Annotated in this window: 58 protein-coding genes and 2 pseudogenes (1 of these 60 running past the window's edge); 38 read left to right on the forward strand and 22 right to left on the reverse strand. The window is 62.8% G+C overall.

All coding sequences use genetic code 11. From position 1 onward, the window contains the following. Positions 1-494: 494 nt before the first annotated feature. Together E4Q23_RS08925 and E4Q23_RS08930 are read left to right on the forward strand one after the other, a co-directional pair. Positions 495-1,712, forward strand: coding sequence for a toxic anion resistance protein (locus E4Q23_RS08925; protein WP_169066317.1), 1,218 nt, complete (start codon positions 495-497; stop codon positions 1,710-1,712). Positions 1,713-1,924: 212 nt separating this feature from the next. After that, positions 1,925-2,398, forward strand: a complete 474-nt coding sequence (locus tag E4Q23_RS08930; RefSeq protein WP_169066318.1) for a YiaA/YiaB family inner membrane protein — start codon at positions 1,925-1,927, stop codon at positions 2,396-2,398. A gap of 93 nt (positions 2,399-2,491) precedes the next feature. Here E4Q23_RS08930 and E4Q23_RS08935 read toward each other — a convergent pair whose 3' ends face one another. After that, positions 2,492-3,232 carry a hypothetical protein gene (locus E4Q23_RS08935; RefSeq protein ID WP_169066319.1) on the reverse strand — a complete coding sequence of 247 codons (741 nt, stop codon included), beginning with the start codon at positions 3,230-3,232 and terminating at the stop codon, positions 2,492-2,494. A 431-nt stretch (positions 3,233-3,663) separates the two neighbouring features. On the opposite strand from E4Q23_RS08935, the gene E4Q23_RS08940 reads away from it, so the two are divergent. The 11 genes from E4Q23_RS08940 (at position 3,664) to trmB (ending at position 14,144) form a co-directional block, all read left to right on the forward strand. After that, positions 3,664-3,981, forward strand: coding sequence for a hypothetical protein (locus tag E4Q23_RS08940; RefSeq protein ID WP_169066320.1), 318 nt, complete (start codon positions 3,664-3,666; stop codon positions 3,979-3,981). A gap of 209 nt (positions 3,982-4,190) precedes the next feature. Further along, complete coding sequence (locus E4Q23_RS08945) at positions 4,191-5,894, forward strand: DUF1538 domain-containing protein (RefSeq protein ID WP_169066321.1); 1,704 nt, start codon at positions 4,191-4,193, stop codon at positions 5,892-5,894. Beyond that, the gene (locus E4Q23_RS08950; protein ID WP_169066322.1) at positions 5,891-6,280 is read left to right on the forward strand and encodes a P-II family nitrogen regulator; all 390 of its coding nucleotides are present in this window, start codon (positions 5,891-5,893) and stop codon (positions 6,278-6,280) included. Before E4Q23_RS08945 ends, E4Q23_RS08950 begins: the two co-directional genes overlap by 4 nt. Continuing rightward, a complete protein-coding gene (locus E4Q23_RS08955) occupies positions 6,277-6,612 on the forward strand; it encodes a hypothetical protein (protein WP_169066323.1) in 336 nt (111 codons plus the stop codon). The genes E4Q23_RS08950 and E4Q23_RS08955 overlap by 4 nt, the downstream gene beginning before the upstream one ends. Positions 6,613-6,927: 315 nt before the next feature. Continuing rightward, positions 6,928-7,422, forward strand: a complete 495-nt coding sequence (locus E4Q23_RS08960) for a YajQ family cyclic di-GMP-binding protein (protein WP_169066324.1) — start codon at positions 6,928-6,930, stop codon at positions 7,420-7,422. 333 nt (positions 7,423-7,755) lie between these two features. After that, on the forward strand, positions 7,756-10,764 hold the full coding sequence (locus E4Q23_RS24820; protein WP_336511644.1) for a DEAD/DEAH box helicase: 3,009 nt from the start codon (positions 7,756-7,758) through the stop codon (positions 10,762-10,764). A 7-nt stretch (positions 10,765-10,771) separates the two neighbouring features. Then, positions 10,772-11,164 (forward strand): GtrA family protein, encoded by a 393-nt coding sequence (locus E4Q23_RS08970; protein ID WP_169066326.1) that lies wholly within the window; start codon positions 10,772-10,774, stop codon positions 11,162-11,164. Between the two features lie 85 nt (positions 11,165-11,249). Then, on the forward strand, positions 11,250-12,302 hold the full coding sequence (locus tag E4Q23_RS08975; protein ID WP_169066327.1) for a glycosyltransferase family 2 protein: 1,053 nt from the start codon (positions 11,250-11,252) through the stop codon (positions 12,300-12,302). Between the two features lie 60 nt (positions 12,303-12,362). Continuing rightward, positions 12,363-12,563, forward strand: a complete 201-nt coding sequence (gene thiS, locus E4Q23_RS08980; RefSeq protein WP_169066328.1) for a sulfur carrier protein ThiS — start codon at positions 12,363-12,365, stop codon at positions 12,561-12,563. 25 nt (positions 12,564-12,588) lie between these two features. Continuing rightward, positions 12,589-13,383: a thiazole synthase gene (locus E4Q23_RS08985; RefSeq protein ID WP_169066329.1), complete on the forward strand. Its 795-nt coding sequence runs from the start codon at positions 12,589-12,591 to the stop codon at positions 13,381-13,383. A gap of 2 nt (positions 13,384-13,385) precedes the next feature. Further along, entirely contained in the window at positions 13,386-14,144 is a 759-nt protein-coding gene (gene trmB, locus E4Q23_RS08990; RefSeq protein ID WP_169066330.1) for a tRNA (guanosine(46)-N7)-methyltransferase TrmB, read from the forward strand. Here trmB and E4Q23_RS08995 read toward each other — a convergent pair. Next, a complete protein-coding gene (locus E4Q23_RS08995) occupies positions 14,103-14,633 on the reverse strand; it encodes an energy transducer TonB (protein WP_169066331.1) in 531 nt (176 codons plus the stop codon). The genes trmB and E4Q23_RS08995 overlap by 42 nt on opposite strands. A gap of 77 nt (positions 14,634-14,710) precedes the next feature. On the opposite strand from E4Q23_RS08995, the gene E4Q23_RS09000 reads away from it, so the two are divergent. Beyond that, positions 14,711-15,892: an ankyrin repeat domain-containing protein gene (locus tag E4Q23_RS09000; RefSeq protein WP_169066332.1), complete on the forward strand. Its 1,182-nt coding sequence runs from the start codon at positions 14,711-14,713 to the stop codon at positions 15,890-15,892. Between the two features lie 19 nt (positions 15,893-15,911). Here E4Q23_RS09000 and hemW read toward each other — a convergent pair whose 3' ends face one another. Genes hemW through E4Q23_RS09025 form a run of 5 tightly spaced genes read right to left on the reverse strand, consistent with a single transcriptional unit; the run spans position 15,912 to position 20,359 of the window. Then, complete coding sequence (hemW, locus tag E4Q23_RS09005; RefSeq protein WP_169066333.1) at positions 15,912-17,174, reverse strand: radical SAM family heme chaperone HemW; 1,263 nt, start codon at positions 17,172-17,174, stop codon at positions 15,912-15,914. Next, positions 17,174-17,761, reverse strand: a complete 588-nt coding sequence (rdgB, locus tag E4Q23_RS09010; protein ID WP_169066334.1) for an RdgB/HAM1 family non-canonical purine NTP pyrophosphatase — start codon at positions 17,759-17,761, stop codon at positions 17,174-17,176. The genes hemW and rdgB overlap by 1 nt, the downstream gene beginning before the upstream one ends. Before the next feature lie 5 nt (positions 17,762-17,766). After that, complete coding sequence (rph, locus tag E4Q23_RS09015; RefSeq protein WP_169066335.1) at positions 17,767-18,483, reverse strand: ribonuclease PH; 717 nt, start codon at positions 18,481-18,483, stop codon at positions 17,767-17,769. Positions 18,484-18,491: 8 nt separating this feature from the next. Continuing rightward, positions 18,492-19,412 (reverse strand): PP2C family protein-serine/threonine phosphatase, encoded by a 921-nt coding sequence (locus tag E4Q23_RS09020; RefSeq protein WP_169066336.1) that lies wholly within the window; start codon positions 19,410-19,412, stop codon positions 18,492-18,494. Next, on the reverse strand, positions 19,409-20,359 hold the full coding sequence (locus E4Q23_RS09025) for a serine/threonine protein kinase (protein ID WP_169066337.1): 951 nt from the start codon (positions 20,357-20,359) through the stop codon (positions 19,409-19,411). Before E4Q23_RS09025 ends, E4Q23_RS09020 begins: the two co-directional genes overlap by 4 nt. Before the next feature lie 103 nt (positions 20,360-20,462). Here E4Q23_RS09025 and E4Q23_RS09030 point away from each other — a divergent pair, with 103 nt between their 5' ends. From E4Q23_RS09030 to E4Q23_RS09070, 8 genes are all read left to right on the forward strand, one after another. After that, on the forward strand, positions 20,463-21,329 hold the full coding sequence (locus tag E4Q23_RS09030; protein ID WP_169066338.1) for a YicC/YloC family endoribonuclease: 867 nt from the start codon (positions 20,463-20,465) through the stop codon (positions 21,327-21,329). A 174-nt stretch (positions 21,330-21,503) separates the two neighbouring features. Beyond that, positions 21,504-22,772: a tyrosine-type recombinase/integrase gene (locus tag E4Q23_RS09035; protein ID WP_169066339.1), complete on the forward strand. Its 1,269-nt coding sequence runs from the start codon at positions 21,504-21,506 to the stop codon at positions 22,770-22,772. Positions 22,773-23,921: 1,149 nt separating this feature from the next. Further along, entirely contained in the window at positions 23,922-24,311 is a 390-nt protein-coding gene (locus E4Q23_RS09045; protein ID WP_336511645.1) for a DNA primase, read from the forward strand. A 137-nt stretch (positions 24,312-24,448) separates the two neighbouring features. Then, the gene (locus tag E4Q23_RS09050; RefSeq protein WP_336511646.1) at positions 24,449-25,582 is read left to right on the forward strand and encodes an AAA family ATPase; all 1,134 of its coding nucleotides are present in this window, start codon (positions 24,449-24,451) and stop codon (positions 25,580-25,582) included. Then, positions 25,579-25,917 (forward strand): hypothetical protein, encoded by a 339-nt coding sequence (locus E4Q23_RS09055; protein ID WP_169066342.1) that lies wholly within the window; start codon positions 25,579-25,581, stop codon positions 25,915-25,917. The genes E4Q23_RS09050 and E4Q23_RS09055 overlap by 4 nt, the downstream gene beginning before the upstream one ends. A 282-nt stretch (positions 25,918-26,199) precedes the next feature. Next, positions 26,200-26,601 carry a DUF5681 domain-containing protein gene (locus E4Q23_RS09060; RefSeq protein ID WP_248595336.1) on the forward strand — a complete coding sequence of 134 codons (402 nt, stop codon included), beginning with the start codon at positions 26,200-26,202 and terminating at the stop codon, positions 26,599-26,601. After that, complete coding sequence (locus E4Q23_RS09065; protein WP_169066344.1) at positions 26,598-26,861, forward strand: hypothetical protein; 264 nt, start codon at positions 26,598-26,600, stop codon at positions 26,859-26,861. Before E4Q23_RS09060 ends, E4Q23_RS09065 begins: the two co-directional genes overlap by 4 nt. After that, the gene (locus tag E4Q23_RS09070) at positions 26,858-27,049 is read left to right on the forward strand and encodes a hypothetical protein (RefSeq protein ID WP_169066345.1); all 192 of its coding nucleotides are present in this window, start codon (positions 26,858-26,860) and stop codon (positions 27,047-27,049) included. Before E4Q23_RS09065 ends, E4Q23_RS09070 begins: the two co-directional genes overlap by 4 nt. 260 nt (positions 27,050-27,309) lie before the next feature. Here the strand turns inward: E4Q23_RS09070 and E4Q23_RS09075 are convergent, their stop codons facing one another. Next, on the reverse strand, positions 27,310-27,813 hold the full coding sequence (locus E4Q23_RS09075; protein ID WP_169066346.1) for a hypothetical protein: 504 nt from the start codon (positions 27,811-27,813) through the stop codon (positions 27,310-27,312). Positions 27,814-28,387: 574 nt separating this feature from the next. Here E4Q23_RS09075 and E4Q23_RS09080 point away from each other — a divergent pair. Both E4Q23_RS09080 and E4Q23_RS09085 read left to right on the forward strand, forming a co-directional pair. Continuing rightward, positions 28,388-28,735: a hypothetical protein gene (locus E4Q23_RS09080; RefSeq protein WP_336511647.1), complete on the forward strand. Its 348-nt coding sequence runs from the start codon at positions 28,388-28,390 to the stop codon at positions 28,733-28,735. Positions 28,736-28,747: 12 nt separating this feature from the next. Beyond that, a complete protein-coding gene (locus E4Q23_RS09085; protein WP_169066347.1) occupies positions 28,748-28,972 on the forward strand; it encodes a YMGG-like glycine zipper-containing protein in 225 nt (74 codons plus the stop codon). Positions 28,973-29,080: 108 nt separating this feature from the next. Here the strand turns inward: E4Q23_RS09085 and E4Q23_RS09090 are convergent, their stop codons facing one another. After that, complete coding sequence (locus E4Q23_RS09090) at positions 29,081-29,440, reverse strand: HdeA/HdeB family chaperone (RefSeq protein ID WP_169066348.1); 360 nt, start codon at positions 29,438-29,440, stop codon at positions 29,081-29,083. A 286-nt stretch (positions 29,441-29,726) separates the two neighbouring features. Between E4Q23_RS09090 and gmk the strand changes: the two genes are divergently transcribed. The 10 genes and pseudogenes from gmk to frdD all read left to right on the forward strand — a co-directional run bounded on the left by gmk (position 29,727) and on the right by frdD (position 39,382). Beyond that, the gene (gmk, locus tag E4Q23_RS09095; RefSeq protein WP_169066349.1) at positions 29,727-30,335 is read left to right on the forward strand and encodes a guanylate kinase; all 609 of its coding nucleotides are present in this window, start codon (positions 29,727-29,729) and stop codon (positions 30,333-30,335) included. 19 nt (positions 30,336-30,354) lie between these two features. Beyond that, positions 30,355-30,561, forward strand: coding sequence for a DNA-directed RNA polymerase subunit omega (rpoZ, locus tag E4Q23_RS09100; RefSeq protein ID WP_169066350.1), 207 nt, complete (start codon positions 30,355-30,357; stop codon positions 30,559-30,561). 81 nt (positions 30,562-30,642) lie between these two features. Then, the gene (locus E4Q23_RS09105) at positions 30,643-32,814 is read left to right on the forward strand and encodes a RelA/SpoT family protein (RefSeq protein WP_291997485.1); all 2,172 of its coding nucleotides are present in this window, start codon (positions 30,643-30,645) and stop codon (positions 32,812-32,814) included. A gap of 170 nt (positions 32,815-32,984) precedes the next feature. Further along, positions 32,985-34,220 carry a D-amino acid dehydrogenase gene (locus E4Q23_RS09110; protein ID WP_169066351.1) on the forward strand — a complete coding sequence of 412 codons (1,236 nt, stop codon included), beginning with the start codon at positions 32,985-32,987 and terminating at the stop codon, positions 34,218-34,220. Between the two features lie 18 nt (positions 34,221-34,238). After that, positions 34,239-35,082: pseudogene (locus E4Q23_RS09115) on the forward strand (TatD family hydrolase). Positions 35,083-35,231: 149 nt separating this feature from the next. Continuing rightward, positions 35,232-35,858 carry a rhodoquinone biosynthesis methyltransferase RquA gene (gene rquA, locus E4Q23_RS09120; RefSeq protein WP_248595337.1) on the forward strand — a complete coding sequence of 209 codons (627 nt, stop codon included), beginning with the start codon at positions 35,232-35,234 and terminating at the stop codon, positions 35,856-35,858. Positions 35,859-36,087: 229 nt separating this feature from the next. Then, positions 36,088-37,874 (forward strand): annotated as a pseudogene (frdA, locus tag E4Q23_RS09125) (fumarate reductase (quinol) flavoprotein subunit). Beyond that, entirely contained in the window at positions 37,867-38,622 is a 756-nt protein-coding gene (locus E4Q23_RS09130; protein ID WP_169066352.1) for a succinate dehydrogenase/fumarate reductase iron-sulfur subunit, read from the forward strand. The pseudogene frdA and the gene E4Q23_RS09130 overlap by 8 nt, the downstream one beginning before the upstream one ends. Beyond that, positions 38,619-39,017, forward strand: a complete 399-nt coding sequence (locus E4Q23_RS09135) for a fumarate reductase subunit C (RefSeq protein ID WP_169066353.1) — start codon at positions 38,619-38,621, stop codon at positions 39,015-39,017. Before E4Q23_RS09130 ends, E4Q23_RS09135 begins: the two co-directional genes overlap by 4 nt. Then, the gene (gene frdD / locus E4Q23_RS09140; protein ID WP_211203698.1) at positions 39,014-39,382 is read left to right on the forward strand and encodes a fumarate reductase subunit FrdD; all 369 of its coding nucleotides are present in this window, start codon (positions 39,014-39,016) and stop codon (positions 39,380-39,382) included. The genes E4Q23_RS09135 and frdD overlap by 4 nt, the downstream gene beginning before the upstream one ends. 120 nt (positions 39,383-39,502) lie before the next feature. Here the strand turns inward: frdD and E4Q23_RS09145 are convergent, their stop codons facing one another. The 9 genes from E4Q23_RS09145 to E4Q23_RS09185 all read right to left on the reverse strand — a co-directional run bounded on the left by E4Q23_RS09145 (position 39,503) and on the right by E4Q23_RS09185 (position 46,302). Beyond that, a complete protein-coding gene (locus E4Q23_RS09145; protein WP_169066354.1) occupies positions 39,503-40,306 on the reverse strand; it encodes a flagellar brake protein in 804 nt (267 codons plus the stop codon). A 232-nt stretch (positions 40,307-40,538) separates the two neighbouring features. Next, positions 40,539-40,865: an EscU/YscU/HrcU family type III secretion system export apparatus switch protein gene (locus tag E4Q23_RS09150; RefSeq protein ID WP_169066355.1), complete on the reverse strand. Its 327-nt coding sequence runs from the start codon at positions 40,863-40,865 to the stop codon at positions 40,539-40,541. Continuing rightward, on the reverse strand, positions 40,846-41,559 hold the full coding sequence (locus tag E4Q23_RS09155) for a flagellar hook-length control protein FliK (protein WP_169066356.1): 714 nt from the start codon (positions 41,557-41,559) through the stop codon (positions 40,846-40,848). The genes E4Q23_RS09150 and E4Q23_RS09155 overlap by 20 nt, the downstream gene beginning before the upstream one ends. A 98-nt stretch (positions 41,560-41,657) precedes the next feature. Beyond that, positions 41,658-42,062 (reverse strand): hypothetical protein, encoded by a 405-nt coding sequence (locus tag E4Q23_RS09160; protein ID WP_169066357.1) that lies wholly within the window; start codon positions 42,060-42,062, stop codon positions 41,658-41,660. Beyond that, positions 42,059-42,352, reverse strand: a complete 294-nt coding sequence (locus E4Q23_RS09165) for a flagellar protein FliT (protein WP_169066358.1) — start codon at positions 42,350-42,352, stop codon at positions 42,059-42,061. Before E4Q23_RS09165 ends, E4Q23_RS09160 begins: the two co-directional genes overlap by 4 nt. Continuing rightward, entirely contained in the window at positions 42,349-42,768 is a 420-nt protein-coding gene (gene fliS, locus E4Q23_RS09170; RefSeq protein ID WP_169066359.1) for a flagellar export chaperone FliS, read from the reverse strand. The genes E4Q23_RS09165 and fliS overlap by 4 nt, the downstream gene beginning before the upstream one ends. A gap of 10 nt (positions 42,769-42,778) precedes the next feature. Continuing rightward, positions 42,779-44,197: a flagellar filament capping protein FliD gene (gene fliD / locus E4Q23_RS09175; RefSeq protein ID WP_169066360.1), complete on the reverse strand. Its 1,419-nt coding sequence runs from the start codon at positions 44,195-44,197 to the stop codon at positions 42,779-42,781. Positions 44,198-44,257: 60 nt separating this feature from the next. Beyond that, on the reverse strand, positions 44,258-44,674 hold the full coding sequence (locus E4Q23_RS09180) for a flagellar protein FlaG (RefSeq protein ID WP_169066361.1): 417 nt from the start codon (positions 44,672-44,674) through the stop codon (positions 44,258-44,260). An 86-nt stretch (positions 44,675-44,760) separates the two neighbouring features. Further along, positions 44,761-46,302, reverse strand: coding sequence for a flagellin (locus E4Q23_RS09185; protein WP_169066362.1), 1,542 nt, complete (start codon positions 46,300-46,302; stop codon positions 44,761-44,763). Between the two features lie 660 nt (positions 46,303-46,962). On the opposite strand from E4Q23_RS09185, the gene surE reads away from it, so the two are divergent. The 4 genes from surE to rpoS are packed head-to-tail and all read left to right on the forward strand — an operon-like array spanning position 46,963 to position 50,203. Then, a complete protein-coding gene (gene surE / locus E4Q23_RS09190; RefSeq protein ID WP_169066363.1) occupies positions 46,963-47,706 on the forward strand; it encodes a 5'/3'-nucleotidase SurE in 744 nt (247 codons plus the stop codon). After that, positions 47,703-48,362, forward strand: a complete 660-nt coding sequence (locus E4Q23_RS09195) for a protein-L-isoaspartate(D-aspartate) O-methyltransferase (protein ID WP_169066364.1) — start codon at positions 47,703-47,705, stop codon at positions 48,360-48,362. Before surE ends, E4Q23_RS09195 begins: the two co-directional genes overlap by 4 nt. Positions 48,363-48,421: 59 nt before the next feature. Further along, positions 48,422-49,219 (forward strand): peptidoglycan DD-metalloendopeptidase family protein, encoded by a 798-nt coding sequence (locus tag E4Q23_RS09200; protein WP_248595338.1) that lies wholly within the window; start codon positions 48,422-48,424, stop codon positions 49,217-49,219. Positions 49,220-49,225: 6 nt separating this feature from the next. Beyond that, positions 49,226-50,203 carry an RNA polymerase sigma factor RpoS gene (gene rpoS, locus E4Q23_RS09205; RefSeq protein WP_169066366.1) on the forward strand — a complete coding sequence of 326 codons (978 nt, stop codon included), beginning with the start codon at positions 49,226-49,228 and terminating at the stop codon, positions 50,201-50,203. On the opposite strand, the gene mltB is transcribed toward rpoS, so the two are convergent. The 4 genes in view from mltB to E4Q23_RS09225 are tightly spaced (each overlapping or abutting the next) and all read right to left on the reverse strand, a layout consistent with a single transcriptional unit that may run on beyond the window. Continuing rightward, the gene (gene mltB / locus E4Q23_RS09210) at positions 50,200-51,240 is read right to left on the reverse strand and encodes a lytic murein transglycosylase B (protein WP_248595339.1); all 1,041 of its coding nucleotides are present in this window, start codon (positions 51,238-51,240) and stop codon (positions 50,200-50,202) included. The genes rpoS and mltB overlap by 4 nt on opposite strands. Beyond that, positions 51,237-53,249: a DUF3488 and transglutaminase-like domain-containing protein gene (locus E4Q23_RS09215; protein WP_336511648.1), complete on the reverse strand. Its 2,013-nt coding sequence runs from the start codon at positions 53,247-53,249 to the stop codon at positions 51,237-51,239. Before E4Q23_RS09215 ends, mltB begins: the two co-directional genes overlap by 4 nt. After that, positions 53,218-54,204 carry a DUF58 domain-containing protein gene (locus tag E4Q23_RS09220; protein WP_169066368.1) on the reverse strand — a complete coding sequence of 329 codons (987 nt, stop codon included), beginning with the start codon at positions 54,202-54,204 and terminating at the stop codon, positions 53,218-53,220. The genes E4Q23_RS09215 and E4Q23_RS09220 overlap by 32 nt, the downstream gene beginning before the upstream one ends. Beyond that, on the reverse strand, positions 54,204-54,857 hold the 3' portion of the coding sequence (locus tag E4Q23_RS09225) for an AAA family ATPase (protein ID WP_169066369.1). 273 nt of this gene lie beyond the right edge of the window; the window shows 654 of its 927 coding nt (coding positions 274-927); its start codon lies off the right edge, out of view; the stop codon is at positions 54,204-54,206. Before E4Q23_RS09225 ends, E4Q23_RS09220 begins: the two co-directional genes overlap by 1 nt.

Genomic DNA, 54,857 nt, shown 5'->3' on the forward strand with positions numbered 1-54,857 from the left:
TTGCGCGACTTTCACATTAACGGTCATGACAACGTGGAGACCACCCCAAATCATGAAAGTCATGACCGTTTCCCTCTTCCCCCTGCCCCTTCTCCCGCAAGGGAGAAGGGAGTTTCGTGAGTCGCTGGCGCGACTTTCACATTAAACGAGAATCGACGACAGCAGGAGGCTTATCAGACCGTCGAAGCCGTGTGGCGTTATCGGAATTGCGACGGGATGGGCATCTTCCCTGAGTCGCCATCCGCACTTCCCCCTAACCGACGCTTCGCCTGCAGGGCGACCACGGATATTGCCAGGGCATGTTTCGGCGTGACGGCAGTGGGGGAACGAATTCGCCGTGGCTGTGGGTTTCGAGTTGCGCTTGGGGGTGGCTTCGAAGGAAAACTGATATCATGCCAAGCGGATTGCATCGGCCAGGTCCCCCTGTCAGGGACCTGCTTCCGGTTTTGGCGGTGCCCGATGGTTCACGATTTTCCCTTTGTGGAGACCGGCAGATGGTTGCTTCGACGAGTGGGTCCGAAACCTCTAAAACGGACGAGCCGGGATTCGTTCTGACGCCGCCGGAACCGATCAAGCTGGTCGATGAACAACGCGCCTCGCAGGCAACGTCCTTGCCGGCGGAACTCGCGGACGCGGTCGATGCTCAGGTCGAGCGTTTCATCAGTGCCTTGCTCAGCGAAGATGTGCACAGCGACGCGTTCCGGGCAAAGGTCGACTCGGCGTTCCGCCTGGGCAGAGAAGAAATCGCCGCGACCGCACATTTGATGAGCGGACGCTTCATGGCGCGCAACATGGTCGGTATGGAGGATTCGACCGCATTCAAGGCGATCAGCGAAATGCGCCGGCATCTTGACGAGCTTGACCCCGGCAAGGAAGGCGATTTGCTTTCGCAGAACAAGCTGCTCGGAATGATTCCCTACGGCGACAAGCTGAAAGCCTATTTCCGCAGATTCCAGAGTGCCAGTCAGCAGCTGCAGACCGCCATGCGCCAGATCTACGCGGCCCGGGACGACCTGCAGCGCGACGGTATCGACATCGATGCTACGCGGGTCAGCTTATGGGAAGCCATGCAGCATCTGAAGGCTTCGATACGTTTTGCCGAACAGCTTGACGGCCGCTTGGCAGAGAAAGTTGCCGCGGCCAGAAGCAGCGATCCGGAGCGCGCCAAGGCGCTGGAGCAGGAAGTTCTCTACTCTGCGCGGCAGAATCTGCAGGACATGCTCACCCAGATGGCCGTTTGTGTGAACGGCTATCTGGCCATGGATGTGCTCAAGAAGACTTGCCGCGAGTTGATCAACGGTTGCGAGCGGGTTGCCACCACGGGCCTGTCGGCACTGGCCGTGGCGCAGACGGTGGCGCGCGCTACGGGCAATCAGGTCAAGGTCATGGACATGCTTTCCGGCGTGAACAGCACCATCGAGAACATGATTGTCGAAACCGGCAAACAATTGAATAACCATGTCGAACGTAGCGCGGCGTTCGGTGGCAGCCCGCTGCTGGGGATCGAGAAACTCAAGGAAATGTTCGCCCTGACGTTCAAGGCGATGGATACGATGGACAACTTCCGCAGTCGAGCGCTCGAGGTGATGGGTCAGAACAATGCTGTCATGCGCGACCAGTTGGCCAAAGCGCAGACTTACCTGGACAAGTCACGCCAGGAGCAAATCCGCGCGCTGGGTAGCCCTGGCCTGGAAGGGCCGGTCAGGCTGTAGAAGATTTCGTCGCCCTTGCACTCGTCGGTGGTCTTGATAAGGCGATTTCTGTCAAATAACATACCACCTTGCTTGTCTTTTCGCCCGCCTTCTGTGTTGCGACAACAGTTACATAGTTCGACTATGCGCCCGTTGTCGCGCCTTGAAGCCGACCGAAAATCCGGCGCAATCTGATACGTTCTTTTCCGGCAACCGCCTAAGGGGAAACACAAATGACGCAGCACTACCTGATTCGGCGTGACACCTCGGCCTGGAATTTGCAGGTCTGGCTATCCTTCTCGATTGCCGCTTTGGCCTGTGCGATCGGCGTATGGAGCATGCCCAGCGAAGAGCTCGATCGCGCTTTTCTGGCCATCGGCCTGTTCTTTTGTCTCTTTTCAGCATTTACGCTGGCCAAGATGATCCGCGACAATCGCGACGAGCGTGTCGATACCACCCCCTGGATCATGACCGTGTGGATCGGCTTCCTCGTCGCCGTCGTGCTCACTGCCTGGGGCCTCTTTCGGATGAAAATTGGCACCTGGGAAAAGAGCTACATGGTTGTCAGCTGGCTGTTTCTGGTCAGCGCCGCCTTCACCCTTGCCAAGTTGGTTCGTGACAAGCAGGAAGCCGATATTCTCGAATCGTCGAGCACGGAGAAGGCCTTGTTGTTTGCCGACGATCAAGCGCCTGCGGTGGAACGATAGACGCCGTCTCATCGCCAGACGGGTGCCGGCCTGGCGACGCTTCCTGAAACAGTGGGATGCGACTAGCGCTTGCTGTTGATGAAGGTCTCGTGGTTAGCCAGTTTGCGAACTTCGTCTGCCGCGGCAAGCTCGAGCACCTTTCGCAAGCGGCCATGCAGGACATCCAGCTGATTCTGTAGCGATTCCTCGGGCGTTTTTTTCGCCCGGCCTGACGCTCAGGCCCTTGCTGGCATCGCGCACGGACAGATAGTGCCGGCACATATCGGGGAGGTAGCGGGCGATGACCTCTCTGACAAAAAACTGCTCTTCGACGGGTACGACCAGGGCTTTTTGCTCGTTCGCCAGCACATCGACCGCTCTCGCCAGCGTTTCTTTCAGGCCCGCAAGGGATCGCGCTGCATCATGCGGAAGTCTGGGGGCTACCTGGGCGAGAAAGGTATCCAGCTTGGCGGCGTCTTTGCTGATGTCCGCCGCTTTTCCGGAACGTCCGCGGCGTGCCGCTCTGGCACGCATCACCAGCCCTAGGCCGCCAGCAAAGGAGACGATCGCCAGTCCGGCAAGCGGCAGGCTTGCCTGCACGGTGGCAAGGAGACCTCCCAGCACGCCGATGGCCATGGCGATCAGTCCGGGAATCGACAGGAGTGCCGGCCGCAGGCCTCTACCGGCGTCGGCTTCGCGGTCAATCGCGGTCGCCAGAGGACGCCCGACAGTCCGTCGCTGTTGCGTGCGCAGCAGACGCTCGGTGACTGCCGCCCCATACGCCGCCGGCTTGGCAGTTCTTGCGCTACCCCGCTTCGGCAAGCTGCCGCTGACCCATTTCTTCTGATCTGCCATAAAGTCTTCTTGCGATTAGGCAACTGGCGAATCTGCCTCCCCGCATGCCTGGGATCGGGTGAGTGAAGCCGTCAAGGCGTGGGTGAGCGTGGCTTGTTGCGCCACCCATTGTATTTCGTCTGGCCGTGAACTCAAGCTGCTGGCAGCGGCGGCGTTTGGCCAGCCCTGAAGCATGGGCTGCGAAACCGGCCGCGGTCGGGCGTCGGCGGTGAGCGGTGGCTGGCTCGCCTCTATGGGGGTGAGCCAGGCGAGGCGCTCGGCATGAACTTGGCGATTGTGTATAGTGTTTCGATTGTCGCCATCATGGCCAGTCTTATTCTTGGAGTCTGCTTTGAATTTCCTGTGCCTGCTTAATGTGAAAGTCGCGCAAGCGACTCACAAACCTCCCTTCTCCCTCGCGGGAGAAGGGTCGGGGAAGAGGAAAAACGGTCATGACTTTCATGATCTGGGGTGTTTCGATTGTCATGACCGTTAGCAAGTCGAGGCCCAGCCGCGCGCTGCTGCTGGTCCTCCTGCTCTCGAGTTGCTCGGATAGCCGGCTCTTGAGCTATGGTGACGATACCAACTTTCTGCTCTTCGATCACCCGAACTCGGAAAAGGCCATCGCGGACGTTCGGGCCCGCGCCGAAAGTCTGTGCGCTCAGCGCAAGCAGCTGGCTGTCAAGACGGAGAGCGTCTGTTCGCTTAGCAGTTGTACGACGAGCTATCAGTGCTCGAGCAAGGCGGACGTTGTCAAGGACGCGCTTTGAGCGACAGTCGCGGCCGGGCGCCTTGCCTGAGGGCAGGGATGAGCGTGCTATTGCACTGCAAATGGCGGGGAACAGTCATGACCGGCAGCAGCAGGGCCGTCTCGACTTGTCATGACCGTTGGGACTTTCGCCCCAGGACCTTGGTGAGGAACGCCTGGCCGGGAACGTGATCCCTTCTTCTATGGTAGATTGGCGTGGGAGGAAGAACATTGGCAGAACGCAAGTTACGCTACGGCGTCTATCTTGGCGCCGTGCAGCGTCACAAGCGACAGATCAGCTTCGCTGCGCTTCTCGACGCCGAGCGCTTACGGCCCAAACGTCCCCCGCTGCGGGCCATCGATCTGCACCGTTTGCTGACGCCCTACGTTTCGGTGCGCTTCAGCGAGCAACTGCGTGCAGTCGTGCCGCTGGCTCTGATGCTGATCGGTTTTCAGGCCCTCGCGCTGCGCACTTCCTTGCTCGACGCCGACTCCGTAGCGCTCGGCATCCTGGCGGTGATCATCGGTCTGATGTTCTTCATGGAAGGGGTCAAGATCGGCTTGATGCCCCTCGCCGAGAACGTCGGCTTCCAGATGCCGGGCAAGACGAACCCGGCTGTTCTGCTCTCTTTCAGCCTGCTGCTGGGTGTTGCGGCGACTTTTGCCGAACCGGCCATCGGGGCGCTACAGGCTGCGGCCAGTTCCATTTCTCCCGAGCGTTCACCGTGGCTGCGCCAGCTGCTCGGTCCCTACTCCCACTGGCTGGTTCTGGCCATTGCCGGCGGGGTCGGCCTGGCGGTGAGCATCGGGATGCTGCGCACGATGTTCGGTTGGAAGCTCAAGACGATGATCTTGCTGATCATGCCGCTGACTCTCGGGCTGACCGCCTGGTGCGCCCAGCAGCCCGAACTGGCGTCGATCATCGGTCTTGCCTGGGACTGCGGCGCGGTGACTACCGGCCCGGTTACCGTGCCCCTGGTGCTGGCGGTCGGGGTCGGTGTGGCGGCCTCGACGGGGCGTAGCGATAACCCGTTGTCGGGTTTCGGGATCGTCACTCTGGCGTCGATTTTCCCGATTCTTGCCGTGCTCACTACGGCGATCTATCTGACCAGTCAGGGTCCGGGGGCGATGCTGCCCATTCAGCCACCGGCACTTGGTGGCTGGTACAAGGAGACCCCTTTCGCCGAGATTATCGGCGCGCTGCGCGCCATCGTGCCGCTGGTTCTGCTGCTGGTGCTTGTCCAGACGCGCTTGCTGGGCCAGAAGATTCGTCAGCGCGACATCTTTATCTATGGCATTTCGATGGCCGTGGCGGGCATGTTGCTGTTCAATCTTGGTTTGACCGAGGGGCTGGTGGCGCTCGGCGAACAGGCCGGCAACAATGTTCCCTGGGCGTTCTCTGAAAATCGGGAAACCGGCGCGCCGCCGCTTTATCCTTTCGCGTTGGGCATTGGCTTGACCCTCGCTTTTGCTTTCGCCATCGGCTTCGGCGCAACCGTGGCCGAGCCGGCGCTAAACGCCATGGGCATGACGGTCGAGAACCTCACCGACGGGGCATTCCGCAAACGCATGCTGATTCATGCCGTTGCTGCCGGGGTTGGCGTGGGAGCCGCGCTGGGCGTTGCCCGCATCCTCTTCCACCTGCCGGTGTGGATGCTGCTGCTCGGCGGTTATTCGATTGCCCTGGCATTGACCGTCGTTTCGCGCGAAGAGATCGTCAACCTCGCCTGGGACAGCGCCGGCGTCACCACCGGTCCGGTGACCGTGCCCTTGCTGCTGGCACTCGGCATCGGCCTCGGCGAAGTGGTCGGGGCCGCCGAAGGCTTTGGCATTCTCGCCATGTGTTCGGTCGGCCCGATCATTTCGGTTCTGGGGACTGGCCTGTGGATCGACATGAAGACTCGCGGACGCAAGAGAAGGAGCAAGAAAGCATGAGCAAGAAAACAAATGAGCTGATTGTCCTCACGGATGTGATGTTGATCACCGTCGTCGTCCAGCGGGGTGTTGCCGACCAGGTGGTCCAGGTCGCCGTTGAAGCCGGGGCGCAGGGGGCGACCGTTTTTCATGCGCACGGTAGCGGCGTTCGCCAGAAGCATCTCGGCATCCTCGGGCTGACGGTGAATACCGAAAAGGAGATCATCTATATCGTGGTGCCGTCGGAGCAGGCGGACACCATGTTCGAACGTATCTTCGTCTCGGCAAAGATGGACACACCGGGCATGGGCATCCTGTGGATGACCCGACTCGACAAGATGTCCACCTATGTGCCACACGATGTGGCGGCCCGCTTTGGCGTACACACGGAGCGCGCGGCAGGATGAGTGTCCTGGCGCACATCGGCTACGGAGTCGAGAAGAAGCTGATCACGGCGATTGTCGTCAGCGGCCAAGGCATGAAGCTGACCAAGCTGGTGGAGAACGAGCCGGGCGTGTTGTCGGTCAGTCATCACCATGCGCGTGGCACGGGTCGCCGGCAGCCCGGTTCGCTTCTCTGGACCGAGCGCGATGTGGTGATGGTGCTGGTCGAGGCGCCGCAGTCCGACGACATTTTCGCGCAGATCTTCCTGGCTGGCGAGCTCGGCGAGCCGAATCAGGGCATCATCTTCATGGAGGCCGTGTGCCGCGGCCATCCGATGATGCCGTTTGACGTTTGAGCGGGGTCGCAGATCCGCGCGCTTGTTCTTGAGGGTCGCGAAAACCCAGCTCCCCAGGTCGTCAAGGCCGCCTAGCCGGCAAATGATCGGGCATTCCTGAGCGCGCTGGCCTGCTTTCGCAAGCGCTGGCCTCTTTTTGCTACTATCGGTCTGGCTTGAGCCTCGGCCCTGCCTTGCTCGCCGGCAAGGTCAGGACGAAAATGCCATCAGCCTCTTCGCCGACGCTTGGCCGCTCACGGTGCGACGTGTGGCGTGCTGACCGAATCACCCGGGTGACGGGCTCGATTGTCAAAACCTCTCTCGACAGGACTTTACATGCCTTCATTTGATTTTTCTTCGGAAGCCGATATGGCGGCTTTGCACAACGCGATAGACGTCACCAAGCGGGCTATCGACAATCGTTACGACTTCAAGGCGACCAGTGCCAAAGTCGAGCTGAACGAGAAAGACAAGCTGATCACGCTGCACGGCGATTCCGATTTTCAGCTCGACCAGATCAAGGATCTGCTCTTTCCAGCCATGGAAAAGAAAGAAAAGGAGAGCACCAAGCGACTGGACGCCCAGGCGGTACAACAGATCTCGGGCAACAAGGTCAAGCAGGAGCTGAAGATCAAGATCGGCATCGAGTCCGATTTGGCGAAGAAGATCGTCAAGCTGATCAAGGATTCAAAACTCAAGGTGCAGGCATCGATTCAGGGCGATGCGGTACGCGTCAGCGCTGCCAAACGCGACGAACTGCAGGCCTGTATCGCGATGGTGACCAAGGCGATCACCGATTTTCCGATCAAATACGGCAATTTCCGCGACTGATTGGCAATTCGCAAGATCGCCAGGTCGCTTGCACGTGTACTTCGGCTGCTGTGCCCGGGCTGTTCGCGGGGCGCCGCGGCAAGCGCGGGCGCTCTCTGGCCCGCAGCGGCGAATCCCTTCTGCAGCGCATTCTTGCCGCAACTCGAGCCTCGGTTGTGCTACCCTAGCTGGTTCTCGTTCGCACCAGAAACGCGCTGTTTGGCGTTTTGAAACCGCGGACAGCCGATGACTCTTGTGTTGCGAGTCCAGATTTGAAAGCTCTTCCGATCCGTTTGCAGCGTCGATGCATTTTTCGACCGCGCAGCAGTGCTTCCTGCCGGCATGGCCTTGCACGTGTATAAGCCCGGCGACGCGCCGGTGCCGGCAGAGCAAGCCCAGCGCAGCGTTTTTTCCTGGACCGAGGAGTTGCGCCAGGTGACGATGGCGGTCAGCAAGAAGGACCGCAGTCCAGCAGCCAATCGCCAGCGCCTCTTCTATCTCTTGCAGTGGACCACCGACGCACGTGGTTTCGGGGTTACGGTCAACAAAGGTCGCGATCCGGAAAGCGCCGAGGAACTGTGGAGCCTGGATCGTGCGCTGAGCAAGCCGCCGCGTTTCGTCAGTGACGAAGATCGTGTGATTCTGCGCCTCCTGTGGGCCGAGCGCTCTTTCGATACCGGCCTGCGCGCTTTTGGCCTTGGACCCGCGCACGGCAGTGAGGTGCTGCAACTGATGGCCGAGACTGGCCGTTTGTGCCGCAAGGATGACTTTTCCAGCCTTACCCTGGCGGTGGTGCGTCCGGCCGTGGTCAGTTGGCTGGTCAATGAGCAGGGGCGCCGGGTGCCGCTGCTCACTCCCGAGCCGGAGGAATGCCTGGTCATTCCCTTGCCGACACCGTGGTACATCGACCTCGAGCGGAGACTGATCGGGCCGTTGCAGGTGGATGGCAATCCGGCCGTCGTGGCGCGCCTGTTCTCCTTGCCACCCCTGTCGGCCATGGCCGCCGCGCTGGTTGGCGAGGCCTTGAGCGAACCGGCGCGTGAATTGCCCACTGCCGCCGAGACGGCCAGTGTCAATCTGCGCAGCATCGTTGCCGAACCGCTTCCGGTGCTCCGCCTGCAGACTCTGAACACCCACGGCAACCGCAGTTGGCGAGACTACGCTGCGACGTTCAGCGGTGGCACTTTCGACGTCGCCTTGCCGGTTTTCCGTTACGCCGATGTCGAGGTGAAACCTGACGATACGCGCGATTTCTCGATTCTGGCGAGCGGCGAGATGGTTCGCATCGAGCGTCAGCGCGCGCGCGAAGAGCGGTGGATGGACGAGTCGACCGCCTGCGGTCTCGAGAAGATTCCGGGCTACGTGCTGCAGACCTTCGGCAGGCCGCCGGACAATGCCTATGGACTGGCCGTTGAGAGCCTGTGGTCATCTTTCATGCACGACGAGCTGCCGCGTCTGCGCCGTGCCGGCTGGCAGATCGAGTTCGCCGACGATTTTCGCCATCGCCAACTCGAAGTCGAGGCCTGGGATGCAGACCTCATCGAGTCGGAAAATGGCTGGTTCGACCTGGACATGGGCATCTTCGTTGAGGGCGAACGCCTGCCGCTGGCGCCGCTGCTCGCCGCACTCTTTCGCCGTGACGGGCGTTGGCTGGAGGCCACGCAGCTGGCGGAAATTGCCGATGCCGAGATGATTGAGCTGGTGACGCCGACCGGGCAGCGCGTGCGGGCACCGGCCTGGCGCTTGAAACCGCTGGCGGCGACGCTGATCGATCTTTTCGACGGTTTTTCCGGCGGCACATCCCTGCGCCTGTCGCGTTTCGATGCCCCGCGTCTGGCGGAGCTCAACGATAGCAGTCGCTGGGAGTTCCGGGGGCAGCGCGATGTCCTGGCGCTGGCCGATCAGCTGAGCGCAGCGCAGGGCATTGCGCATATCGATCCGCCCGCTGGCCTGGGTCTCGAATTGCGCCACTACCAGACCGAAGGGGTCGCCTGGCTGCAATTTCTGCGCGTCCAGAACCTTTCCGGAATTCTTGCCGACGACATGGGTCTCGGCAAAACCGCGCAGACACTGGCGCACCTGTTGCTCGAAAAGGAGGCTGGGCGGCTCGATCGCCCGGCCTTGATCGTCCTGCCGACCTCCTTGATCTTCAACTGGAAAAACGAAGCGGCGCGTTTTGCGCCCGGCCTGTCGATCCTCTCGCTGCATGGTCCCGAACGCAAGAGCCACTTTGCCCAGATCGCTCAACACGACGTCGTGCTGACCACCTACCCGCTGCTCTGGCGTGACGCCGGGCAACTGACCAAACACCGCTACCATCTGCTGATTCTCGACGAGGCGCAAACTGTCAAGAACGCGCGCAGTCAGGGAGCCGAGGTGGTGCGCAAGATTATCACTCGGCATCGCCTGTGCCTGACCGGTACGCCCCTGGAAAACCACCTCGGCGAGCTCTGGAGTCAGTTCGATTTCCTGCTGCCGGGTTTTCTCGGCAGCAACCAGAACTTCACCAAGTATTGGCGCACGCCGATCGAAAAGCAGGGCGACGAGGAGCGGCGTGACCTGCTCTCGCGCCGCCTGCGGCCCTTCATCCTGCGCCGCAAGAAAGAGGAGGTGGCGCGCGAGCTGCCGCCGAAAACGATCATCGTGCGCAGGGTCGAACTCGCTGGCAGCCAGCGCGACCTGTACGAAACAGTACGCGTGGCGATGGACGAGAAAGTGCGTGTGGAAATCGCCAGCAAGGGTTTCAACCGCAGCCAGATCGTCATTCTCGACGCGCTGCTGAAGTTGCGCCAGGTCTGTTGCGATCCACGCCTGGTCAAGGCCAAGGCCGCGCAGAAAGTCAAGGAGCGCGCCAAGCTCGATCTGTTGATGACCATGCTCCCCGAGCAGGTCGAAGAGGGCCGGCGGATTCTGCTCTTCTCGCAGTTCACCAGCATGCTGGCGCTGATCGAACAAGAACTCCAGCTGGCCGGCATTGACTACGTTCTGCTCACCGGCGATACCAAGGATCGCGAAGCGCAGATCAGCCGTTTTCAGGCCGGCGACGTGCCGGTTTTCCTGATCAGCCTGAAGACCGGGGGGGTCGGACTCAATTTGACCGCTGCCGATACCGTTATCCACTACGATCCCTGGTGGAACCCGGCGGTGGAGAATCAGGCCACTGATCGCGCCCATCGTCTCGGCCAGGACAAGCCGGTTTTCGTCTACAAGTTGATTATCGCCGGCAGCATCGAGGAGAAGATCCTTGCCCTGCAGGAACGCAAGGCTGCTCTTGCGGCGAGCATTCTTGCCGCAGACAGCAGCGTGCGCGCCAAGTTTGGCAGCGAGGACATCGCCGCGCTCTTTGCGCCGCTCCCCAGCTGAGGCCTCGTTGTCGCCGCGGCTACTGCAGCAGTTTCTCTCCTTCGCCCTGATTGGTCTGCTTGGCACGGCTGCTCATTTCCTCGTTCTTTTCGTCCTCGTTTCACAGCTTGACTTCGGCCCGCTGCCCGCGTCGAGCGTGGGTGCCGTGACTGGCGCCCTGGTCAATTACGGGCTCAACTACCGGCTCACCTTCCGCAGCCGAAAAAAACACCACGATGCGCTCCCAAAATTCATGCTCGTGGCCACCGCGGGCTGGTTGCTGAATGGCCTGCTCATGGCTATCCTGTTGTCCCGACTCGACATTCACTATCTGCTGGTGCAAGTCATCGTTACCAGTCTGGTTCTGGTCTGGAACTTCCTCGCCAACCGCTTCTGGACGTTCAGAGCGCGCGCTGGCTAGCGCATCCGGGGCCGCTGCTCCTGGAAGTCAGTGCCGAGCGAAAGCGAGGTATTTCTTTTCGATTGAACATACGCAGGTGCCACCGATGACCAGAGGACCCGCGGCGAGCGCGGATTCGCCAGCCACGCTTGCGCAACGAAGCAGACTCAGCCCGCGCGCGGATGATGCCCTGCCCAGCATTTCGATTGTTGCGCCTGCCTATAACGAGCAGGAAGTAATCGTTGAGTTTCATCGGCGCGTCAGCGAGAACCTGCGTGCCATTGGTGCTCCCTACGAGCTGGTGCTGGTCAACGACGGAAGCAGTGACCAGACGCTGGCGCTGATGCACGCCTTGCAGGCAGACGACCCGCAGGTGATGGTGGTCGACCTGTCGCGGAACTTCGGCAAGGAGATCGCGCTCAGTGCCGGCCTCGATCATTGCAGTGGCGAGGTGGTGGTCGTTCTCGATGCCGACCTGCAGGACCCCCCGGAACTGATTCCGGAAATGCTCGAGGGTTGGCGCGAGGGCTACGACGTCATCTACGGCGTGCGTAGCGACCGTGAGGGAGAAAGCTGGCTGAAGAAAACTACCGCGCAGCTCTTCTATCGTCTTATTGGTAGCGTCAGTCGTGTCGAGATTCCCCGCGACACCGGTGATTTTCGTTTGATGACCCGGCGGGTGGTGCGCGAACTTTCGCGGCTGCGTGAGGAACATCGCTTCATGAAGGGGCTGTTCGCCTGGGTCGGCTTTCCCTCGCGGCCGCTCATTTATCGTCGTAGCCCGCGTCTGGCCGGGGTCACCAAATGGAATTACTGGAAGCTTTGGAACCTCGCTCTCGAGGGGATTACCTCCTTCACCATCGCGCCGTTGAAAATTGCCAGCTACCTGGGCATTTCGGTTGCTTTCCTGTCCTTGTTGTACGCTGCCTTCGTGATCTGGAAGACCTTGATGTACGGTGACCCGGTTCGCGGTTACCCCTCGCTGCTGGTGGCGGTGCTCTTCCTTGGCGGTGTGCAGCTGATCGCGGTCGGCGTTCTTGGCGAGTACATTGGACGGATCTTCAACGAGGTCAAGGGACGCCCGCTGTATCTGGTCAATCGTATCCTCCCGTCGCACTTGCATACGACGATGGCAGCTGCAGCGAGGGACTCGAGTTGAGTGCTGGGCAAGGGGTGTTGGCCGGGTGACAGGCTTGCGGCGTGATAAGATTGCGGCTCTATGGAACTCGTGATCAATGGCGAAAGCCGCCAATTTCCCTCGCCGCTTACGGTTGCTGAACTGGTCGCCGCGCTGAACCACGCCGGCAAGCGGATCGCCGTCGAACGCAACGGCGACATCGTAGCGCGCGGTCGTCACGCCGAAACGGCGCTGGCTGACGGTGATCGTATCGAGATCGTCGTGGCCGTCGGCGGTGGCTGAGCCTCATTCGGAAAGACAAGGACGCATGCACGCATCTCCCCATAGCCTGACGATTGCCGGCAAGACCTATCGTTCGCGTCTGCTCGTCGGCACCGGCAAGTACCAGGATTTCGCCGCGACGCGGGCGGCGATCGATGCCTCCGGCGCGGAGATCGTCACCGTCGCCATCCGGCGCACCAACATCGGCCAGAACGCCGCTGAGCCGAACCTGCTCGATGCCCTGCCGCCCTCGCAGTTCACCATCCTGCCCAACACCGCCGGCTGCTACACCGCCGATGACGCGGTGCGCACTCTGCGTCTGGCGCGCGAACTGCTTGATGGGCATCCCTTGTGCAAGCTGGAAGTCCTTGGCGATCCGGGCAATCTGTTCCCGAACATGCCGGAAACGCTCAAGGCGGCGGCAACGCTGGTCAAGGAAGGCTTTGCGGTGATGGTTTACTGCGCCGACGACCCGATTCAGGCGAAGATGCTCGAGGAAATAGGTTGCGTCGCGGTGATGCCGCTGGCTTCGCTGATCGGCTCGGGGATGGGCATCGTCAATCCCTGGAATCTGCGCCTGATCATCGACCAGGCCAAGGTGCCGGTGCTGGTCGATGCCGGGGTCGGTACCGCTTCCGACGCGGCGATAGCCATGGAACTGGGTTGCGACGGCGTGCTGATGAACACCGCCATCGCCCACGCCCGTGATCCGCTGCTGATGGCCAGCGCCATGAAGAAGGCCGTCGAGGCCGGGCGCGAGGCTTTTCTCGCCGGGCGCATGGCGCGCAAGTTCTACTCGGCCGATCCCTCGTCGCCGACGACCGGTCTGATCGGTTCCTAGGCATGGCCGATCAGCAGGCCGATGGCAGCGTCGATCGGCCCGGACATATCCGTAGTTTCGTGCTTCGCCAGGGGCGTGTCTCGGCCGCCCAGCAGCGCTACCGTGAGGCGATGATGGGCCGCATCGGCGTTCCCTACGTCGCCGCACGTGTCGATCTCGATGCCCTCTTCGGGCGCTCGGCACCACAGATCCTGGAAATTGGTTTCGGCATGGGCGAGACTTCGGCGACCATTGCCGCCCACCATCCGGAACAGGATTATCTGGGCATCGAAGTGCACACGCCTGGCGTCGGCAGCCTGTGCAAGCTGGTTGCCGAGATGGGCCTGGCCAATCAGCGCATTATTCAGCACGACGCGGTCGAAGTGCTACGCGAGATGATCGCGCCGGCGACGCTGGCCGGCATTCACATTTTCTTTCCCGACCCCTGGCCGAAGAAGCGCCACCACAAGCGACGCCTGCTGCAGCCGGCGCTGGTCAGACTCCTGGCCAGCCGCTTGCGTCCGGGTGGCTACCTGCACAGTGCAACCGATTGGCAGGACTATGCAGAGCAGATGCTGCTCGTGCTCTCGTCCGAGGCGCTGCTCGAAAACACCGCGCCGGGGTTTGCGCCGCGCCCGGACTATCGCCCGCAAACCAAGTTCGAGCAGCGTGGCCTGCGGCTGGGGCACGGCGTCTGGGATCTGGTTTTTCGGCGGCGGCCCGAGGCCGTTCAGCCGGCTTCATTCAAGGCGGAAAATGACCGGCAGAATCAGCTCGCGTGAGTACGCCCAGTTCACCTTGCCCATCGCCCAGGCCGCTCTTTCGGCTGCCTTGTCGAGGATCGCGTGGCCGCTGCTGACGCCGACATGGACATCCGTGATGCTGCCGTTGTCGCTGACGGTGAGGATCAGGCGGACTTCGCCTTCGATGCCGCGGGCGACGGCTTCCTCCGGGTAGTAAAGGTGTTCCGAAAGCTTGCGTTGCGCCGCTTCGACTTCGTGCCTGGTGCTTGCCTTGGTCGTCGGCGGGCGGCGTGGGGTCGGCACTTTCGGGGGCGGCGGCGGTTTGACGACGGGCGGGGATTCGGTGCTCGCCAGGGTATTCTTCAACAGCGGTTCGGCGCTGACCTGCGGCGGCTTGACCGGCAGGCGTAACATCGCTTGCAGTATCGGTGGTGGCGGCGCTGGGCTGCGCTTGAACGCTTCCGGAAGGAGCAGGCTGGCGTGCAGGGCGAGCGACAGGGCGAGGGCAAGAATCAGGCGGGGCGGCATGGGCTTGCCATTGTGAACCAAAAAGCGTGCAACGGAACAGACAGAACCGCGCTGTCGGGTCCGCAGGGAGAAGGCGAGTGAGGTACTTCGAGAGTTGCTTTGGTTGCACCGTCGGCAGATGGCTGTTGCTGGTTTGCTGCTTGCTGGCTGGGACGGCCTCGGCGCAGATGTCGACCGCAAGCCCGGACCCGATCACTTTCGGTTTTGCGGTCGAACGCGGCGACTTGCGTACCGTGACCCGTTGGCTCGACGAAGGCCTGGACCCGGAGTACCAGGCCGCGCATATTGGCACGGGTTTGATGGTCGCCGCCTGGTATGGCCACATCGAGATGATGGCCCTGTTCGTCGAACGCGGCGCCGACGTGCGGCGCAGCAACCGCAACGGCGAGCAGGCACTGCAATTGGCCGCCTGGGGCGGGCATCTCGAGGCAATGCGCTGGCTCCTGGAGCACGGCGCGCCACTCGAACGCCAGGGCAACCATTGGGGGGCGCTGCATTACGCGGTATTCAACGGCCACCAGCAGCTGGTCGAGGACCTGATCGCGCGCGGGGCCAACGTCAACGCACTTTCACCGAACCTGTCGACGCCGCTGATCCTGGCTGCGCGCGAAGGCCGCGACGAAGTGGCACGGCGGCTGCTCGAATCGGGGGCTGATGCCACGGCCAGGAACGACTGGGGTGACAGCGCCCTGACGATGGCCATGCGCTACGACCATCTGCGCCTGGCGAAAATGATTTCGTCACCGGAGGAGTTCGAAATTGCGGTCAAGGCGCCGAAGGAGAGTTTTGGTGAAGCCGTCCGTTCGGCCGCCGTTCCCCCCGAGATTGACGTCATCCTCAAGGAGATTCGCGCTGCCGAAGCCGAAGGCAGGTCGAGTGTAGACCTGCACAAACAACTCCTGGCGACCACCAGGGCCCTGCGCAGTGCCAGCAACGCCAGCCCCAGGCCGGCGGTACAGAAAGCGATGCCGCGTCCCTACATGCCGCCGTCGATGGTCATTACCGCCCGGCGTGGCCGGCCGGGCGCCGAGCGTGCGCAACTGATGGTCGAAGGCCAAGCTGCCGGGCAGGGCGTCGCGGCAACGCCTGCCGGCACAGGCAAGGCGGCGAGTCCCGCCGCTTTGCCGTCGCCAGCACAGAGCGCGGCTGCGGCGCAGGTGTCGGACTTGTTGCGCCAGATTCGCCTCGCCGAGGCGCAGGGACAAGCCGCTGACGACCTCCGGCAGCAGCTTTACCAGGCGGTCCAAGGGATGCAGTAATCAGTAAGCTGGTTTCTCTTCAGTGGCGGTCGACGAGAAAGCGCTCGAGTAGCTGATTGAGAAAACGGCGGCCACGGTCGCTTGGCGCAATGCGCTGCAGCGGACGCTCGATCAGGCCGTCGCACTCGGCCTGGCGCAGTTCGTTCTCGATGCTGAGCAGCGGCAAGGAGGTACGCGACTCGAACAAGGCGCTGTCGAAACCCTGCAGCAGGCGCAAGGCGTTGAGCATGAACTCGAAGGGCAGGTCGACGGCGGCGATGGCGGACTCCTGCTGGATCGGCGTCCCGGCCGTGACTTTGGCCAGGTACTGCTCGGGCCGCTTCCAGCGCATCTGGCGCAGCACACGGTCGTGCAGGGTCAGCTTGCTGTGTGCGCCAGCGCCGATCCCCAGGTAGTCGCCGAAATGCCAGTAGTTGAGGTTGTGTCGGCATTGCTGCCCGCTGCGGGCGAAGGCCGAGGTTTCGTAATGCGTGTAACCGGCGCTGGCCAGCCGGGCTTCGATGGCGTCCTGCATGTCGGCGCAGCTGTCGGCCTCGGGTAGGGTCGGCGGCTGCGCGGCAAAGGCGGTGTTCGCTTCAATCGTCAACTGATAGCACGAGAGGTGCGGCGGTGCGAAGGCGAGTGCTGCTTCGACATCTTCGCGCGCTTCGCTGAGCGTCTGCCCGGGCAGGCCGTAAATCAGGTCGATATTGAAGTTGTCGAAGTGCCGCGCGGCAATTGCGATCGCCTGCCGGGCGTCGTGATCGTCGTGGGCACGACCGAGCGCCTGGAGATGGCGGGGGTTGAAGCTCTGGATGCCGATCGACAGGCGGTTCACGCCGGCGGCGCGAAAGGCGGCAAATTTTTCGGACTCGACGCTCGCCGGATTGGCCTCCAGGGTGATTTCGGCGTTGGGCAGCAGTGGCAGCCGGCTGCGCAGGGCCGTCAGCAGCCGCTCGACGGCCTCGCCGGAGAGCAGGCTGGGGGTGCCGCCTCCCAGGAAAATACTGTCCACCCGGCGCCCCCAGATCGTCGGCAGTGCCGCTTCGAGGTCGGCGATCAGCGCCGTCAGGTAGTCGTCTTCGGGGATCGCCGGCGCCGATCGATCGGCATTCTGCGTCCCCGGCACGGCATGTGAGTTGAAATCGCAGTAGGGGCACTTCTGTACGCACCAGGGAATATGCACGTAGAGCGCCAGCGGCGGTGGGTTGCGGAACTGGATCAGCCGCTGCCCGGCCGCTGCCACCTCCTGAACCGGGATCAGCGGAATGACTCTGCCGTTCCGGCTCGCCGGCGCGGCCATCAGCGACTTGCCAGCAGACGTTCGACGAGGCGAGCCAGTGCCTGGCCGCGGTGCGAGCGGCGGTTTTTCTCGGCGGCGTCGAGTTCGGCGGCGCTCTTGTCGAGTGCGCGGACGTAAAACAGCGGATCGTAGCCGAAGCCGCTTTCGCCGCGCGCGGCGGGCAGGATCTCGCCGTGCCACTCGCCCTCGGCGATGATCGGTTGCGGGTCGTCCGCGTGACGTACGAAGACGATGACCGCAACGTAGTGTGCGGCGCGCTGGTGGCTGTTGCCGAGTTCGGCGAGCAGCTTTTCGTTGTTGCGCGCGTCCGATCGTGGCTCGCCGGCGTAGCGCGCCGAGTACACGCCAGGGGCGCCACCGAAGGCGTCCACACACAGGCCGGAGTCGTCGGCCAGCGCCGGCAGGCCGGTCAGTTGCGAGGCATGGCGGGCTTTGGCCAGCGCGTTCTCGACAAAAGTGCAATGCGGTTCTTCGACTTCGGGAACATCGAGCTCGCCTTGCGGAACGAGTTCCCAGCCGAGCGGCGCGAGAATGGTGTCGAGTTCTTTGAGTTTTTTGGCGTTGTTGGAAGCGAGGACGAGTTTCATGGCTGCTATAGGGCCTGGGCGCTTGTCTGCTCGGCAATCAGGCGGCCGATGCCGGCATCGGCCAGGTCGAGCAGTTCGATCATCTGGGCACGCGTAAAAGGCTCGCCTTCGGCGGTCCCCTGTACCTCGACAATGCCACCGCTACCGGTCATCACGACGTTCATGTCGGTGTCGCAGTTGGCGTCTTCGGCGTAGTCGAGGTCGAGCACCGCGACGCCCTTATAGATGCCGACCGACACCGCGGCGACATGATCACGCAGCGGGTTGCTGCTCACCTTGCCTGTGCTGAGCAGATGTTCGCAGGCGTCGTTGAGCGCCAGCCAGGCGCCGGTGATCGCCGCACAACGCGTCCCGCCATCGGCCTGCAGGACGTCACAGTCGAGCGTGATCTGGCGTTCGCCGAGCAGCTTGAGGTCGGTGACCGCACGCAGCGCGCGACCGATCAGGCGTTGTATTTCCTGCGTGCGACCGGATTGCTTGCCTTTGGCCGCTTCGCGGCCACTGCGCGTGTGCGTCGAGCGTGGCAGCATGCCGTATTCGGCGGTAACCCAGCCCTGTCCGCCGCCGCGTAGAAAAGCGGGGACGGAGTCCTCGATGCTGGCCGTGCACAGCACGCGCGTGTCGCCCATTTCGATCAGCACCGAGCCTTCGGCGTGGCGGGTGAATCGGCGCGCAAGGGTGACCTTGCGCAGTTGCGAAGCTTGACGGTGACTGGGGCGCATGAAAATTCCTATTTGGCGTACTTCTGAATGGTCGAGCGGATCTCTTCGATGGCCAGTTCGATCTCCTCTTCGCTGAGTTCGGTCTTGTGGCGCGGGTTGCGCCCGAACTCGTCGAGACGCGTGGTTACCGTGTCGCGAGGCATTGATTTGGTTGAAATGAGGCTGCCGCCGGCGCTGCTCTCGTCGACGTAACTGTCCTGCCAGCGCACGGCGATCATCGACAGGTTGTCGGCATGCGGCCCGCAACGGGTTTCTGCCTGGGCAAGCAGGGTCGGTACGGCATGCATCAGATTGGCGGTCTTCAGGGCCGTGGCCAGCAGCTTGTCAGGTAGTCCGTTCCAGGCGCCGTCGGTGCAGAGGACCAGCACGTCTTCGGCTTCGAGTGTCGTCTTGCGCGAAAACTCGATCTCTGGCGTCTGTTGGCCGCCCAGGCAGCCGTAGATCTTGTTCCGGTCCGGGTGCGTGCTGGCCTGCTCTTCATTGATGATGCCCTGTTCGAGTAACAAGCGTACGCGGGAGTGGTCTTTGGTCTGGGCCAGGGCTCTGCCCTTGCGCAGTAGATAAAGTCGAGAATCACCCGAGTGCGCCCAGTAGGCGATGTTGTTCTGCACGAAGCAGGCGACGCAGGTGGTGCGTGGTGAGTCCTGCAGCTGATGCTTGGCGGCAAAATCGAGGATGGCGCGGTGCGCGTTGAGCATGCCAGTCTGCAGAAACAGAAAGGGGTCGCGAATGGGCGTCGTGACCTGGCGCTGGAAGGACTCGGTCAGCGTTTGTACGGCGATCTGGGCAGCCACTTCACCGAAGTAGTGACCGCCCATGCCGTCGGCGACGACCATCAGCAGGCTGTCGCGGGAATAGCAGTGTGCCAGCCGATCTTCGTTATTGGCGCGCTTGCCGGCGCGGCTCTCTTGGTAGATCGTGAATTTCATGGGCTTCTGGATTTCTTAAATTTGCCGACCATCTGGTCGAGCCACTTTGCTTTCGGCTGTGGCGTCGGTGGGATGACCGCTTCAGTGAGCGCTTTCTGCAGCGCGAAGACGCTTTGTGGCCGGTAACGATGGTTCAGGCACAGGCACCAGTCGATCGTTTCCAGCAACTGGTCCGAGTACTGACCTTCCCAACGGACCATCGCCGGGACCAGGCGATCCTTTTCGAGACGGCCGTCGGCTGCTTGTGGGGTGCTCGCCGAGATGCACGCATACATCGAAGCGCCGACGCTGTAAATGTCGCTCCAGGGGCCGAGGAGTTCCCGCTGGCTGTAATGCTCCGGCGAGGCGAAACCCGGTGTGTACATCGGCTTGAGCATTGGCGTGTCGCAGGCTAGCGTCTGGCGCGCCGCGCCAAAATCGATCAGCACCGGGGTCTGGTTGTTGCGCATGTAGATGTTCGACGGCTTGAGGTCGAGGTGCAGCAAGCGGTGTGAGTGCACCTCGCGCAGGCCGTTGAGCATTTTGGTGAAGACGTTGCGAATGAAGTTTTCGGTGACCCCGGCCCTGTTTTTCTGGATCAGCTCCTGCAGGGTGCGGCCGTGTTCGTACTCCATGACCATGTAAACGGTGTCGTTGGCGCGAAAGAAGTTCAGGACGCGGATCACGTTCGGGTGCGAGAGACCGGCCAGTGACCTGCCTTCTTCGAAGAAACACTTCATCCCGTAGCGGAACGCCGGAAGATGATCTTCGCTGATCACCGGCGCCGTTTTTCCTTCGCCGCGCAAGGCTAGCGTGTTGGGCAGGTACTCCTTGATGGCGACGCGCGTGCCGTGACTATCGGTGGCCACATAGACAATCGAAAAGCCACCCAGTGAGAGCTGATGCTCAATGCAGTACTCATCGAGTTGGAACGCTGGGGGAAGGGGGTGGTTTGCTTGTTGCACCATAGGTGTCGAAGCTATCATTCAGAGTGTCGGCCATTGTCCGGTCTTTGGGGGTGGGCTGTAAAGCCGGCTGCGGACCTACCTCCGTCCACCAGTCAGGATTCCAATGATCTACAGCATGACCGGCTATGCCGCGGCAGCGTGCGCCGTCAAGGGCGGCGCCGTACAAATCGAGTTAAAAAGTGTCAACTCCCGCTATCTCGACTATCACTTTCGCGTTTGTGACGAGCTGCGCATTGCCGAACCCGCGCTGCGCGAGCTGATCGGCGCGCGCCTGGTGCGCGGCAAGCTCGAGTGTCGGGTCAGTTTTATCGCCACGGCCAGTGCGGCGCAGCAAGCGAGCCTGAACGCCGAATTGCTCGCCCGCCTGGGCCGGCTCGATACACAGATCCGCGCGGAGCTACCGCTGGCCGCGCCGCTGGCGGTCAGCGACGTGCTGCGCTGGCCGGGCATTTTCGGTGACGACTCGCTCGATATCGAAGCCGTGTTGCCGGCTTGTCGGGAACTGGCCCGCGCGGCACTTGACGACTTCGTGGCCAGTCGGGCGCGTGAGGGCGAGAAGCTCGCCGCCGTGATCCTGGACAAAGTTACCTGCATGCGCGGGCTTTTGCGCGATATCGAGCCGCGCATCCCGGCGGCCCTGATCGCGTTCAACGAGAAGCTGCGGCAGCGCCTGCTCGATGCGCTCGATACGGTGAGCGACGACCGGATTCGACAGGAGGTGGCGGTCTTCGCGGCGCGCATCGATGTCGCCGAGGAACTGGCGCGCCTGGCGACCCATCTCGATGAAGTCGAGCGCGTTCTCCGGAGCGGCGGCGCCAGCGGCAAACGTCTCGATTTCCTGATGCAGGAACTGATGCGGGAAGCCAATACTTTTGGCTCCAAGTCGCTGGTTGCCGAGTTGTCGCAACTGGCGATCGAGTTCAAGCTGCTCATCGAACAGATGCGCGAGCAGGTGCAGAACCTGGAGTAGTGAATCACGCCGCATCATGAAGTCTCTCGCCTTAAGTTAAAGCCCCGTATTTTGGGGCTTTTCTTCGTCATGACGTTGCAACTTGTCGCATGAGAGCGCACAATGTCCGTGCACTACCAAGTGCACCACGTGGTGCACCTATAGCCAAGCAGGTGGTGCACACCAGGAGGCGATATGGGCAAGCTGACTGACTTGGATATTCGGAACTGGATGAGGAGCGGCGAGCGCTTCGAACAACGGGGCGACGGAGACGGGGTATATCTGTGCTTTCCCGCTCGGTTCGCCGTGCCGGTCTGGAAGTTGCGCTATCGTTTCGCTGGCAAACCTCGCACGGTGAACCTTGGCAGTTACCGTGACTTGTCAATTGCTGACGCCAGAAAGACGGCCAAGGAGCTACGCGCGCGGGTTGCGTTGGGCTATGACGTTGCCGGAGAAAAGCAGGAGCGCAAGCGCGAGGCTGTCGCCAAGATCGAGGCTGAGAAGGCGGTCATTACCATGGGCGCGTTGGCCGATGACTACTTCTCGTCTCAAATTCTTGGACGCTGGAAACATCCCAACATCGTGCGCAGCCGGATCGAGAACGACATCAAGCCGAACATTGGGAAGCTGGCCATAGGAGAGATACGACCAACGCACGTTGACGCGATGCTCAAGGCTATCGTCAGGCGGGGTGCTCCGACGATGGCGAATGATGTCCTGCGTTGGGTCAAGCGAATGTTTGACTACGCCATCAAGCGCCAGATGATCAGCTTCAATCCGGCGGCGGCTTTCGATCTGGCGGATGCTGGCGGCAAGGAGGAGTCCCGCGACCGCTGGCTTACCCGTTCGGAGTTGGCCGCCCTGTTTGCTGCGATGCGAAGCGCGCGAGGATGGAATATCGAGAACGGCCTGACGGTGAAGCTGCTACTGCTGTTGGCGGTTCGCAAGGGCGAACTGATACAGGCAAGGGTTAGTGAATTCGATCTCGACGCGGCCGTTTGGTATCTGCCAGCCGACCGGACAAAAACAGGTGCGGCGATTGACATCCCTCTCCCTAATCAAGCTGTTGCGTGCCTGCGTGAGCTTGTGCGGTTGGGCAACGGGTCTGGATGGCTGCTACCGGCGCGCAAGATGCAGGAGCGCATGGTCCCTCATATCGACCTCAACACCGTTGGCGCCGCGCTTGCGAAAAACATCAAGCCTTTGATGCCCGGCGCAGAGAACTTCACGTTGCATGACTTTCGGCGCACGGCGCGCACTCACTTGGCCGCGCTGGGGGTGGCACCGCATATCGGCGAGCGCTGCCTGAATCACGCTATCAAGGGCGTGGAGGGCATCTATAACCAGCACGATTTCTTCGACGAACGCCGGGAGGCACTTCAGAAGTGGGCCGACCTACTCGATGTGATTGCAGGCGACGAGCAGGGCAAGGTCGTACCGCTCAGGCCGGCGAAGATGGCTTGACCCGGGCCTGCCCGCGCCTATCCTGCCGCGAATGGCTGCGAAGCCCTGGCTGGAAGGCGCGGAGTCGTGATTCAGGGGCTAGAAAAAGGAGCATTGTGGACGATTCGGATGCATCCGGTCGAGACCGGCTATTCCGGCGCTATGTGCGCTTGTACAACGCGAAGGCTCGTCAGCTTGGCCTCAAGATGTTTCGCGGAACGACAAAACCCCGACGCGCGATCCGTTTGCGCGACCTCTTGGATCCCCGTCGCGTTCGTGCATTGGTGTCGTTTGCATCGAGCGAGGAAGAGGAGAAGTTCAGGGCAGACTTCTACTTTTCGTTGTACTCCGACGTTCGTCCACTTGCATCCCTTGGCTTCACGAAGCGGCGGCAAGCGTCTGAATGGGGGGCGGCGTGGCGCGGCAGAACAGCGCAAGGAAGGCGACGGGAATCGCCGGTCGGTGATCGATGCCGCACACGCGATTCTTGCGGTATGTCGGCGAAAGCCATCGGCACGTCAGCTGGCGAAGTTGATCGAAGAAAAAACGGGTATCCCGGCAAACACTGTTCGAGGGCACCTTCAGAAACTGAAAAAAGAACGAATTCTGGATTAGGGGCTTCGATCTCATCCAAGGGAAGTTTCTAGTATCAGGACCATGCAAGCCGCGGCATCCCGTTGCGGGGCTCTTCATAGAGGTACAGCATGGTTCAGCACACAAAGAACGAGCGCGCGATCCCCGACGCTCTCAGGCATTTCGATTACCTTCCTGATTCGGCAAGTGTCCGTCTGCCAGTCGTGGCGGCGCTCGTGGGATGCTCCACAGCAACCGTCTGGCGCATGGTCAAGCGTGGCACGCTGCCTACTCCTCGGCAAAGGGGTCTGCGGATTACCGCTTGGTCTGTCGGCGAGCTTCGAAAAGCGCTTGCTGTCGTTTCACCGGCGGTGAGTGCGTGAGCCACAAAGGAAAAGCCGCCGCGGTAACGAGCACCGAGACGGCTTCGAAAACGACACCAAACAGCACGCATTCTAGCATCGTCGATCCGCTGCGCGGCTGGTTCGCGCTCGCCAGCAACGTGAAGCCTTCGCGCAACCGCCAGCCGAAACGAGGCTGGCAAAGGGGGGCGCGGAGATGAGCCAAGTCGACAAACTGCTTCAGCGTCTCGACAAGGTGAAGCGCACCGGGCTCGGGACGTTCTCTGCGCGCTGTCCTGCACATGACGACCGCGGGCCAAGCCTTGCGATTCGCGAAACCGACGACGGGCGAATCCTTGCGCACTGCTTCGCCGGGTGCGACGTGCAAGACGTTTTGTCCGCTGTCGACCTGACGTTCAGCGACCTGTACCCACCCCGGGCGCTCGATCACCGGATTAACCCGGAGCGCCGGCCATTCCCTGCGGCCGATTGCCTGCGCGCTGTTGGTTTTGAGGCGCTGGTCGTCTGCGCTGCAGCGGCGGCGATGCTGGCCGGCGAGCCGTTCAGCGAGATTGACCGCGAACGGCTGATTCTTGCTGCAAGCCGCATTCAGTCGGCGATGCAGGCAGCGGGGTTATCGTCATGAGCATTCTTCAACGCACAATTCGTCAACGAGAAGAATCTACGTCCAGACTCGAAGACGTGGCCGAACGCATGCGTGGCGCAAGGCCAGAGCACCGGCCGAGCAAGGAAGCCGCGCCAGAGCGCGAATACGCGGGGACTGTGCAGATTAGCAGAGCCAGCGACGTGAAGATTGAGCCGGTATCGTGGATCTGGAACGGATGGCTGGCGGCTGGGAAGCTTCAGATCCTGGGAGGCGCACCAGGTACCGGGAAGACGACGATTGCCATGAGCATGTCGGCGGCGCTGACGGCCGGCGGACGCTGGCCGGATGGCACCCGCGCAAGCGTCGGCAACGCCGTGATCTGGAGCGGCGAAGACGACCCGGCCGATACGCTGATTCCGCGGCTTGTGCTGTCCGGCGCCAATCTGTCCCGCGTGCATTTCATTGACGGCGTGCAGGAGGGCCACGAGAAGCGATCATTCGACCCGTCGAAGGATATGCCAGCGCTGCGGCGCAAGCTGCTGGAAATCGGCGACGTTCGCTTGCTGGTCGTCGATCCGATCGTTTCGGCAATTGCCGGCGACAGTCACAAGAACGCCGAAGTGCGGCGCGGACTTCAACCGCTCGCCGACCTGGCCGCGTCAATGAAGTGTGCGCTGCTCGGCATCACTCACTTTTCGAAGGGTACAGGCGGCCGGGATCCGGTAGAGCGCATTACCGGAAGCCTTGCCTTTGGCGCAGTCGCACGCATCGTGCTGGTCGCTGCAAGGCAACAGGAAGAGGCGGAAGACGGGCGCACCGTGCGTCTGCTGCTTCGCGCCAAGTCAAACATTGGACCGGACGATGGCGGCTTCGAGTACGACTTGCAACCGGCCGAACTGAAAAGCCATCCAGGTATCTTCTCGTCATCGGTGCAATGGGGTGTTGCCGTCGAAGGGGCGGCGCGCGATCTGCTTGCCACGGCCGACGCGACCGGCGACGACGCCGGTGGCGGGAGTCCGCTTGCTGATGCAATGCACTTCCTTGAAGTGGAACTTGCGGAAGGCGCACGGGCGGTGACCGAGTTGGAGTCGGCTGCGGGTAGCGCCGGCCATTCATGGGCGACCGTTCGGCGAGCAAAAAAGGCGCTGAAAATTGAAGCGCAGAAAGGCGGAATGAAAGCCGGCTGGGTGTGGGAGCTACCACGAAGGTGCTCAAGTAGTAGCGAAGATGCTAACAAAAAAGGGTTAGCGCCTTCGGGAAGTGTTGAGCACCTTCGTGGCGATCAAAGCATTGTCGAGGTGGAGATATGAGCCCGGCGACCATCATCAGAGAGGCGGCGGGGGACGGGGTGAATCTCTCGTTATCGGAGGCTGAGACGATCAAGGCGGCGGGCGACCAGGCCGCGGTCAATCGCTGGCTTCCGGCGATCCGAGCGCACAAGGCTTTCATTGTCGTGCTACTGGTTGACGCTGCGGTACGCCGCTGGCTGGCAGCGATCGGCGAAACCGACCAAGAAACCATAGACGAGGTGCTTGCCGCGTGCCGGCGAGACAGTGAGGTGCGGGCGTACTTCCTTGGACGTGCCCGAAACGCTGGAATGGACGCGCATTCAAGCGCCGGGAAGGTGGTCGACACGACATGCTGAGAACATCAAAAACCGCAGCGCACAATGCCGATAGCAATTGTAAGCAGGAACCGTGCCCCATTTTGAAGTGCATGGCATTGCATGGGTATATGGTGGACATGGTGCGAAAATTGCGTGCAGTGCACTGCACAATGCTAACGGCAACACCGCTTGTGCTGGCCGCTGGCGTCGCTTTTTGGCGCAGTGGTGTATCGGGTTTGCCGGGGCGTGGTTCGTTCGCTGTGGCGCGTGTGCGTGGCCTTGCTGCGGCATCGCCGATTGAAATATCAAGGGAGGTACAGAATGGTTTGGGCTAAGGGGCAAAGCGGGAACCCTGCGGGGAAGCCGGCAGGCGCGAGGAACAAGTCAACGCGCATGGTGCTTGCCATCATGGAGCGCGGCGCCAAGGAAATCACCGAGGCCGTCGTCAAGCTGGCCAAGGAGGGCGACTTGTCCGCGGCGCGATTGGTGATTGAGCGACTGCTACCGCCGGCCAAAGATCGCCCGATCTTCCTGGAGCTACCGGAAGCCGACACCGCCGCCGGCATCGCTCAGGCTCAGGCGGTCATCGTGCGGGCTGTGGCTGCCGGCGAGCTGTTGCCCGGCGACGCCGCTACCTTGGCCGGTATCGTGGAAGTCCGCCGCAAGGCACTGGAGACGCAAGAGCTTGAACAACGGATTGCCGCACTGGAGGAAACGAAATGAGCACAGCACTTGAACGCCGCGCCGCCAAACTGGAGCAGGCGGCGCGCCCGGCAGAGAAGCAAGTCGACCTGATTGTTCGGCGCATCATATCGCCCGCTGGCGCCGAGGTTATCCGCGCCAAGATCGGCGACACAATTGTGGACCGCCGCGACGACGAGACAGAGAGCGCATTCGTGGCACGATCGAAGGGTGAAGCCCTGGCCGCGACTTGCCGCCGGCCTTGTCGCGTGCTTCTTCTACCTGCGGAGGTGCTGCAATGAGCATGATTGGTAGACGAGTCGTCAGACTGGAGAAGGCCTGCCCGAGTGGATTGGAAGCGCTTTCAGACCAGGAACTGCAAGTGAGAATCGACGAGATGTGCACCCGGCCAGATGTTCAAGCGTGGATTGCTCAAGGCGAGGACGACGACCCCGAGCGCGTGCCGGTGCTGCGGCTGCTGTCGCTGTGAGCAGACGACGGTTTGAGGTGGCGCGCCGATCCTGTCGGTTTCGTCGTCTCGTTGAATCTCAAGCGCAGGCATTTGAGCGAAGGCCAGCGGGCAATGGTGGCGGCGAAGATGGCGAATAGTCAAGCTGGCACGTTCAGCGGCAATCAGCACGTGCCCTCTGCAAATTTGCAGACACCTGCAATCAGCCAAACCAAAGCCGCCGACCTTCTCCAAGTCTCTACGCGCTACATGGCAACCGCCATTAGAGATAAAGTGAGCCGCTATCGGCTGACTGCGCCGGCGATGATCAAGGCGCCGATCAGAATGGCCATAGGTATCGGTGCTGCAGCGAAGGCCCCCATCACCGCGAGAATGATTAGCCCACCAATTATCAGAGACGCTAGCTTCTTCACCAAGTCAAGCGCCAGCAACCCCAAACCCTTTGCGATATTGACACCGAGCAAGACATAGCGGCGCCAACGAGGGCCCTCTGCCTGATCCCGTTCTTCCGCCGCATCTGCTAGTTCCTTGATCTCCTCATCGTAGAGGGCTGTCTGCGATTCTGGGTCAGCAACAAACGCCTGCTTCTTCCGAAAGAAATGCGTCGCGAGGCCTGCGCCAGCAAGCAAGACGACACCAGCCCACCCAAAGTAAGTAGGCTCATCGCCAACCCACCCGCCTATGCACAGCGTTCCGGCGATCACTGCCGACATGATCGCTACCACGGTGGCATCCTCGCGCCGCAGCTCTATGGGAATCTCTTCGTAGTGTCCGAACCTTTTCATTGTCATCGGTCTGCAATCGCGTCATAGGATTACGCCTAGAGACTTGGCAGCCTCACGAAAAGTGTCTCGAACCCCTTCTGCCGCGTCAACTGGTATTTCCCCGCCGGTCGTCGGGTGTACGCGATGCAGTGCACCTTCTCGGGTTTCTTGGAGGAGGCTGGAGCGATTAAAGGAAGCCGGCCATGAACGAGCGGATCAAGATCGAGCGTTGCGACGTCGCTACCGATATCGGCGGATGGGCTGGCTTCCTTGCTAGGTACAGGGGGATAACCGCCTATCACAAGGCCAGACGCCGCTGTGCACCACAATGTGCACTACCGGCGATGGTCGATTGGCAGGAACGCTTTAACCACGCTGTATACGAAGCCCACTTAGATAGCAGGTGCAATCTGGAGTGATCAGCGATGCCGGGCCAGCGCGCCAGGCGCCAGCAAGGACTTTCGTGGTTGTTCTGGCGGCAAAGTTTCGCTTCAAACGGCCGCTGAGCTGTGATAGTTTGGAGCTTCCTGTCATGGAGGAATAGATTATGCCTATTGGATTGAGTCGTTTCACATTGAGGAAGGCAGCATCTGCCGTGTGCGCGGCATTGCTGCTTACCGCCGGTACGGTTGGCGCCACCGAGGAGGTGCCACTGGTCACTGGTACGCACTGGACGACGTCTGCTCCGGAGGTCAAGAAGGCCTATCTGGTCGGTCTGTCCAATGCCATCCTGGTCGACGTCGCCTATCAGGCAGACAACCCCAAGGCGACCATGAGCGACTTTTCGCCGAAAGTTGCCAAGGGGATGAAGGGTCAGACACTGGACACGACGCTCGCAGCCCTTGACAACTGGTACGCGGCGCATCCCGATCAGTTGCAACGCCCGGTGGTCGAGACGATCTGGTTCGAGCTGGTCGTGCCCGGACTCAACAAAAGCAAATAACGGAGGCGAGAGATGAAAACAACTGGATTGGCTTTGGCAACGGCGGCCGCATTGACCGTTCTCGGTTGTACCAACATGACGCCGCGCGAGCAGGGAACGGTCAGTGGAGCGGCGATTGGCGCGGCTGCGGGGGCGGGCATTGCCGCCATCTCCGGCGGTAACGGCTGGACCGGAGCGGCAATTGGCGGCGTAATTGGCGCCACGGCCGGTAACATCAAGGGCAAGAACCAACAATAGCAACGAGGCTACGGAACGACCATCGGGCCTTGCGCACCGAGCGGGCCGACTGTTGCTGGGAGTGTTGGTGGGATCGTTGCCAGAAGAGCCGCGCAAGCGGCTCTTCGTCTATTTGGTGATCGCTTCGTTGCGACCCGAAAAGCGGTCGCTCAGGCGAAATGCCGCATCGCTGACTTCGCCACGCGGGTTGTCATTGCAGTAGCGAGTGACGTGTTTCTCGACGGTTCCGCTGGACATCGCCGACACCTGCTGGCTGCGATTCACGTAGTTGTGGCCGGTAAGCACGCCGCGTATCCAGGCGACATACAGAGCGCGCTCGTCGGCGTCGGCTTTGGATTCCGTCCAGGCACGGCACGACATGTCGTCGAGGTCGAGCATCTTGACTGGAATCGTGACCGCGCCAGCGTTGCTGGCGGCCAGGGCGGCAAGCAAAAGGGCGGTGCGCTGTGTGAACTTGCATCGGGACATCGAGTGGTTCCTCGCCAAGTGGAGAACTGAAGGCTGTGATTCTCCACTGTACGGCTCGGCGAGTCCATGCCGCCGAAGCAGCAAGCGGCGCGGCGATGGCGCTCGCCTGGCGCGCGCGCGGGTACAATTGCGCTTTCGCATCACTGTAAAAACCCCGCGTACGCGACTCACGAATCTCCCTTCTCCCCGCTGCGGGAGAAGGGCCGGGAAAGAGGGGGGGCAGTCATGACTTTCATGATTGGAGGTCCCTCAACATGTGGTGACCATTAGCTGGCCAGGAAGAACCATGATCGGAGATCTCTACATTGTCACGGCGCCTTCAGGCGCTGGCAAAACGACCCTGGTGCGACACCTGCTTGAGAACGATCCGCGCATCCGGGTGTCGGTTTCTCATACCACGCGGGCGCCGCGAGCTGGTGAACGCGATGGTTTCGAATACCACTTCATCGGCGTCCAGGATTTTCTCGACAAGGTCGGGAGCGACGACTTCCTCGAATGGGCACAGGTACATGGCAACTATTACGGGACATCGACCAGCGGCATCGAAGCGGCCCTGCAAGCCGGCCAGGACGTGCTCCTGGAGATCGACTGGCAGGGTGCGCAGCAGGTACGTCGCGTATTTCCGGCGGCAATCGGCGTCTTCATCCTGCCACCGTCGCTTGGCGAGCTCGAGCGTCGTCTTCGCGGGCGCGCGACCGACAGCGACGAGACGATTGCCCGGCGCGTCGCCGCGGCGCGGGAAGAGATGCGCCATGTCGACGAATTCGACTATGTTATTATCAACGACGATCTACAGCGAGCGCTGCTCGACCTATTGGCGGTGGTTCACGCCTCGCGGCTTCGCTGCCCCGTACAGCGCCGGCGCCATTCCATCCTTTTCGCAACAATGCTTTGATTCTCCTGGGAGATTTTGCATGGCACGAGTGACCGTAGACGACTGTCTGCAGCGCATACCAAATCGTTTTCAGATGACCCTGGCCGCGACCTACCGCGCCCGTCAGCTTGCTGCCGGCGCAACACCGCTGGTTGATGGTGGCCGTGACAAGCCAACGGTAATTGCCCTGCGCGAGTTGGCCGCTGGCAAGGTCGGTCTGGAAGTTCTCAACCGCGGTCAAGCCTGAACCTCGCGGACCAGTTTTCCGTGTGTCACCGTGGATCCAGTGGTCACCGCGAGCATTTCAGCTGCCCCAGCTGAGCTAGCGGTGGCTGACAAGCCCTCGGACTTCCTCCCTCCCGAGGATGATCCCGCGTACAGCGTCTTCATCGACAGCCTGAATTACCTGTCGGAGGACGAAATCAATCTGGTTCGCAAGGCCTATCTGTTTGGCGAGGAAGCGCATCGCGGACAGGTCCGCAAGTCGGGAGAGCCGTATATCACGCATCCCCTGGCGGTGGCCGGCGCCATCGCCGAGTGGAAGATCGACGTCGAGGGAGTGGTCGCTGCACTGCTGCACGACGTGATGGAGGATACGGCGGTCAGCAAGGCCGAGATCGTCGAACACTTCGGCAAACCGGTCGCTGACCTGGTCGATGGCCTGTCGAAACTCGACAAGATCGAGTTTCAGTCGCAGGAAGATGCGCAGGCCGAGAACTTCCGCAAGATGCTGATGGCCATGGCACGCGACCTGCGCGTGGTGCTGATCAAGCTGGCTGACCGCCACCACAACCTGCAGACGATGGCGGCGGTTCGCGTCGACAAGCGCCGTCGCATCGCCCGCGAGACGCTGGAAATCTATGCGCCGATTGCCGGTCGGCTGGGCCTCAGTACGCTTTTCAACGAGCTGCAGGATCTGTCGTTCCAGCTGATCTACCCGATGCGCGCGCGTGTTCTTGGGCGCGCCCTGAAAGCGGCGCGTGGCAACCGGCGCGAGTTGCTGTCGCGGATTCTCGAGGGCATCAAGGGCAAACTGAACGCTGCCGATATCGAGGCGCAGGTTTTCGGTCGCGAGAAGAGTCTCTATTCGATCTATCGCAAGATGCTCGACAAGCGCCTGTCGTTTTCTCAGGTGCTCGATGTTTACGGATTTCGCGTCGTCGTCAAGGACGTGCCCACCACCTATCTCACCCTCGGTTCGCTGCATGCGCTCTACAAGCCGGTGCCGGGGAAGTTCAAGGACTATATAGCCATCCCCAAGCCGAACGGCTATCAGTCTTTGCACACCACCTTGATCGGTCCGCACGGGACGCCGTTCGAGGTGCAGATTCGTACGGCGGCGATGGACAAAGTGGCGCAGGAAGGGATCGCTTCGCACTGGTTGTACAAGGGCAGCGACTCGCTCGGCGAAGCGCTGCAACAGAAAACGACCAAGTGGTTTCACTCTTTGCTGGAGCTGCAGAGTTCAACCGGTGATTCCTCGGAGTTCCTCGAACACGTCAAGGTCGACCTCTTCCCGCACGAGATCTACGTCTTCACCCCGAAGGGCAAGATCATCGCCTTGCCGCGCGGTGCGACGGCGGTCGACCTCGCTTACGCCGTGCACACCGATATCGGCAATCACAGCGTCATTGCCCGGGTCAACTTCAACCTGGTGCCTCTGGCCACCGAGCTTGTCAGTGGCGATAGCGTCGATATCGTTACCGCAGCCGATGCCCACCCGAGTGCCGAGTGGCTGACGCACGTCAAGACGGGTCGGGCGCGCAGCAAAATTCGCCACTACCTGAAAACGGCGCACCAGGACGAGTCCACGGCGCTGGGTGAAAAGATGCTTGGGCAGGAGTTGCGGGCGCTTGGCATCAGCGCCTCCGAGGTGCCAGTGGCGCGCTGGAGGAGTGTGCTGCGCGATTCCGGAAACCGACTGGTCAAGGAGGTCTACACCGACATTGGGCTCGGTTTCCGCCTGGCCGGCGTGGTCGCTCGCCGCCTGTTGAACAAGGAGAGCGCGTCGCTGCCTGCCGACAAGAGCAAGCCGGGCAGTTCCCTGGTCATTCGTGGCAGTGAAGGGATGGCTGTTCAGTTTGCGCCCTGCTGCCAGCCGATCCCCGGCGATCCGGTCATCGGTTCGATCTGGAAGGGCAAGGGGCTGGTGATTCATACCCATGATTGCCCTGCGATCCGCAGAGCCCGCAAGGCCAGACCGGCGAAGTGGATCGATGTCGAGTGGGCGCCGGAAGCGGGCCAACTGTTCAGTGTCCGCCTGCAGGTCGTGGTCCAGAATACCCTCGGTGCCTTGGGCAGGATTGCCACCGAGATATCCAGTTCCGGAACCAATATTCTGAATGTCCACATGGACGAAAAAGACTCCGGGCTGTACACGACCTTGCATTTTACGGTCCAGGTCGCTGATCGCACCTCACTGGCGCGCCTGATGCGCAGCCTGCGCCGCATTCCCGAAGTGGTCCGTATCGCTCGCGAGCAAGGGCTCCCGGCGGCCTGAACCTGGAAACAGCCGTTGAGCCAGCATTCCCTTTTCCCAGTGTTTCCCCTCGCTCTCGCGGAAGCGCATGCCATGCCTTCGCGCATCCCCTGTTGCGAGCGAGCCTTCCGGCGGCTTGCACCTTACCCGCGCGGCTTTCTCGGCGCAGCTGCGCCGCAGCGGTTTTCGGCTTGAAAGTTGTCGTCCTCGGCGCCGGCGTTGTCGGCGTCACCAGCGCCTGGTATCTGGCCCGGGCCGGGCATCAGGTGACGGTACTGGAGCGCCAGGCGGCGGCCGGCCTGGAAACCAGCTTTGCCAATGGTGGCCAGATTTCGGTTTCGCACGCCGAGCCGTGGGCCAACCCGCATGCACCGCTGCGCGCCCTGGCCTGGATGCGCCGCGAGGACGCGCCGCTGCTGTTTCGTTTGCGCTGGGATGCGTGCCTGCTGGACTGGAGTCTGCGCTTCCTGCGCGAGTGTACTGCGCGGCGTACGCGCGCCAACATGCGCGACATCGTCGCACTGGCTTTGTACAGCCGCTGCCAGTTGCAGGCGCTGCGCGCCGAAACCTCGCTCGACTATGACCATCTCGAACGTGGCATCCTGCATATTTATACGGATCGACGCGAATTCACGGTCGCCAGTGCGGCCGCGGCAGTGATGCGTGGCTTTGGTTGCGACCGGCAAACGGTGAGCGTTGACGAGTGCCTGGCCATCGAGCCGGCGCTCGCTGCAGTACGGCAGCGACTGGTCGGCGGGGACTACACCATCGACGATGAATCCGGCGACGCGCACCGCTTCACGCAGCAACTCGCCGCCCGCTGTGCGGCGAACGGTGTCGTTTTTCGCTACGCTGCCAAGATCGACCGCTTGCTTGCCGCGGGCGGCCGCATTGCGGGTGCCTTGGTCGGCGGCGAGTTGCACCAGGCCGACGCCTACGTCGTCGCGCTGGGCAGCTACACTCCCCTGTTGCTGCGCCCGCTTGGCCTGCGTTTGCCCATCTATCCGGCGAAAGGCTACTCGGCGACGGTTGCGCTTGGGGCACAGAGCATCGCGCCGAGTGTCAGCCTCACCGACGATGGCCACAAGATCGTGTTTTCGCGCCTTGGCCAACGCCTGCGCATTGCCGGAACCGCCGAGTTCAATGGCTACAATACCGAACTCAACAGCATCCGCTGCGACGCCCTGATGCGCCGGACCAGAGAGCTCTTTCCCGACTTGCGACCAGCCGCCGAGGCCGAATTCTGGTGCGGGCTGCGCCCGGCCACGCCATCCAATGTGCCGCTGATCGGACGCTCGCCAATCAGCAATCTATACCTCAACACCGGTCACGGTACGCTTGGCTGGACGATGGCCTGTGGCTCGGGCGCTGCCCTGGCCGACATTGTCAGTGGCCGCAAGCCTGAGCCGCCTTTCCGCTTCCTTTGATCCAGGCGAGGCTTGAGCATGCTGGTTGATACCCACTGCCACCTTGCCGCAGCGGCGTTCGCCGACGATCGCGATGCGGTGCTGGCGGCGGCCGCAGCCGCCAGCGTTTCGGCAATCGTCGTCCCGGCCGTCGATGTCGCCAGCTTTACCGCGGTGCACGCCTGTTGCCAGCGCTACCCCGGCTGTGTGGCGGCCTACGGCATTCATCCGCTTGCCGTCCAGCACGCCAGCGACGCCGATTTGGGGCACCTGCAGAAGTGGCTGCAGCAGCTGCCCGCCGGATCGGATCGGCCGGTCGCCATCGGCGAGATTGGCCTCGATCTGTTCATCGCCGATCCGGCGCTCGACCGCCAGGAGCACTTTTTCATTGAACAACTGAAGATCGCCCGAGCATGCGATCTTCCGGTGCTCCTGCACGTTCGCCGTGCTGTTGATCGGGTGCTCAAGCAGCTCCGCCGGATCCGCGTCAGGGGCGGCATCGCGCATGCCTTCAACGGCAGTCGCCAACAGGCGGACGAGTTCATCAAGCTAGGCTTCAAACTCGGTTTTGGCGGCGCCATGACCTACTCCGGCTCGACGCGTATTCGTCGCCTGGCCGCGTCCCTGCCGCTGCAAGCCATCGTCCTCGAAACCGACGCCCCGGACATGCCACCGGCGTGGCTGGCGGGGGGGGAGGAATGCGCCCGCCGAGTTGCCGCGGATCGCTGCCTCGTTGGCCGGCCTGCGCGACATGGGTGTCGCCGATCTGGCCGACGCGACTTCGGCCAACGCGCACGCAGTTCTGCCTCGGTTGCGTTTGATTGGCCGATCGGGTACGTTAGCGCCTGACGGCTTCGGGCTTCCGATATTTCGCAGCGAGTGAGCAGCGGGCCAATGAATAATGAATGATGAATGAGCAGGACGGGAGAGCGGTGCTTCTCTGGGCAGCGCAAGGCTAATGCGTAAGCCTCGGTCAAGCTTATCGCTCTGCCATCGCCTCTTGCTGAAAACAACCATTGCCAAGCTCTCATAATGAAAAACCAACTGGATCGACCGGCGGCTACGTGCGTGGCTGTCAAGGACAGCCTCCCTGACATACCTCACTATCTGCAAGCGCATTACTGGTGGGCCTATGTCCATCCGCGGGCGGTGCATATATTCGAGCGGCAGTGGCTGGTAAATCTGATTCTCTGGGGCAATTACAAGCGTTTGTGCAATGCCGTGCTGCACGACTACGGCCACGATTTGGGCGGCCGTACGCTGCAGATTGCCTGTGCCTACGGTGACCTGACGCCGCGGCTGGTGGACTGCGTGGCGCCGGGTGGTTCGCTCGAGATCGCCGATATCCTGCCGATCCAGCTCGAGAATCTGGCCAAGAAATTGCCGAAGGATGCGCCCGTCCAGCTGCATTGCATGGATTCGGCGGCGCTTGGCTTTGCCGACGCGAGTTTCGACCGTGCATTACTGTTCTTCCTGCTGCACGAGCAGCCGCAGGCGGTGCGCGAAAAAAACGCTCGCCGAGGCGCTGCGGGTGGTGCGTCCGGGTGGCACGCTGACCATCGTCGACTACGCGCCGCTCAGCAAAATGAATCCCATGCGTTACCTCTGGAAGCCGGTCCTCGACCGGCTCGAGCCCTTTGCGCACGACCTGTTCAGTGAACAGGTCACTGCCTGGTTGCCGAAAGACAGTTCCTTCGTGAGCGTCGGCGATCAGCGTTTCTTCGGTGGTATGTATCAAATGTTGACGCTCAAGATTGTTGGCCCGCAGGCAGGCTCGGCAAGCTGACGCGTGCATAATCAGCCGGCCCTGCGCCAGGAGCGTGCTCCTGCGGGGCTTCTCGGATTGTTGGTCGCGCCTGGCAATGGCCGGCGTGAGAAAGGATGAAGCATGGAGAGTTACAAGGCAGATGTAGTGATTGTGGGCGGCGGCGGAGCCGGCCTGCGGGCCGCCATCGCTGTGGCGGAGTCTGATCCTGCCCTCAAGATCGCGCTGATCTCGAAGGTCTATCCGATGCGTAGCCATACCGTGGCCGCCGAAGGCGGCTCGGCAGGTGTGAAACTGCCCACCGATAGCCTCGAGTACCATTTCAACGACACCGTCGGCGGTGGCGACTGGTTGTGCGAGCAGGATGTGGTCGAGTACTTCGTTGCCCACTGCAACGAAGAGTTGACCCAGCTCGAGCACTGGGGTTGCCCCTGGAGTCGCACCCCGGACGGGCACGTCAATGTGCGCGCTTCGGCGGCATGAAGATCGAGCGCACCTGGTTCGCCGCCGACAAGACCGGTTTTCACATGCTGCACACGCTCTTTCAGACGTCGATCAAGTATCCGTCGATCAAGCGCTTCGACGAGCATTTCTGCGTCGATCTGGTGGTCGAGGACGGTCGTGTCCAGGGCGTCGTCACCATCGAGATCGGCTCCGGTGAGATGGCACTGGTCGAAGGAAAATCGGTGGTCATCGCCACCGGCGGCGCCGGGCGCGTCTTCCGCGAGAACACCAATGGTGGCATCGTCACCGGTGACGGCATGGCCCTGGCCTACCGCCACGGCGTGCCGCTGCGGGACATGGAGTTCGTCCAGTACCACCCGACCTGCATGCCCGGCACCGGGCTGCTATTCACCGAAGCCTGCCGCGGCGAAGGCGGTTTTCTGGTGAACAAGGACGGCTATCGCTACCTGCAGGATTATGGTCTCGGCCCGGCCGAGCCTTCACCGCGCAACAAGGCCATGGAACTTGGCCCGCGCGATCGCCTCAGCCAGGCTTTCTGGTACGAGCAGCAAAAGGGGCGCACCATCGAAGGCCAGCACGGCTCGGTCGTCCATCTCGACCTGCGCCACCTCGGCGAGGCCAAGCTGCGCGAGCGCCTGCCGCAGATTTACGAGCTCGCCGAGCAGTTTCTCGGCGTCGATCCGGCGCGCGCGCCGATCCCGGTGCGACCGGCGGTGCACTACACCATGGGCGGCATCATGGTCGACGGGCTCTGTGCGTCGCCGCTGCCGGGCCTCTATGCGGCCGGTGAATGCTCCAGCGTCGGCATCCATGGTGCCAACCGTCTGGGTTCGAATTCGCTGTCCGAGCTGTGCGTTTTCGGCAAGGTCGCCGGCGAGGAAGCGGCGCGTTTCGCCAAAGCGGTGGCGCCGGGCAATTCGGCCAGTCTGCTCAAGCAGGCGCAGGCGGTTGAACAGCGACTCGTCGGGCTAAAGATGAAAACCGGCGGCAGCGAGCGCATCGCCACGCTGCGCAAGGAAATGGCGCAGACCATGGAGGACGGCTGCGGCATCTATCGCCTGGCCGAGACCATGCAGCAGACCTGCAACAAGCTCGACGAGCTCAAGGAGCGTTTCAAGGACGTCAATGTCGAGGACAAGGCGAGCGTCTGGAACACCGAGTGGCTACTGGCCATCGAACTCGAGTACCAGCTCGACGTAGCGCAGACGATGGCCTATTCGGCCCTCAATCGGCGCGAGTCGCGCGGTGCGCACCAACGTCTCGACGGTTTCGAGAAACGTGACGACGAGAACTTCCTGAAGCACTCGCAGGCGCATTATGTCGCCGGCGGCGCGCCGCGCATCGACTATGGCGCGGTCAAGATTACCAAGTCGCAGCCGGGCACGCGCGCCTACGGTGCTGCAGGCGAAAAGGCAGAGCAGGAAAGGAAGGCATCCAATGTCTGAAAATCAGAGAATCATCGAAATCGAGGTGCTGCGCTACAACCCGGAGACCGACAAGGAGCCGTCCAAGCAGGTCTTCGAGGTACCTTTTACGGACGACATGTCGGTCTTGCAGGGCGTGCAGTACATCAAGGACTATCTCGACGGCTCGCTGAGCTTCCGCTGGTCGTGCCGGATGGCGATTTGCGGCAGCTGCGGGATGATGATCAACGGCGAACCCAGCCTCTCCTGCGAGACTTTCCTGCGCGACTACTACCCGGCGCGGGTGCGTGTCGAGGCGCTGGCGCATTTCCCGATCGAGAAAGATCTGGTCATCAACATGGAGGGCTTCATCGAGAAACTCGAAAGCATCCAGCCCTACATCATCCCCAAGGAAGAGCGCACGCTGGCGCAAGGCGAGTATCTGCAGACGCCCGCGCAACTGGCGAGCTATGAGCAGTTCAGTTCGTGCATCAACTGCATGCTGTGCTACGCCGCCTGCCCGCAGTTCGGACTCAATGCAGAGTTCATCGGACCGGCCGCGATGGCCCTGCTGCACCGCTACAACATCGATTCGCGCGATGCTGGCAAGGCCGAGCGCATGGAGTTGGTCAATTCCGAAGAGGGGGTGTTCAACTGCACTGCGGTTGGCTACTGCTCCGAGGTTTGCCCGAAGCACGTCGACCCGGCCAACGCCGTCAACCAGAACAAGACCAATAGCGCGGCCGATTATTTCCTGCGCTTCCTTACTCCGAAGGGGGGTGCCAAGTGAACAAGCGTCGTCCCTATGTTCGTCCAATGGCCGGATGGTGGCGGAAAAATCCATTCTTCGTCGAGTACATGATTCACGAGGGAACCGCCCTCTTCGTGGCCGCCTATGCCCTGATCCTGCTCACCGGACTGGTTTACCTTTCGCGCGGCGAAGCGGCCTGGAACATCTGGCTCGAAGGTCTGAAAAACCCCTGGTACATCGCTTTCCACTGGCTGACGCTGGCGGCGATGTGCTACCACACCTACACCTGGTTCAAGATCATGCCGCGGACCATGCCGCCGGTCATCGTCGGCGGAAAACGACTGCCGGATTTTGCAATTACCGGTAGCGGGCTAGCCGTCGCCGCGACCGCCAGCCTTGCCATGCTGGGCCTGGTATGGGGGATGGCACGATGAAAAAGACACTGAAACGTTCCAACGCTCCCATCTTCTGGGCGCTGTTCGGCGCTGGCGGCATGCTGTCGGCGCTGCTTGGCCCGATCCTGGTGTTTATCACCGGCCTGGCCGTTCCGCTCGGCATGCTACTGCCGGCCGACACCATGAGCTACGCGAACATGCTCGCTTTTGCCCAGAACATTATCGGCAAGGGCTTCATCTTCGCGATCATTTCGCTCTTTCTCTGGCACGCAGCCCATCGCATCTTTCACAGTCTGCACGACGTCGGTATTCACGCCGGTATCGTTGCCAAGCTGATTTTCTACGGTGGGGCCATGGTCGGGACGCTGATCACCGCCTATACCTTGCTGGCCATCGGTTTCTAGCTGTCGGGGGTGTAAAGCGTAAAGCGGGGTCGGGTACGCCGTAAGGCTGCCCGGCCCCGTGGTCATTCTGTCATGGCGAAGAGGCGTCGCCGACGTGGCAATCCAGTCCCCTCCTCTCGCCTAGGTCATGCCGCTGAGGCGGGCTTTGCGTTCGCGTTCGACGCGCGTGATGTAGCGCTGCACCATGCTCATCCTGGCTCCGGGTATGGCCACGAACTCGCAGCCGACGCGAACGTAGCGTGCGCCGCCGCGGGTCGTGACGTCGAACTTGTTGCGTATACACAGATTGGCGACCAGCAGACCCTCGTCGGGAAGTGTCATCTTGCAGTCGCCGAGCACCATGCCGCTCGGCAGCAGGGCCGCCAGACTGGGCGTGGCCATCAGTCCGACACCGCCACCGCTGATGTCCAGCAAGGACGCTTCGGCGATCAGCGTGCTACCGTCCATGCGCTTGATCGTGGTGACGAACTTGACCGGTTTGGCGATCGGTGTCGACAGGCGGAAATACTCGCGACGCTGCAAGCGCAGCACCTTGTCGGGAAGCGCCGCGCGAAAAGCCGGGCGACCATCGCAAAGCGTCTCGGCAAGCTGGGTCAGGGTAAACTGCACCTTGACCTTGTCCACCATCGCGCTCAGGACGAGCTGGCTGGCCTGCAGCGCCTGGCGATTGACCGCGTCGTCGCGACCACAGTCGAGGACCAGTTCGCCGTTGCCCGCGTCGATCTCCAGCAGCGAGGTCAACAGGAAGTCCCTACCATGATCGAGATAGGCGCTGACCAGCGCTCGTCGTTGAATCAGCGAACGCAATACGGCCACAATTTCGGCTTTCGAGTGCAACAGATACTCGCTGTAATCCTCGGCCTGTTCGATTTCGAGGCTGCGGGTTTCCTCTTTCCGTCTCGGCTCAAGGTCCGTATTTTCCATCTGCCTTCCTGCAAACGCCTGGAGCGGGAAGTTTAATGCAAAAGCGGGGTCGGGGTAAGCGAGCGTGGCGGCTTGCGGCGCAATTGTGAGCCTGCGTCGGCCCGTGCTCGGCTCCCCTCCACCCTGGTGGGGGAGGGGTTGGGGGAGGGGGGCTTTACTGCTTCTCTGCGCGCGCTTCCCTCCTCTCCCCAACCCCGCGAGGGGATAGGGGCTATGGGCGGTGGCCGCCACGTCAGGGTTTGGCGGGAACTTCGGCAGGGGCTGCAAAGAGCGGTGGCGGGGTGGGCGTGGCGCCGTTTTCCAGTTGATACAGCCAGGCCAGCAACTCGGCGACAGCCAGGTAGAGCTGTGGGGGGATGTGCTGGTCGAGGTCGACCTGCATCAGCAGCGAGACCAGCTCGGCCGATTCGTGTACGTAAACGCCGTGTTCGTGGGCGCGGGCGATGATCTGCTCGGCGAGCAGGCCGCGTCCCTTGGCGACGACGCGGGGCGCCGCGTCGGTCTGGCTGTAGGTCAGCGCGACGGCGTTTTTGAGGGAATTATCCGGCGCTTTGGCCATGCTCCTCGCCTGCACGTGGTGCCGTGACGCCAAGCGAGGCGAGGTCGAGTCCGGCTTTTTCCAGCTGGCTGCGCAGGCCGGCCGTTTCGCTGCTCAACAGCTGCCGCGTTGCGGCGTCATTGGCGACGACGCTGAGCGTGATCTGCTGCCCCTGGATGTGCAGCCGGGCATCGACTTCACCCAGCCGGGGCAGGAACAGACGCAGTCGCGTCTGCCAACTCTCGCTGCTCGCCTCGCCTTCGCCATCGCTGTGCCGGCTGTGGTTGGCGTTGTCGATATCCCAGAGAACCTGCTGGCCGGGCCAGACCTGTCCCTGCCAGGAAAAATTCTGCGTCGCGAAAGCTTCGAGTTGCTGCTGGACGATGGCCTGCAGCTGCGGCGCGACCGCTGGCGGCGCTGGCGAGGAGGCGGCTGGCTGGCTGCTGAGGTTTGCCTGGCTGGCCGCCGTGGCGCCTCGGTTTGCGGCTTCGTTCGAGGCCGGCGGTGCTTGCGGCCTTGCGGCGGCTGCCGGCTCGCCGCTGTTGCGCGCCGCGGCGTTCTCACTGCCCGCCGCTGTCATCAGCCCTTGTTGGGCACTCGCGCCCTGCTGGGCAGGCGTCGTTGTCGGCGGCAACCTGCCTTGCGGTTCCTGCAGCAGCTGCGCCTTGCTGTAACGCCCTTCGACCCATTCCGCCTGATGCGCTTCGTAGAACATGCCACTCTGCACAATGGCCTGTTTGAGCAGCGGCAGGAGATCGGTGCCGCTATTCGGCGGGCTGGCAGCAATCGCCTGTTTGCCGTTCAGCGGCAGTGCTACGGCGGCGCCGCCCTTGCCGTCACGCGCACCTGGGCCAGCAGCGTGCCGATCAGTTGCCCGGTGCGGCTCAACTGCGTGGCGGTCGATTCGTTCCCCGCCCTCCCTCCCTCCGCCGCGCCGCGGGCAACGACGGCCAGGGTCAGCTTGCCATTGCTCGCGGAGACTTCCAGCTCGATGGTGTCGCCGCTCTTGGCGGCAAAGGGCAGTGCCAGGGTGACGCTGCGCTGGTTGATCAGCGCGCGGTAGGTGCCGTTCGGCAGCAGAGCCTGCACTTCGGCCAGCAGGCGTTGGCCAGCGGCCAGCCCCGGTAACTTGTCGGTGATTTCCTGCGCTGGCGGCGTCGGCCGCAGGGCGAGGTCGGCGCTCGGCTGAACGCGGGTGCTGATTTCCGGGACGATCATTCGGCGGCGGGTGCTGCCGCGCGCAGTAGTACGCGCAGTTCATCCATGCGCCTCGCCAGGCGCGGTTGAATCAAGGTGTCACAGCGCAGGCTGCTTTCGATCAGCGCGCGGGCGCGCTGCTGTTCTTCTGCCGGCAGTTCGGCGCTCAGTGCGTCGGGCAGGCTGTCGGCCAGCGCGCGCCGATCTGCCTCGTGCCTGGCGAGGGCTTGCCAGTCCCTGCTTTCTGCGGCGCCAAGCATCGCCTCGGAGTAGGCCAGCAGCTGCTCCAGCGCGCTCAGCCCGGCACTCATGCCACGGCCGCTTTCTGCGGCGTCGCACTCGGCGAAATCGCGCGCCAGGCGCCGTGAATCTCCTCGAGCAGGGCGGCAACTTCCTCCAGCGCCGGCAGGTCGTTGTCGAGGTTGGCGTGCAGCAGGCGCAGGACCAGGTAGTCGTACAGCGCGTCGAGGCGCTCGGCGATCTCGCCGCCCTTTTCGAGGTCGAGGCTCACCTTGAGACCGTTGCCGATGATGTCGATCGCTTTCGAAATGGCTTCGCCCTTGGCCGCCGTGCGCTTGTCCTGCATCGCCGCGCGCGCGTTGCCGACCGCCGCCTGCGCCCCTGCGAAGAGCAGCAGGATCAGGCGGTGCGGGTCGGCGACCTCGATGGCGGCGTCGACGCCGACCTTCTGATAGGCGGAAATCGCGTGTCTTGCATTGCCGAACATCTTCAGTTCCTCAGAGAGAATAAGTGGGCAGGATGGCGAGCTGCTGCTCGAGGAAATTGCTGGTGCTGGTCATCCCGGAGATCAAGGTGTCGAGGGCCGTGAATTGCTTGCGATAGCGCGCTTCGATCCCCTCCAGGCGGTCCACAATCACCTCCGACTGCTTGCCGAGGCTGGCGATCGAGGTCGTGATTCCGGCGCGGCGCGCGGCGATCAGGCCGTTGCTGCCGACCAGTCCCTCGGCGGCGTCCTTGAACGCGCTGCCGAAGGCGGCTACCAGGTTGGCGACTGCCGAGAGATCCTTGCTGATCGCGGCGCTCAGCTTGGTGGAATCGACGCTCAGGGTGCCGTTTTTCTGCAGGCTGACGCCGACGTCCGAGAGGCGCTGGAAGCTGCTGCCGGCAACTGCCGCCGGGATGTTGCCAAGGACGCTGCGAAAGCTGTTCTGCGCCGTGCGCAGGGTACTGTCGCCGTTCAGTGCGCCGGCTGTCTTGGTTGCCGCATTGTAGGTGCCGAGACTGCTGGCGGTGCTGCTGAAGTCGTTGAAGGCCTTGACCAGCGCGTTGACGCCGGTAGTCAGGCTGGAGTGGTCCTTGCTGATGGTCAGCGTCGTGCTCAGCGCCGTCGCCGGTGATTCCGGGCCCTTGAGCAGGTTCAGGGTGATGCCGTCGATGGCCGTGCTGACCTGGTTGCTGACCCCTTCGACGGCAATGCCGTTGAGCTTGAACGCCGAGCCCTGCGCCGCCTGCGACTGCACGAAGGTGTCGCTTGGCGCCGGTGCCGCGTCGGGATCGTAGGCCAGGCCGGCGATTCCCGAGAGCTTGATGAACTGGTTGCTGCCGGCGTCGTTGCTGGTCAGCAGCAGTTGCTTGCCGGCGGTGCCGTTGATCACCAGGGCAGAAACGCCGGCGTTGGCGCCGTTGATCGCATCGCGGATGGTCTCCGGCGTGGCGCCGTCGGCGATGCTGATGTCGGTGCTCTTGTGCGGGCTGCTGCCGCCGAGGCTGTCGAGCGACAGGGTCAGCGTGCCGCCGAGCGGCAGCGTATGGCCGGTGCCGGAGAAGGGCGTCGCGGCACCGGTGCCACTGGCGACGCTGTGCTGCCTGGCCAGCTGGTTGACTTCCAGGCTGTAGCTGCCGGCGACTGCGCTCGAAGAGGTGGTCGCCGCAGCGACCGAATAGTCGCTGAGCGTCGTTGCGAAAACGGTGAATTTCTGCGTCGCCGTCGTGCCGGTCGCCGGGACCAGGGTTCCCGCAGCGGTCTGCAACGCCGAAATCGTTCCCTGCAGCGAACCGAGCGCCGAAATCTTGGCCTGGTAGCTTGCTTCCTTCTGCGACAAAGCGGTCAGCGGCCGTTGTTCCAGCGACATCAACTGGCTGATGATGCTGTTTACATCAAGATTCGAGCCCAGGCCCGGTGAGGAAAGCGCCATGATCTTCTCCTGCCGCTGCTACCGGCATGCTTGCTTGCATGGGGCACGAGCGCGCGTTGTTCAGGCCGTCTGCGTGACGAACAGCCCTTTGATGCTGTCCAGCGTCTTGGCGATGGCCATCATTTCTTCCGACGGCATCTGGCGGATCACTTCCTTGGTCGAGCGGTCGATGATCTTGACCACCAGTTGCCCGCTGTCGTCGTCCACGCTGAACTCGATATTGCTGTTGGTCGGTTTGACGAACTCGCGAACGCTCTGGATGGCGGTCTCGAGCTTCTCGCTGTCGGGTGGCGCCTGCACCGGCGCCTGCGCCTGCAGGTGCGCTTGTACCTGCTGCAGGGCCTGCGCCTGATTGGCCGGCGCCGCCGCGTTGTTGCCGCTGGCCGTGGCCCTTGCTTCCCGGGCGGCCGCGCTGATCGCCTGGTGGCCCTGTGGCGCTGGCGAAGAAGCTGAAGAGACTGTGGGTGGGATGTACATCTCACACTCCTTGGTGAAGAGACGCCGGGGCGCGACCGCGTGACCGCGGGCGCGCCCCGATGTTACCGCTATTTAAAACCTTTCGCTTAGCCGCGCAACAGCGAGAGCACGTTCTGTGGCAGCGAGTTGGCTTGCGCGAGCATCGCCGTACCGGCCTGCTGCAGGATTTGCGAACGCGTCAGGTTGGCCGTTTCCGCCGCGAAGTCGGCATCGACGATGCGGCTCCGTGAGGCCGAGAGGTTCTCCGACGTCGTTTGCAGGCTGGAAACCACCGAAGCGAAACGGTTCTGATACGAACCGAGCGAAACGCGAGCGTTGCTCACCGTGGCCAGGGCGCCGTCGATGGCTGACAGGGCGTTGGTCGCGGAGTTGGCGGTGAGGACACTCACGTTGGCGATGCTGGAAACCGTTGATGACACCGTAGCGTTCGTGACGCCGCCTCCGGCAGCAAAACCAGCATAGTCAGCGTGCGCGCCGCCCCAGACAATTCCGTCGGTGCTGGTGCTGTTCAAGGTCACGGTGCCGTGATTGGCTTCGGCTGTCGCAGTTTGGAGGTCACCCGCTTTTGTTCCGACATTGGCGTCTGCGAGACCCGTTTGTGCGAGAAAGTCGTCTCTGTCACTGTCCGCGGTAGCATCGTCGACTGCTGTGCCGTTCAGGCCAATACTGATATCGCGTCCGTCGGCGGCGGTCAATGTCAGCTTGCCGTCGGTTGCGTTAGCGGAAGCGGTAACCCCGGTTTGTGTTGCGATGGCGTTGATGGCGGCGGCGATGTTGGCACCTTGGCCAGCACCAGTCGTGCCGTCGGCAATCGCGCCGACTTTGATGCCATTGATGCTGAAGGTGTTCGCGGCAATTGCGCCAGCGTCTGTATCATCTATTGCTGCTCCTTCGACCTTGTTGGGATCGGCTGTGGCGGTCACACCCGAGTTGGACGAGATGCCGTTGATCGCCGCAGCGATCGAGAAGGCGCTGGCAGCGCTCTGGCCAGGGCCGCTACCGAGGGAAGAGGCACCGACCTGGAAGCCGTTCAGCGTCAGGTCGCCAGCGGAGAGTGCGTCGGAAGTTGCCGTGCCTTGCTTGGTAGCCGCAAAACTGGTGCCGGTGCCGCCGAGGGCCGAGGTGCGCGCGCTGCCGATCGCGGTGATGGTCAGGCGGTCGTTGGTCGTACCGTTGGCGCCGATCTGGAAGTTCTGGGCGACGAAGGAGCCATCGAGGAGTTTGGTGCCGTTGAAGGAGGAATTCTGTGCGACGCGGTCGATTTCGGCGGCCAGCGACTGGACTTCGAGGTTGAGTGCCTCGCGGTCGGATGCGGAGTTGGTGGCGTTGCCGGCCTGGACGGCGAGTTCGCGCATCCGCTGCAGGTTGTTGCCGATCTGATCGAGGTCGCCTTCAGCCGTTTGCGCCAGCGAGATGCCGTCGTTGGCATTGCGTGTCGCCTGGTTGATACCGCGGATCTGGGCGTTCATGCGGTCGGAGATGGCCAAGCCGGCGGCGTCGTCCTTGGCGCTGTTGATGCGCAGGCCGGACGAGAGGCGTTGCAGGGAAGTCGCCAGTGAGGTCTGCGACATGTTGAGGCTACGCTGTGAGTTGAGCGAGGCGACGTTGGTATTGATGACTTGGGGCATTTTGCTTCTCCTATCACTGTCAATTTGACTTCAGACTTCAGTTGCCGGTGACTGCCTGGCGAGGCTTCTGCCGGTCGATCCTGTGTGGCGATTTGTTCGCTGACAACTTTACTTACGACGGCCTGCCGGAAAACTTTAGTAATTTTCTTTGTGCGCGCCGTGTAAGACTTTTAGCGGCATCCGGGCGGCGAAGTTGAGGGCCGGGAGGCAAGAAATGACCGCCTGCGACAGCTTGGCAGTAAGCCCCGGCGGCCTCGTTCAGCCACCGCTCTGCTCCCCTCCACCCTTGCGGGGGAGGGGGTTGGGGGAGAGGGGGGCTTTCCTGGTCAGGCCTGTTTCGGGAGTGGCGATTGCCACTGGCCCCCTCTCCCCAACCCCTCTCCCGCGAGTGGCGAGGGGCGAGGGGCTATTGGCGCACTGCTTGCTCTTCCGCCGGGCGCGCGAACTGAGTTTTCCGTGTCCGGCGCAGGCGGTTATAATTGACGTCGGCGTAGTGGTGGTGGTCGGGTCTCGCGGAATGTCGCCGGCAAAGGTTTTCTGCAAAGGCTGCCGGGCGCTGTCCTGTGCGCTCCGGGCGAGCGACAATCGCCCGCGCCGATTTTGATAAGGCCGGCAGCTTGCCGGTTTTTTTGTCCCTTTGCCCGTGTTCGTGGATTGATGATGCGCATCCTGCTCTGCAATGATGATGGTTACTTCGCACCCGGGATCGAGCACCTGGCACGGGTGCTGTCGGACATCGCGGAGATCACCGTTGTCGCTCCCGAACGCGATCGTAGCGGGGCGAGCAATTCGCTGACCCTGGATCGGCCCCTGTCGCTGAAGCGTGCCGCCAATGGTTTTTACTACGTCAACGGGACGCCGACCGACTGCGTGCATCTGGCGGTCACCGGCATGTTCGACGAATTGCCGGACATGGTGCTTTCGGGCATCAATATTGGCGCCAACATGGGCGACGACACGATCTACTCGGGGACCGTCGCCGCGGCTACCGAGGGCTTTCTGCTCGGCGTTCCCGCGCTGGCGATTTCGCTGTGCAGCAAGGCGGGGGAGCATTACGCGACCGCCGCAAGGGTGGCGCTCGATTTGGTGGTCATGCTGCAGAAACAGGCGCTGCGTGAGCCGGTGCTGCTCAACGTCAATGTTCCCGATGTGCCCTACGAGGAATTGCGCGAGACCGTTGTTACCCGTCTTGGCAAACGCCACAAGGCGGAGCCGGTGGTGCGCGCGCTGTCGCCACGGCACGAGACCGTTTACTGGGTCGGTGCTGCGGGCGAGGCGCAGGATGCCGGCGAGGGGACCGATTTCCATGCCGTGCAGAACAAGCAGGTTTCGCTGACTCCGCTGCAGGTCGATCTGACCCACAACGCCCAGCTGGCGCTGCTGCGTGGCTGGTTGGCAGCATGAATCGCGTCGTTTCCGGAACGGGCATGACTTCGCAGCGCACGCGGGCGCGGATGATCGAGCGCTTGCGCGAGCAGGGAATCGACGATGAAGAAGTGCTGGCGGCGATCGCCGCCGTACCGCGCCATGTCTTTGTTGAAGAGGCGCTGGCCTCGCGCGCTTACGAGGATACCGCGCTGCCGCTGGGTTTTGCGCAAACGATCTCGCAGCCTTATGTGGTGGCACGGATGATCGAGGCGCTCTGTGCGGGTGGTCGCCCGCTGGGCAAGACGCTGGAGATCGGCGCCGGCTGCGGTTATCAGGCGGCGGTGCTGGCGCAGTTGACGGATGAGGTTTTTGCCATCGAGCGCATCGCGCCCTTGCTGGCCAAGGCCCGGCTCAACCTGCGCGCGATCAAGCAGCTCAAGATTCGCCTGAAGCACGCTGACGGTCGCCTGGGCCTGCCTGAAGCCGCGCCTTTTGACAGCATCATCGTCGCCGCGGCGGCGGCGCGTGTGCCCGCGGCATTGGTGCAGCAACTCGCGCCCGGCGGGCGGATGATCCTGCCGCTGGGGGTGGCGACGCAGCAGTTGATGTTGATCGAAAAGCAGGGCGAGGCGCTTGTCGAAACCCGTCTCGATGCCGTGCGTTTCGTTCCGCTATTGACGGGAATCGAATGAAGGATAAGGGCTTTTTCTCTGCTCGTGGGTCCGTACCGGGATGCCCGGGGTGTCTGGCCTTGCTGGCCGTGCTGCTGCTCGCCGGCTGTGCCAGCCAGCCGCCGTCGGCGGTCAGCGATGGCGCTGCTGTCGCTTCCGGCAAGGACGTCTATGTCGTCAAGAGGGGCGATACCTTGCACTCCATCGCCGCCGCGCTGGGCGTGGATTTCCGCAGCCTGGTGATCTGGAACAATATCGACAATCCGAATCACATTGTTGTCGGGCAGGGGCTGCGTACGCAGTCGCCGGGATCTTCGTCGGTCGAGCTGCAAAGCCAGAGCGGCAGCGGCGACACCCTGAAACGTGAGCCGCAGGTGGGCAAGGAAAGCTACTCTGAGCAGACCCTGGCACGGGCTCTTGCACAGGTGCAGCGGAAGACGCCGGCAGCCACCTCGAAAGCTGCGCCTGCGCCTGCGGCAGACGCCAAGGCGGAGGCTGCTGCGGACAGTGCCAACAGCAACTGGATCTGGCCGGCCAGCGGCAAGGTGGTCGGTACCTTCAGCGAAGGCGGCGCCAAGGGCATCGATATCGCCGGCGCGGCGGGTGACCCGGTGCTGGCCGTCAGCGACGGCAAGGTGGTGTATAGCGGCACTGGCTTGCGTGGCTACGGCAAACTGGTGATCGTCAAGCACAGCAGCACTTACCTGACGGCCTACGCGCATAACCAGAAGATTTTGGTAAAGGAAGACCAGAGCGTCGTCAAGGGGCAGAAGATCGCTGAAATGGGTAATACGGATGCCGACCAGGTGAAGTTGCACTTCGAGGTCCGCAAGCAGGGCCGGCCGGTCGATCCACTGAAGCATTTACCGGCGCGCTGATCGCCAATGTCCGGACGCTTCGATTCCGATGCCGACTCTGATCGTGAGGGTCGCCTGGAGAGTTATCTCGACGAACCGGAGTTTTTAGGCGCTGAGCCGCTCCCGCTCGTCGAGCCGGAGTCCGAAGAGGCTTTGCAGTCGCCCGAAGCCGAACTGCTCAACGACGTCACCCAGCACTACCTGAACGACATCGGCGCCAAGCCGCTGTTTTCGCCGGCCGAGGAAGCGGCCTGGGCACGACGCGCCCGGGCCGGAGAGTTTTCGGCGCGGCAGAAGATGATCGAGCACAACCTGCGCCTGGTGGTGAACATCGCCAAGCACTATCTCAACCGTGGTATGCCCCTGCTCGACCTGATCGAAGAGGGGAATCTCGGGCTGATCCATGCGATAGAAAAATTCGAGCCCGATCGTGGCTTTCGTTTCTCGACCTATGCCACCTGGTGGATCCGGCAAGGCATCGCTCGGGCGATCATGAATCAATCGCGGACGATCCGCCTGCCGGTGCACGTGGTCAAGGAAATCAACATCGTGCTGCGCGCTGTTCGCCACCTGGAAGCGGCGAACGGGCGGGATATCGGCGTCGACCAGATCGCGCATCTGATTGACCGCCCAGTCGAGGACGTGCGCCGCGTGTTGGCCCTCAACGAGCGCATCGCTTCGCTTGATGCGCCGCTACAGGTCGACCCCAGTCGCACCATCGGCGAGGTGATCGCCGATGACAGCCTGATGGATCCCGACGAACTGTTGCAGTGCAGCGAGGTGGGTGACCTGCTCGGTACATGGGTGGGGCAACTCGCCGAGAAACAGCAGCAGGTGCTGCAACGCCGCTACGGACTTGACGGTGGCGAGACATCCACCCTCGAGGAAATCGCCCGCGACCTGAACCTGACTCGCGAACGCGTTCGCCAGATTCAGATCGAAGCGCTCGATCAGCTACGGCGCATCATTCGACGCGGCGGCGTGACGCGCGACAACCTGCTCTAGCGCGTCGCTGCCAGCCGGTTGTGGCGCACTTCGCGCACGACTTCTGCCAGCTGGAAAACCGACATCGCGTAGAAGCTCGAGCGGTTGTAGCGGGTAATCACGTAGAAGTTGTCGAAGCCGAGCCAGTATTGTGTTGGCCGGCCCGGCGTTTCCAGATCGATCAGCGCTGCCGCTCGCTGGGCGTCGGCGTCGGCTGGGCGGGCCATGAAGACGCCGCGCGCGCTCAGTTCCTGGACCGTCAGCGCAGGCTTGATTCCGGCTGCGATCAGCGCTGCGGGGTCGCCGTCGACGCGTGCCGGCACGGCCACCGGAGCGCCTTTCTGCCAACCATACTGCTGCAGGTAGCGAGCCACGCTGCCGATGGCGTCGGCGGTGCTGTGGCGCAGGTCAATACGACCATCGCCATCGAAGTCCACCGCGTAGTTGCGCTGGCTGCTGGGCATGAACTGCGGGATGCCCATGGCGCCGGCGTAGGAACCCTGGATGGCGAGCGGGTCGTCGCCGTTTTCGCGGCTCAGGAGCAAGAAGTTTTCGAGCTCGCTGCGAAAGAATTCGGCTCGCGGCGGGTAATCGAAAGCCAGTGAGGCGAGGGCTTCAAGGACGCTGAAACTGCCGGTGTTTTGTCCGTACGAAGTCTCGACGCCGATGATGGCGACGATGATTTCGGCGGGAACGCCGTAGATTGCTTCGGCCCGCTGCAGGAGGGCGCCGTTCTCTTCCCAGAAGCGCAGGCCACCCGCTTCGCGCGGGCCGTTGACGAAGCGTTGCCGGTAGCTTTGCCACGAGCGCTGTTTGCTCGGGCGGGCCGGCGGGCGGATCAGGCGCAACACCGTGGCGTTCGAGTGAATGCTGGCGAACTGGCTGGTCAATGCGCTGATGTCGAAGCCGTGCTGCTTGTGCATGTCGACGATGAAGGCCTGCACCTCTGCTTGTTCGCTGAAGGCGGCGGACTGCTGGGCGTGGCCGGAAAGTGGCAGCAGAGTGGTGAGCAGAGCAGCGAGCAGGCGGCAGCGCAGGCCGGTGAGTGTTCTTTTCAAGAGTGTTTTCTCCTTCGCGGTGGCAGGCGGCGTACGCACTGTTGCAGGCGTCGCAGCAGCTGGCTGTTGCCGGCGCTGCGACCGTAGCGCAGCTCGGCATAATAGCCCGCTGCTTCGCTGGTGAGGGCGGCAAGATCCGGTCTTTCGCGGTCCACCCGGCGCGCGAAATCGAGCGGCCCTTCCCATTCGGCGCGCAGTATTCCGCGCCCCTTGAGCGCTGCGCAGTACTTTTGCCAGGCGCGTTGCACCGGGTCCGCGGCGAGTCGTCGCGGCAGCGTCCACAGGATGACGAGCAACAGGGCGAGGCCACAGAGTATGGCCAGCGAGGCGCTCATGCCGCGCCAGTCGGGGTCACGCCAGCCGAGGCGCGAGAGCACTTCGCGCTGGCGTTGCGGATTGTAACCGAGTACCCACTGATTCCACGTGTTGTTGGCCGCTTCCCAGCGGTTGCGCAACTGGCGCAGCCAGTCGCTGTCGAGGCGGACGATCATCGGCAAGGGCTCGCCTGCCGGCAAGGCGGCGTCGATTCCCTGTTCGATGCGCGAGGGGGCTACGGCGGCGGTCGGATCGAAGCGCACCCAGCCTTGTCCGGCCAGCCAGATTTCGGCCCAGGCGTGGGCATCGGACTGGCGCACGACGACATAGCCGTCGACCGGATTGAGCTCGCCGCCCTGGTAACCAGCGACCACCCGCGCCGGAACGCCGGCTGCGCGCATCAGGAAGACGAAGGCCGACGCGTAGTGCTCGCAGAAGCCGCGGCGGCTGTCAAAGAGGAACTCGTCCATGGCGTTCGCGCCGAGCAGCGATGGACGCAGGGTGTAGTAGAAGTCCTCGTTGCGAAACATTGCCAGTGCCGCTGCGGCGATTTCTTCGGGCGGGCGCGAGGCCCATTCGCTGGCCAGTGCGCGGCTGCGCGGATTGATTTCCTTCGGTAAAGCCAGCGCTTGCTGCAGGATCGCTGGTGCTTCGATCACATTGGCGCGGTAGTCGATTGACGAGGCAAAGGAAAACTGCGTGCGTACGCGTAGCGGCTCGCGAGCCAGGGCTTCGAGCGTCGGCGCCAGCGCGCTGTCGGGCGGCAGGCGGGTGGCGATGTCCAGGGCCAGCAACCAGCGCCGGTTGTGGGCTTCGAGGATGCTGCTGTAGGCCAGCGGCGCGCCGATTCCTGTGACCACCGGCAACTGCTGCGCCGCCTTGGCCGGCAGGGCGCGTGCGCGCCAGGTATGGCCGTCGTACTCGTCGAATACCGGACCGCGCCAGTAGAGGTCGGATTTCTCCGGCGGCTCACCGGCGAAACGGCTGCGCAAGGCGATGGCGCCGGAGAGGGTCAGGCGGCTGATGGTGCCGGGTGACATCTCTTCGGAGAGGCCGCTGAGTCCGGAGTAGGCGTCCTGCGGCAAGCCCCACAGCGGGCCCGCAACGCGAGGGAAGAGGAGGTAGAGAATGAGCATGAAAGGCAGCGCCTGCGCCAGCAGCAGGGCGGCATGGCGGAGGATGGTGGCGACCGGCTGGGCACCGCCGTGCAGCCGGATCAAGGCTGCGGTGAGCAGGGCGATGGCGGCCAGCAGCCAGGCGCCGGTGGGGATGCTCTGCGAGTACAGGTAATGGGTGAGCAGCAGAAAATAGCCGAGCAGGACGACCACCAGCGCGTCGCGCCGGCTGCTCATCTCCATGGGTTTCAAGGCCATGAAAACGACCAGCAGCGCGACCCCCGCATCCTTGCCGAGGAGGGTGCCGAATTGCCAGGCAATGGCTGCGATGCTGCCGATGACCAGTGGCGCCAGCGCCCAGCGCGGTGGCAGCGGGCGCCGCTGCTGCCATAGCCAGGCGCGCCACAGCAGCGTGCCGCCGACGAGCAGCGACAGCCACCAGGGCAGGTGCGCGGCGTGCGGTCCGGCAGTCGCCAGGGCAACGGCGAGCAGCCAGGGTATGGCGCCGTGTTCGAGCGTCAGCAGGGGCAGCGACCCCGGCCTGGCGCTAGGCTTGCCGACTGCTTTCAGGTGCTTCACCACTTTCACCATGCAGCGCCAGGGCTTGCAGGCAGCTCGCCCGGTGTGCCTCGCCTTGCCCGACGGCGAGCTGTTTTCCGGGCAGCTTGAGGCCGTAGCGTGCCTGCGCTTCGTCGGCGCTCAATACCCAGCCGGTCAGTATCGACAGTCGCTCTTCGGGGCCGTCCTCGCTCGCCGTCAGCGACCAGGCTAGCCACAGTTCCTCGGCGGCGCCACCGGCGAACTGCTTGACCAGGTGCGCTTGTTCGTCCGACCGCCGGGCGACCGCTTTCCAGGCGATGTGCCGGGTCGGGTCGCTGAGCTGGCGCGGCCGCAAGCCGGCAAAATCTTCCTGGCCGTTGTCGCCGTGCAGATGATCGGCGTGCATGGTCGGCGACGGCGCGGGCAGCGCTGTTCGTATGGGCCGTGGATAAACGATGCACGACCAGCGCGGGTGGAGGTAGCTCCAGGCGCGGAAGAGCCCCAGCGGATAGCGCGTGGCGAGTGTTACCCGACCCGGGTCGAGGCGGCCTCGCCGCTGCGTGGCAAAGGGGACAGCGACCGAAGCGCGCCCTTCTGCGGGCAGGTCGACACTGCTCGTCGCTTGTCCGGCAAAGGAAAAGTCGAGAGCGCGACGCGTTTGCCGACGGGTATTTTCGAGCTGTAGCGGGAAGTGTGCCAGATCCCCGGCGAAAACTGCGGGCACTCGCCCGGGCGTCAGGCGCAGGCCGAAGAGGTTGTGGAAGGTATGCACCATGGCCACGATACCCAGTCCGGCGAGCAGGAAAATCAGCGCGTGGCCGAGACTGAGGTTGTAGTTGATGGCCCCGATCAGCATGACCATCAGAACGACGGCATAGAGGATGCCGGCCCGCGTCGGCACGATGAAGATGCGGCGCTGGCTGAGGACGATCGGTAACTGCTCGTCAGGAGCCAGGCGAAACAGCCAGCGCTGGAAGGAGGCCAGCGCCGGCATCAGAGAACCGGGATGGCGCGGATCAGGGCGGCGATGTCTTCCGCGCCGGCATGGCTGCCGCTGAGCAGTTGCAGCCGGTGGCGCGCAACGGCCGGCAGGACGGCCTGCACATCTTCGGGCAGGACCATCTCGCGGCCGGCGGTAAACGCCCAGGCGCGCGCCGCTGCCAGCAGTGACAAGGCGGCGCGGGGACTCAGGCCATGCACCAGGCGGGCGTCTTCACGGCTCGCTTCGACCACGCGCTGCAGATAGTCGAGAACGGCGGCCGAGGCATGCACCGCTGCCACCTGCTGTTGCAGTGCCGCAAAATCGCTCGCGCTCAGGCGCGCGCTAAGCGTTGGCAGTTGCTCGCGGCGGCCGCCGCTTTCGAGCAGCGCGCGTTCGGCGGCGTGATCCGGGTAGCCGAGTTCGATGCGCAGCAGGAAGCGATCGAGCTGCGATTCGGGCAAGGGGAAGGTGCCGATCTGGTTCGAGGGATTCTGCGTGGCAATGACGAAAAACGGTTGCGGCAGGGGGCGTGTCTCGCCCTCGGTGGTCACCTGTCCCTCTTCCATGGCTTCGAGCAGTGCGCTCTGCGTTTTTGGCGTCGCGCGGTTGATCTCGTCAGCAAGCACGACCTGCGAGAACACGGGGCCGGGCAGAAAGCGGAAATC

The organism is Candidatus Accumulibacter phosphatis (assembly GCF_012939955.1).
Lineage (GTDB): Bacteria > Pseudomonadota > Gammaproteobacteria > Burkholderiales > Rhodocyclaceae > Accumulibacter > Accumulibacter delftensis.

Excerpts from the sequence above, each read along its gene's own strand:
- E4Q23_RS08930 (WP_169066318.1), top strand. The coding sequence starts at position 1,925 with ATGACGCAGCACTACCTGATTCGGCGTGACACCTCGGCCTGGAATTTG.
- E4Q23_RS08935 (WP_169066319.1), bottom strand. The coding sequence starts at position 3,232 with ATGGCAGATCAGAAGAAATGGGTCAGCGGCAGCTTGCCGAAGCGGGGT.
- gmk (WP_169066349.1), top strand. The coding sequence starts at position 29,727 with ATGATCGGAGATCTCTACATTGTCACGGCGCCTTCAGGCGCTGGCAAA.
- E4Q23_RS09085 (WP_169066347.1), top strand. The coding sequence starts at position 28,748 with ATGAAAACAACTGGATTGGCTTTGGCAACGGCGGCCGCATTGACCGTT.
- E4Q23_RS08975 (WP_169066327.1), top strand. The coding sequence starts at position 11,250 with ATGACCAGAGGACCCGCGGCGAGCGCGGATTCGCCAGCCACGCTTGCG.
- rph (WP_169066335.1), bottom strand. The coding sequence starts at position 18,483 with ATGCGCCCCAGTCACCGTCAAGCTTCGCAACTGCGCAAGGTCACCCTT.
- surE (WP_169066363.1), top strand. The coding sequence starts at position 46,963 with ATGCGCATCCTGCTCTGCAATGATGATGGTTACTTCGCACCCGGGATC.
- E4Q23_RS08955 (WP_169066323.1), top strand. The coding sequence starts at position 6,277 with ATGAGTGTCCTGGCGCACATCGGCTACGGAGTCGAGAAGAAGCTGATC.
- E4Q23_RS09180 (WP_169066361.1), bottom strand. The coding sequence starts at position 44,674 with ATGTACATCCCACCCACAGTCTCTTCAGCTTCTTCGCCAGCGCCACAG.
- E4Q23_RS09065 (WP_169066344.1), top strand. The coding sequence starts at position 26,598 with ATGAGCACAGCACTTGAACGCCGCGCCGCCAAACTGGAGCAGGCGGCG.
- E4Q23_RS09220 (WP_169066368.1), bottom strand. The coding sequence starts at position 54,204 with ATGCCGGCGCTGGCCTCCTTCCAGCGCTGGCTGTTTCGCCTGGCTCCT.
- E4Q23_RS09155 (WP_169066356.1), bottom strand. The coding sequence starts at position 41,559 with ATGTTCTACGAAGCGCATCAGGCGGAATGGGTCGAAGGGCGTTACAGC.
- E4Q23_RS09165 (WP_169066358.1), bottom strand. The coding sequence starts at position 42,352 with ATGAGTGCCGGGCTGAGCGCGCTGGAGCAGCTGCTGGCCTACTCCGAG.
- rquA (WP_248595337.1), top strand. The coding sequence starts at position 35,232 with ATGAAAAACCAACTGGATCGACCGGCGGCTACGTGCGTGGCTGTCAAG.
- E4Q23_RS09020 (WP_169066336.1), bottom strand. The coding sequence starts at position 19,412 with ATGAAATTCACGATCTACCAAGAGAGCCGCGCCGGCAAGCGCGCCAAT.
- rpoZ (WP_169066350.1), top strand. The coding sequence starts at position 30,355 with ATGGCACGAGTGACCGTAGACGACTGTCTGCAGCGCATACCAAATCGT.
- E4Q23_RS08985 (WP_169066329.1), top strand. The coding sequence starts at position 12,589 with ATGCACGCATCTCCCCATAGCCTGACGATTGCCGGCAAGACCTATCGT.
- E4Q23_RS09130 (WP_169066352.1), top strand. The coding sequence starts at position 37,867 with ATGTCTGAAAATCAGAGAATCATCGAAATCGAGGTGCTGCGCTACAAC.
- frdD (WP_211203698.1), top strand. The coding sequence starts at position 39,014 with ATGAAAAAGACACTGAAACGTTCCAACGCTCCCATCTTCTGGGCGCTG.
- E4Q23_RS09025 (WP_169066337.1), bottom strand. The coding sequence starts at position 20,359 with ATGGTGCAACAAGCAAACCACCCCCTTCCCCCAGCGTTCCAACTCGAT.
- trmB (WP_169066330.1), top strand. The coding sequence starts at position 13,386 with ATGGCCGATCAGCAGGCCGATGGCAGCGTCGATCGGCCCGGACATATC.
- E4Q23_RS08940 (WP_169066320.1), top strand. The coding sequence starts at position 3,664 with ATGACTTTCATGATCTGGGGTGTTTCGATTGTCATGACCGTTAGCAAG.
- E4Q23_RS08925 (WP_169066317.1), top strand. The coding sequence starts at position 495 with ATGGTTGCTTCGACGAGTGGGTCCGAAACCTCTAAAACGGACGAGCCG.
- E4Q23_RS08950 (WP_169066322.1), top strand. The coding sequence starts at position 5,891 with ATGAGCAAGAAAACAAATGAGCTGATTGTCCTCACGGATGTGATGTTG.
- E4Q23_RS09055 (WP_169066342.1), top strand. The coding sequence starts at position 25,579 with ATGAGCCCGGCGACCATCATCAGAGAGGCGGCGGGGGACGGGGTGAAT.
- E4Q23_RS09030 (WP_169066338.1), top strand. The coding sequence starts at position 20,463 with ATGATCTACAGCATGACCGGCTATGCCGCGGCAGCGTGCGCCGTCAAG.
- rdgB (WP_169066334.1), bottom strand. The coding sequence starts at position 17,761 with ATGAAACTCGTCCTCGCTTCCAACAACGCCAAAAAACTCAAAGAACTC.
- thiS (WP_169066328.1), top strand. The coding sequence starts at position 12,363 with ATGGAACTCGTGATCAATGGCGAAAGCCGCCAATTTCCCTCGCCGCTT.
- E4Q23_RS09195 (WP_169066364.1), top strand. The coding sequence starts at position 47,703 with ATGAATCGCGTCGTTTCCGGAACGGGCATGACTTCGCAGCGCACGCGG.
- E4Q23_RS09160 (WP_169066357.1), bottom strand. The coding sequence starts at position 42,062 with ATGATCGTCCCGGAAATCAGCACCCGCGTTCAGCCGAGCGCCGACCTC.
- rpoS (WP_169066366.1), top strand. The coding sequence starts at position 49,226 with ATGTCCGGACGCTTCGATTCCGATGCCGACTCTGATCGTGAGGGTCGC.
- fliS (WP_169066359.1), bottom strand. The coding sequence starts at position 42,768 with ATGTTCGGCAATGCAAGACACGCGATTTCCGCCTATCAGAAGGTCGGC.
- E4Q23_RS09150 (WP_169066355.1), bottom strand. The coding sequence starts at position 40,865 with ATGGCCAAAGCGCCGGATAATTCCCTCAAAAACGCCGTCGCGCTGACC.
- E4Q23_RS08995 (WP_169066331.1), bottom strand. The coding sequence starts at position 14,633 with ATGCCGCCCCGCCTGATTCTTGCCCTCGCCCTGTCGCTCGCCCTGCAC.
- fliD (WP_169066360.1), bottom strand. The coding sequence starts at position 44,197 with ATGGCGCTTTCCTCACCGGGCCTGGGCTCGAATCTTGATGTAAACAGC.
- E4Q23_RS09145 (WP_169066354.1), bottom strand. The coding sequence starts at position 40,306 with ATGGAAAATACGGACCTTGAGCCGAGACGGAAAGAGGAAACCCGCAGC.
- E4Q23_RS09075 (WP_169066346.1), bottom strand. The coding sequence starts at position 27,813 with ATGAAAAGGTTCGGACACTACGAAGAGATTCCCATAGAGCTGCGGCGC.
- hemW (WP_169066333.1), bottom strand. The coding sequence starts at position 17,174 with ATGGCCGCGCCGGCGAGCCGGAACGGCAGAGTCATTCCGCTGATCCCG.
- E4Q23_RS08960 (WP_169066324.1), top strand. The coding sequence starts at position 6,928 with ATGCCTTCATTTGATTTTTCTTCGGAAGCCGATATGGCGGCTTTGCAC.
- E4Q23_RS09035 (WP_169066339.1), top strand. The coding sequence starts at position 21,504 with ATGGGCAAGCTGACTGACTTGGATATTCGGAACTGGATGAGGAGCGGC.
- E4Q23_RS09070 (WP_169066345.1), top strand. The coding sequence starts at position 26,858 with ATGAGCATGATTGGTAGACGAGTCGTCAGACTGGAGAAGGCCTGCCCG.
- E4Q23_RS09060 (WP_248595336.1), top strand. The coding sequence starts at position 26,200 with ATGGTTTGGGCTAAGGGGCAAAGCGGGAACCCTGCGGGGAAGCCGGCA.
- E4Q23_RS09090 (WP_169066348.1), bottom strand. The coding sequence starts at position 29,440 with ATGTCCCGATGCAAGTTCACACAGCGCACCGCCCTTTTGCTTGCCGCC.
- E4Q23_RS09185 (WP_169066362.1), bottom strand. The coding sequence starts at position 46,302 with ATGCCCCAAGTCATCAATACCAACGTCGCCTCGCTCAACTCACAGCGT.